General features: G+C 71.0%; 41 protein-coding genes and 2 pseudogenes (1 of these 43 running past the window's edge). 30 read left to right on the top strand and 13 right to left on the bottom strand.

Features of this window, described 5'->3' with window-relative positions; genetic code table 11:
• Positions 1-157 precede the first annotated feature (157 nt).
• Both ACIO5D_RS22860 and ACIO5D_RS22865 read right to left on the bottom strand, forming a co-directional pair.
• Positions 158-313 carry a hypothetical protein gene (locus ACIO5D_RS22860; protein WP_400660012.1) on the bottom strand — a complete coding sequence of 52 codons (156 nt, stop codon included), beginning with the start codon at positions 311-313 and terminating at the stop codon, positions 158-160.
• A gap of 111 nt (positions 314-424) precedes the next feature.
• Positions 425-1,297 carry a hypothetical protein gene (locus ACIO5D_RS22865; protein WP_400797338.1) on the bottom strand — a complete coding sequence of 291 codons (873 nt, stop codon included), beginning with the start codon at positions 1,295-1,297 and terminating at the stop codon, positions 425-427.
• A gap of 243 nt (positions 1,298-1,540) precedes the next feature.
• On the opposite strand from ACIO5D_RS22865, the gene ACIO5D_RS22870 reads away from it, so the two are divergent.
• The 9 genes from ACIO5D_RS22870 to ACIO5D_RS22910 all read left to right on the top strand — a co-directional run bounded on the left by ACIO5D_RS22870 (position 1,541) and on the right by ACIO5D_RS22910 (position 17,982).
• A complete protein-coding gene (locus ACIO5D_RS22870; protein WP_400797341.1) occupies positions 1,541-5,953 on the top strand; it encodes an AAA family ATPase in 4,413 nt (1,470 codons plus the stop codon).
• Between the two features lie 1,174 nt (positions 5,954-7,127).
• Positions 7,128-7,913, top strand: a complete 786-nt coding sequence (locus ACIO5D_RS22875) for a TnsA-like heteromeric transposase endonuclease subunit (protein WP_400797344.1) — start codon at positions 7,128-7,130, stop codon at positions 7,911-7,913.
• Positions 7,820-10,174: an integrase gene (locus ACIO5D_RS22880; RefSeq protein ID WP_400797347.1), complete on the top strand. Its 2,355-nt coding sequence runs from the start codon at positions 7,820-7,822 to the stop codon at positions 10,172-10,174. The genes ACIO5D_RS22875 and ACIO5D_RS22880 overlap by 94 nt, the downstream gene beginning before the upstream one ends.
• Before the next feature lie 164 nt (positions 10,175-10,338).
• Positions 10,339-10,641: a hypothetical protein gene (locus tag ACIO5D_RS22885; RefSeq protein WP_400797350.1), complete on the top strand. Its 303-nt coding sequence runs from the start codon at positions 10,339-10,341 to the stop codon at positions 10,639-10,641.
• 296 nt (positions 10,642-10,937) lie between these two features.
• Positions 10,938-11,696, top strand: a complete 759-nt coding sequence (locus tag ACIO5D_RS22890) for a TnsA-like heteromeric transposase endonuclease subunit (RefSeq protein ID WP_400797353.1) — start codon at positions 10,938-10,940, stop codon at positions 11,694-11,696.
• Positions 11,697-11,737: 41 nt separating this feature from the next.
• A complete protein-coding gene (locus tag ACIO5D_RS22895; RefSeq protein ID WP_400797597.1) occupies positions 11,738-13,942 on the top strand; it encodes a transposase in 2,205 nt (734 codons plus the stop codon).
• The gene (locus ACIO5D_RS22900; RefSeq protein WP_400797356.1) at positions 13,939-15,192 is read left to right on the top strand and encodes an AAA family ATPase; all 1,254 of its coding nucleotides are present in this window, start codon (positions 13,939-13,941) and stop codon (positions 15,190-15,192) included. The genes ACIO5D_RS22895 and ACIO5D_RS22900 overlap by 4 nt, the downstream gene beginning before the upstream one ends.
• A 5-nt stretch (positions 15,193-15,197) precedes the next feature.
• Positions 15,198-17,129: a TniQ family protein gene (locus ACIO5D_RS22905; RefSeq protein ID WP_400797359.1), complete on the top strand. Its 1,932-nt coding sequence runs from the start codon at positions 15,198-15,200 to the stop codon at positions 17,127-17,129.
• A 7-nt stretch (positions 17,130-17,136) separates the two neighbouring features.
• Positions 17,137-17,982, top strand: a complete 846-nt coding sequence (locus tag ACIO5D_RS22910; RefSeq protein ID WP_400797361.1) for an ATP-binding protein — start codon at positions 17,137-17,139, stop codon at positions 17,980-17,982.
• Between the two features lie 32 nt (positions 17,983-18,014).
• Here ACIO5D_RS22910 and ACIO5D_RS22915 read toward each other — a convergent pair whose 3' ends face one another.
• A complete protein-coding gene (locus ACIO5D_RS22915; RefSeq protein WP_400797364.1) occupies positions 18,015-20,375 on the bottom strand; it encodes a Helicase associated domain protein in 2,361 nt (786 codons plus the stop codon).
• 236 nt (positions 20,376-20,611) lie between these two features.
• Between ACIO5D_RS22915 and ACIO5D_RS22920 the strand changes: the two genes are divergently transcribed.
• The 14 genes and pseudogenes from ACIO5D_RS22920 to ACIO5D_RS22985 all read left to right on the top strand — a co-directional run bounded on the left by ACIO5D_RS22920 (position 20,612) and on the right by ACIO5D_RS22985 (position 41,563).
• Complete coding sequence (locus ACIO5D_RS22920) at positions 20,612-21,748, top strand: hypothetical protein (protein ID WP_400660030.1); 1,137 nt, start codon at positions 20,612-20,614, stop codon at positions 21,746-21,748.
• 158 nt (positions 21,749-21,906) lie between these two features.
• Entirely contained in the window at positions 21,907-23,586 is a 1,680-nt protein-coding gene (locus tag ACIO5D_RS22925) for a DUF6119 family protein (protein WP_400797366.1), read from the top strand.
• 278 nt (positions 23,587-23,864) lie between these two features.
• The gene (locus ACIO5D_RS22930; protein WP_400797369.1) at positions 23,865-29,114 is read left to right on the top strand and encodes an ATP-binding protein; all 5,250 of its coding nucleotides are present in this window, start codon (positions 23,865-23,867) and stop codon (positions 29,112-29,114) included.
• Positions 29,115-29,116: 2 nt separating this feature from the next.
• Positions 29,117-30,295 (top strand): hypothetical protein, encoded by a 1,179-nt coding sequence (locus ACIO5D_RS22935; protein WP_400797372.1) that lies wholly within the window; start codon positions 29,117-29,119, stop codon positions 30,293-30,295.
• 596 nt (positions 30,296-30,891) lie between these two features.
• Positions 30,892-31,284 (top strand): hypothetical protein, encoded by a 393-nt coding sequence (locus ACIO5D_RS22940; RefSeq protein ID WP_400797374.1) that lies wholly within the window; start codon positions 30,892-30,894, stop codon positions 31,282-31,284.
• Complete coding sequence (locus tag ACIO5D_RS22945) at positions 31,281-32,186, top strand: endonuclease domain-containing protein (RefSeq protein ID WP_400797376.1); 906 nt, start codon at positions 31,281-31,283, stop codon at positions 32,184-32,186. Before ACIO5D_RS22940 ends, ACIO5D_RS22945 begins: the two co-directional genes overlap by 4 nt.
• A gap of 13 nt (positions 32,187-32,199) precedes the next feature.
• A pseudogene (locus tag ACIO5D_RS22950) lies at positions 32,200-32,268 on the top strand (hypothetical protein); the annotation flags it as partial.
• Positions 32,269-32,327: 59 nt separating this feature from the next.
• Positions 32,328-33,227, top strand: coding sequence for a DEAD/DEAH box helicase (locus ACIO5D_RS22955; RefSeq protein ID WP_400797378.1), 900 nt, complete (start codon positions 32,328-32,330; stop codon positions 33,225-33,227).
• Positions 33,228-33,282: 55 nt separating this feature from the next.
• Positions 33,283-35,961 carry a TerD family protein gene (locus ACIO5D_RS22960; protein WP_400797381.1) on the top strand — a complete coding sequence of 893 codons (2,679 nt, stop codon included), beginning with the start codon at positions 33,283-33,285 and terminating at the stop codon, positions 35,959-35,961.
• 421 nt (positions 35,962-36,382) lie between these two features.
• Positions 36,383-38,254, top strand: a complete 1,872-nt coding sequence (locus ACIO5D_RS22965; protein WP_400797384.1) for a Mu transposase C-terminal domain-containing protein — start codon at positions 36,383-36,385, stop codon at positions 38,252-38,254.
• The gene (locus ACIO5D_RS22970) at positions 38,199-38,468 is read left to right on the top strand and encodes a hypothetical protein (protein WP_400797387.1); all 270 of its coding nucleotides are present in this window, start codon (positions 38,199-38,201) and stop codon (positions 38,466-38,468) included. Before ACIO5D_RS22965 ends, ACIO5D_RS22970 begins: the two co-directional genes overlap by 56 nt.
• 18 nt (positions 38,469-38,486) lie before the next feature.
• Positions 38,487-39,347, top strand: coding sequence for a TniB family NTP-binding protein (locus tag ACIO5D_RS22975; RefSeq protein ID WP_400797390.1), 861 nt, complete (start codon positions 38,487-38,489; stop codon positions 39,345-39,347).
• 1,421 nt (positions 39,348-40,768) lie between these two features.
• Positions 40,769-40,930, top strand: coding sequence for a hypothetical protein (locus tag ACIO5D_RS22980; RefSeq protein ID WP_400659439.1), 162 nt, complete (start codon positions 40,769-40,771; stop codon positions 40,928-40,930).
• A gap of 477 nt (positions 40,931-41,407) precedes the next feature.
• Complete coding sequence (locus tag ACIO5D_RS22985; RefSeq protein ID WP_400659437.1) at positions 41,408-41,563, top strand: hypothetical protein; 156 nt, start codon at positions 41,408-41,410, stop codon at positions 41,561-41,563.
• Between the two features lie 316 nt (positions 41,564-41,879).
• Here the strand turns inward: ACIO5D_RS22985 and ACIO5D_RS22990 are convergent, their stop codons facing one another.
• The gene (locus ACIO5D_RS22990; protein WP_400659509.1) at positions 41,880-42,161 is read right to left on the bottom strand and encodes a MerR family transcriptional regulator; all 282 of its coding nucleotides are present in this window, start codon (positions 42,159-42,161) and stop codon (positions 41,880-41,882) included.
• 734 nt (positions 42,162-42,895) lie between these two features.
• Here ACIO5D_RS22990 and ACIO5D_RS22995 point away from each other — a divergent pair.
• Complete coding sequence (locus ACIO5D_RS22995) at positions 42,896-43,090, top strand: hypothetical protein (RefSeq protein WP_400659435.1); 195 nt, start codon at positions 42,896-42,898, stop codon at positions 43,088-43,090.
• Between the two features lie 156 nt (positions 43,091-43,246).
• Here ACIO5D_RS22995 and ACIO5D_RS23000 read toward each other — a convergent pair whose 3' ends face one another.
• Positions 43,247-43,735 (bottom strand): DUF2267 domain-containing protein, encoded by a 489-nt coding sequence (locus ACIO5D_RS23000; RefSeq protein WP_400797393.1) that lies wholly within the window; start codon positions 43,733-43,735, stop codon positions 43,247-43,249.
• A gap of 18 nt (positions 43,736-43,753) precedes the next feature.
• On the opposite strand from ACIO5D_RS23000, the gene ACIO5D_RS23005 reads away from it, so the two are divergent.
• Together ACIO5D_RS23005 and ACIO5D_RS23010 are read left to right on the top strand one after the other, a co-directional pair.
• Positions 43,754-44,302, top strand: coding sequence for a hypothetical protein (locus ACIO5D_RS23005; protein WP_400797395.1), 549 nt, complete (start codon positions 43,754-43,756; stop codon positions 44,300-44,302).
• A 401-nt stretch (positions 44,303-44,703) separates the two neighbouring features.
• A complete protein-coding gene (locus ACIO5D_RS23010) occupies positions 44,704-46,230 on the top strand; it encodes a S8 family serine peptidase (RefSeq protein ID WP_400659429.1) in 1,527 nt (508 codons plus the stop codon).
• Between the two features lie 208 nt (positions 46,231-46,438).
• Here ACIO5D_RS23010 and ACIO5D_RS23015 read toward each other — a convergent pair whose 3' ends face one another.
• A complete protein-coding gene (locus ACIO5D_RS23015; RefSeq protein ID WP_400797398.1) occupies positions 46,439-46,669 on the bottom strand; it encodes a hypothetical protein in 231 nt (76 codons plus the stop codon).
• On the bottom strand, positions 46,669-47,580 hold the full coding sequence (locus ACIO5D_RS23020; protein ID WP_400797400.1) for a HEAT repeat domain-containing protein: 912 nt from the start codon (positions 47,578-47,580) through the stop codon (positions 46,669-46,671). The genes ACIO5D_RS23015 and ACIO5D_RS23020 overlap by 1 nt, the downstream gene beginning before the upstream one ends.
• A gap of 1,075 nt (positions 47,581-48,655) precedes the next feature.
• On the opposite strand from ACIO5D_RS23020, the gene ACIO5D_RS23025 reads away from it, so the two are divergent.
• Positions 48,656-49,039: a ribosomal protein L7/L12 gene (locus ACIO5D_RS23025; protein WP_400763158.1), complete on the top strand. Its 384-nt coding sequence runs from the start codon at positions 48,656-48,658 to the stop codon at positions 49,037-49,039.
• A gap of 415 nt (positions 49,040-49,454) precedes the next feature.
• Here the strand turns inward: ACIO5D_RS23025 and ACIO5D_RS23030 are convergent, their stop codons facing one another.
• From ACIO5D_RS23030 to ACIO5D_RS23040, 3 genes are all read right to left on the bottom strand, one after another.
• Entirely contained in the window at positions 49,455-49,892 is a 438-nt protein-coding gene (locus tag ACIO5D_RS23030; RefSeq protein ID WP_400797403.1) for an Imm1 family immunity protein, read from the bottom strand.
• Positions 49,893-50,161: 269 nt separating this feature from the next.
• The gene (locus ACIO5D_RS23035) at positions 50,162-51,034 is read right to left on the bottom strand and encodes a hypothetical protein (RefSeq protein WP_400797406.1); all 873 of its coding nucleotides are present in this window, start codon (positions 51,032-51,034) and stop codon (positions 50,162-50,164) included.
• A 270-nt stretch (positions 51,035-51,304) separates the two neighbouring features.
• The gene (locus tag ACIO5D_RS23040; RefSeq protein WP_400797408.1) at positions 51,305-51,676 is read right to left on the bottom strand and encodes a hypothetical protein; all 372 of its coding nucleotides are present in this window, start codon (positions 51,674-51,676) and stop codon (positions 51,305-51,307) included.
• A 400-nt stretch (positions 51,677-52,076) separates the two neighbouring features.
• Between ACIO5D_RS23040 and ACIO5D_RS23045 the strand changes: the two are divergent.
• Together ACIO5D_RS23045 and ACIO5D_RS23050 are read left to right on the top strand one after the other, a co-directional pair.
• Positions 52,077-52,413, top strand: a pseudogene (locus tag ACIO5D_RS23045) (thiamine pyrophosphate-binding protein); the annotation flags it as partial.
• A 153-nt stretch (positions 52,414-52,566) separates the two neighbouring features.
• Positions 52,567-53,181: a TetR/AcrR family transcriptional regulator gene (locus tag ACIO5D_RS23050; RefSeq protein WP_400659417.1), complete on the top strand. Its 615-nt coding sequence runs from the start codon at positions 52,567-52,569 to the stop codon at positions 53,179-53,181.
• Between the two features lie 59 nt (positions 53,182-53,240).
• Here ACIO5D_RS23050 and ACIO5D_RS23055 read toward each other — a convergent pair whose 3' ends face one another.
• From ACIO5D_RS23055 to ACIO5D_RS23065, 3 genes are all read right to left on the bottom strand, one after another.
• Positions 53,241-53,474 carry a 4Fe-4S domain-containing protein gene (locus tag ACIO5D_RS23055; protein ID WP_363614851.1) on the bottom strand — a complete coding sequence of 78 codons (234 nt, stop codon included), beginning with the start codon at positions 53,472-53,474 and terminating at the stop codon, positions 53,241-53,243.
• The gene (locus ACIO5D_RS23060) at positions 53,468-54,676 is read right to left on the bottom strand and encodes a cytochrome P450 (RefSeq protein WP_400797411.1); all 1,209 of its coding nucleotides are present in this window, start codon (positions 54,674-54,676) and stop codon (positions 53,468-53,470) included. The genes ACIO5D_RS23055 and ACIO5D_RS23060 overlap by 7 nt, the downstream gene beginning before the upstream one ends.
• A gap of 287 nt (positions 54,677-54,963) precedes the next feature.
• Positions 54,964-56,652 carry a hypothetical protein gene (locus tag ACIO5D_RS23065; protein ID WP_400797414.1) on the bottom strand — a complete coding sequence of 563 codons (1,689 nt, stop codon included), beginning with the start codon at positions 56,650-56,652 and terminating at the stop codon, positions 54,964-54,966.
• A 179-nt stretch (positions 56,653-56,831) separates the two neighbouring features.
• On the opposite strand from ACIO5D_RS23065, the gene ACIO5D_RS23070 reads away from it, so the two are divergent.
• Positions 56,832-57,671: the start of a BTAD domain-containing putative transcriptional regulator gene (locus ACIO5D_RS23070; RefSeq protein ID WP_400797417.1), read on the top strand. The gene runs 1,962 nt beyond the window's last position; 840 of the gene's 2,802 nt are visible here — the first part of the coding sequence; its start codon is at positions 56,832-56,834; the stop codon falls past the right edge of the window.

The raw sequence follows: 57,671 nt of genomic DNA on the forward strand, positions 1-57,671 counted from the left end.
AGGCACAAGATCATCCGACACGTGGAGCACTCTGCCGCCCGAACACATCAACTGCCAAGCCCCTGAGCTGAACTCATTTTGAAACGATCAGTAAGGCCGCACCACGGGTCGTCCCAGGGCGTTGCCCCGCCGACTGGACCCGCCCCGCCGACCGCCCTCAGGCTGCCGGTGAGAACCCGGCCGCTGTCCGGCGTAGGGGCACCACCACGCTTACCTCGCCGAAGGCCGCGCCGAGGAAATTGACGCCCGTCTCCGGCACGGCCTTCGCCACCGGGTCGGTCTCCAATATCAGCACCGGGCCGACCAGCGCCATGAAACCAAGGTCGAGCGGCCCCGCAAGCCACCGCGCAGCAGGGCGTAGCGGCCGGAGGGCCCGTCTTTCACTACCGTTGGGCGTAGCACGCCACCGCACGTCCGGGGACATTCAGTGGCCGTCGGCCGCGATGGTGCGGGCAATGGGTTCCTTGTCGAGGTAGCGGGTGGCGGCGTGCGGTTCCCCGAGTCCGTTGGAGACTTCGACGTCGTGCACGTCCGGTGCGACGGATGCGAGTCCTCGGGCTTGGGCGATGGCGTCGCCGCGGGCGTGGAGGTTGATCCATGCGATGCCGTCGGGCAAGCGCAGGGATCGGCCCTCTTGGCCGATGCCGCGTCTGACGGTGGGCCAGGCGAGGGGGGAGCCACAGGTGACGAGTGTGGCGAGTCCTTGTCCGTGGCCGTCGGCTGGGGGGATCTGTCCGCGCAGGATCATGTCGAGGACGACTACGCTGCCCAGGGAGTGCGCGATGGCCAGGCGGGTTCCCGGTGTGGTGAAGGCGTCGAGGACGGTGGCGCGGATCTGTTCGGCACGGTCCGGGTGATGGAGGTACTTGTGGACTTGGCGGATGGCTCCGACGAGCAGGGCGCCTGTTCCGCGGCCGGATTCCCGGTCGATGCCGGCGATCGCCGCAGCGACGGGCCGGGGCAGGTAGGGAAGGCCCAGGCCGAGGGCGCTGGGGGCGTCGGCTGCGGCCCGTACCGGGGCGTCAGGGGCGTAGTGGGCCAGGGTCTCGAGGATGAAGGCCTCTTCGTTGGGGCCGATCGGCTCGTGGTCCGTGGGTTTGGCGGCGCCGAGTCGGCGACGGGGGGCGGTAAAGGCGGGGCTGTAGTGGGGCACGGTCATCGGCGGGATGGTGGTGTGCGGTCCGAGGTGGCGGGTCAGTCCCCGGGTGAGGGCGGCGCGCCAGTCGGCGGTGAGCCTGGTGGTGTCGGTGTCGCCCTGCCAGATGCCGTGGACGCCGACGATGTGCAGGTCGCTCATGCTCCCCTTCCCGTTCCGGCCCCTCGTCGGGATCCGCGGCCGGTGGACACGGGCGGAGGCCGCTCGGTTCACATCGTAGGACGCCCCCGCTGCGGCTCTTCCCCACCCGGGGCGAGGGACGCGGTCGTGGGGCGCGGCCTGCGAGGATAGCCTTCCGGTGGCGAACGCGACGGGACACGGAAGGCGGCGGGGTTGGGGAACGAGGACAGTTGCGGACCCGAGACCGCGGTGCGTCGGCTTCTGATGGTTCGGGTCGACGACTACGGCGACGGGGACACCGGTTTCAGCCGGGACATCGCCTCCCAGACGGCGGTCGTGACGGGATGGCTGACCAGCGAGTCCCTTGCCGAAGAGCAGAGGTTCTCCCTCTACGAACCCACCTCGCTGAAGAACGTGCGCGATCTGCGCGATTTCCTGCTTTTCGTCGATCCGGTCGACGCGGCCTACGACGAGGCGCTGGTCGTCTACATCACGGGCCACGGCCTGGCGAGCGCCTCGGGCCGGCACTACCTGACGTTCGCCGGCACCGACGAAGAGCGTCTCGTAGGAACGGCGTTTCCGACGGCCGAACTGATCGGTGCGGTCGTCGACAGCGAGGCCGAACACATCCTGGTCCTGGTCGACTCCTGCTTCGCCGGCACGCTGAACGTCGAGGTGCAGCAGATGTTCCGCGATCTGAAGACCTCCCGGCGCAAGCTCCCCACGATCGCCGTCGTCACCAGCGGAGACTTCGACGAGCAGCCCTACGTCGGCGAGTTCACTTCCCTGATGGGCAGGACCCTCGCGGCGCTCGCCGACGAGTCGGCTGGCTACACCGCCTCCCACCTGTCCTTCGAGGAGTGGGAGCAGATGCTGAAAGCGGTGGGCCAGGACGAGCCGGGGCTGATCGAGGCTCTGTGGGTATGGCCTCCCTCCCGCCGTCGGGTGCCGTCCGCGTGCCTGCCCAACCCCACCTGGCAGCCCCGGCGGGCCGTGGTGGGACCTGCGGTCGGCGAACTCGCCTTGGCGGAGACCGCCCTGGAGCGATACTGGTTGGCCCGGGCGTCCGGACAGGTCGGCGACGAGGACGAAGGCTGGTACTTCAGCGGCCGCGAGACGCTCATGAAGGAGCTGATAGCCTTCCTCGGCCACGGTCAGGGGGCGCTAGTGGTCACCGGCGCGGCCGGGTCCGGGAAGTCCGCGCTCCTGGCGCGCCTGGTCACCCTCACCGACTCCACCTTCCTGCGCGACGACCGCGTCCGAAGCGCCCTGGACGGTGTCTCGGCCGCGCTGCGCCCCGAGCCCGGATCGGTCCACGCCGCCGTCCTGGCCCGCGGCAAGGACGCGCACGGCCTGATCGGGGACCTGTCGGCGGCGCTGGGCGCCCCGGCCGCTCCCGGCGTGCCGGCCCTGCAGTCGGTGCTCGCTCACCTTCACGCACGCGTGGGGAGGAGCACGCAGCCAGTGACGATCGTCATCGACGGCATCGACGAGGCTGACCGGCCGCTGGCCTGCCTCAGCGACGTAGTGCTGCCGCTGGGGCGACTGGAGACCGAGGACGGCCGACCGTGTGTACGCCTGCTGCTGGGCATGCGCAGTTCCCTGCCCTCCGACCGACAGCGGCTCCAGGACGACACGGCCGACCAACTCCTGGGCGCTCTCGGAGTTTTGGCCGCCGGGGACACCGCGGAGCGGGCGATGCCCCTCACGGTGCTGCGCACCGACGAGAGCGCCACCAGCCGCGAGGACATCGCCCAGTACGTGCGGGCCCTGCTGACCGGCCCCGGCGCCAGTCCCTACCGGGGTGCCCCCCGGGCCGCCGCCGAAGCGGCAGCCGTCGTCGCCGACGCCGTGCGGCCCTCGTTCCTCGACGCGCGCATCGCCGCCGACCAGTTGCGCACCGCCGACCGGACGCAGGACCTGGACGACCGCGCGTGGCGCGAGCGACTCCAGGACGGCACGACCGCCCTGCTGCGCGAGGACATCCGCGCCGTCGCACAGGCCCAGGACGTCCCCGCGCGCATGCTGCTCGCGGTACTGCGAGCCACGGCCTTCGCCTCCGGCGCCGGGCTGCCCTGGGGGCAGGTGTGGCCCACCGCCGTGCGCGCGGTCCTGGGCTCCCCCTCCGCTGCCGAGGTCGACGTCGACCGGGCGATCCGCGTCTTCCGCCACAGCCGCCTGGTGGGCTACCTCGCAAACGGGCAGGAGGACAGGCGCGTCACCTACCGCCCCGTCCACCAGCGCGTCACGGAGGCCCTCCTCGACCGACCGCAGTCCTTGCTCCTCGATGTCGACGCCGCCGGATCGAGCGGACCGGACGGAACGGACGCGAACCCCGGGGAGGAGGGAGGAGGCGTGCTGAGTCGGCGGCAGGTCCGGCGTCACCTGGCCCGTGAGTTCGCCTCGCTCGCGAATGCCTCCTCGCCGCTCGCACCGCACCCGTACCTGCGCCGCCACCTGGTCGGCCACGCGGATGCGGCGGGCCTGCTGGACGACCGGCACCTGCCGGCCGGGGTCCTGGCCCACGAGACGTCCCGGACGCTGCGCGCGCGGCTGGGCCTGCCACTGCCGGTCGCCGACCGGACCCGCCAGGCGGTGACCGCGGCTGCGCTGATCGAGCCCTACGCCGACGAGGGCGTCGACTCGCCCTCGCGCCTGGACAGCATCGCTTTCCACACCGCCTCGCTGGGCGGCGCGCCCGTGACCGATCTGCCGGACGGGGCGTTCAGGACCTCGTGGAGTCGCTGGCGGCCACGGACGAACGTGCTCGTCTCCCCCGGCGACACGGTCCGCACGATGTGCGCGCTGCGGGCGCAGGACGGCCGGACGCTCGTCGCCGCCGCCACCGAGGACGAGATCACTGTCTGGGACCGGGCTTCGGGGCACAGCCTGGCCCGCATGCCCGTGGACGGGATCCGGGACCTGCGGACCATCAGAGGGCACAGCGGGCGGCTGTTCCTCGTGAGCGCCGACGCCCAACGGGTGGCGGTGTGGGATCCGCTGTCCGGTGCGCAGGTCGCCTCCCTAAACATTCCGCGGCGGTTCCAGCCCGGCGCGGTGCGCGTGCTGGACGACGGCGAACGCCGGTGGACAGTGGCGATGCCGACGAGCGGCGGCGTCCTGCTGTGGGCACCCACCGAGGGGTGGAACGATTTCTTCAGCGTGCCGGGAATGGGACCGCGGGCACTGTGCGAGGCGGCACGGGGACGTGACGGTCGGCGCGTGCTCGTCCACGTCCCCAGGGACGCCGAAAGCTCGGCGCGCGTGTGGGATCCGAAGGAGCCGTACGAGGACCGCCTGCTCGTCCGACTCGGCCACACGCCGCAGGAGATGACGGTCCTGCCCGGACACTGGGACGGCGACCTCATCGCTTTCGCCCACAACCCGGCCGGGCGCGCGTGGGTGTCGGTGTGGAACATGGAAGGAGAGCCCGTCTCCTACCTCGACGGCCCGGCCGAACAACTGGCGGCCGCCGCCCTGCCGGACGACAGGGCACTGCTAGTGTCCGTCTCCTACGGCCAGGCCGTGTTGTGGGACGTCCACGGCCGCCCAGGCTCCCCCGTGCGCGAGCACGCACGGCCGGTCGGGCTGTTCTCGGTCGGCGACGTCCACGCCCTCACCACGCTGCCCGGCGACCCCGTTCGCGAAGACGACGGCACTGCGCTGCCGCGCCTGGCCACCGCGGGCGACGAGGGGATCCGGCTGTGGGAAGCACTGCCACCGGACAGTCATCCGATCTGGCTGTCCCCTCCGCCACCCAACCGCCGGATCTCCCTGCCGGCAGAGACTCTCGCCGCTCTCCCCCGGCACGACGGCCGCGCAGGCGGTGAGCTGCTAGCGCACGCCACACCGGTCGGATTCGACGTCCTCGACGCCCGGGACGGCACACGGACGGGGCAATTCGAGACCGGAGTCCCCGTCCGCTCCCTCCGAACGGTCTCTGCGCCCGGCACCGGTCCGCTGGTCACCTGCCTCCTCCCCGGACGCCTGCAGACATGGGACCTGGCCGAAAGCCGAGTGGTCGACACCGCCCGGGTCGACCGCCCCCGGCCCTGGGCCCTGTTCCTACAACCGGACCGCTCCCCCGCCCTCCTGATCGCCGCCTCCGGGCACCTGCGGGTCCGCGATCTCACCACCGGTACCGAGAACACCATCCATCGCTGGTCCTACCGCCGTCGCCGGCCCGTGCCGGTGCAGTCCCTGCTCGTCGTGCCGACCCCAGACGGCCGCGCCACCGCCGTCCTGTGCACCCGGCAGGGCTTGGAGATGTGGGACCTGGCCACCGGCGAGCAGGCCCACATGCCGGGTAGCCCCGCCGCGAGCACACGCGGCGTGAGGGTCACCGCCCTCGTCCCACGGGCGCCGGGCATGGAGCCGCTCGCCGCCTTCGCCACCACCAACGGGCTCCAGCTGTGGAACACCCACGACTGGACCCTGCGCAGTTCCCTGGCCACGCCGTCAACCCGGGCCGTGGCCGCCGTCACCACTCCCGACGGCACCCCCCTCATCGCCTACGGCAACGGCACCGGCGTCCACCTCTGGGACGGGACCTCCGATGCCCCCAGCCGCTCCCTGCTCACCGCCGCCCCCGTACTGAACATCACCGACCTCCCCGGCCGTGACACTCCGGTGATCTGCATCGCCGGCCCCGCTGGCATCGCCGCACTCACCCTCTGAACGGATGCTGCCCGGTCAAACCCGCAGCAGCCCGGTGCTCCACGAGAGCCCCCGGCCCGCACGCCCGGGGACCGACACTGCCCCCGCCAGAAGGCGGTGCTGTCCGGGACGAGGAGGGTGCTGGGGTGGTCGGGTCCGAGGCGGCGTGCGGTGGTGTCGGCCAGCGCCCGGAAGTGGTCGCGGGCGGCCACGGCCCGGCCGCTCTCGCCGAGGCTGTGTCCGGCCCGGAACAACACGATGTCGGCTCCGGGCCTGTGGCGGGCGTCCTGGAAGTGGTCGGTGAGGGCCTGGGTATTGGTGTGCAGAGCATAGGCGAGCGCGGCGTCCGACAGGATGTCGTGGTGGCGGTCGTGAGATGGATCAGTCGCGCTGGACCTCGCGGGACCTCGCGGGACGTCGGCTGCCCGGACCGCTTGGACTGCCATTTGGTGTACCACGAAGCCCGGTCGGCCGGGTCGACCACTGCCGGATCCGCTCGGCCTCGTCCGCCACCGCGTAGGTGTCGCGTCTCCAGGTGAACCGCCGAATGCCGGGTGGCGGCCAGCAGGTCAGAGAAGCCCACCACGCTCTACGTCATCACATACCTTTCGCGGGATCGGGATCATCCGAGCGGGGATCCGCACCACGGCCTCGTGGTCCGGGACGCTGGCCCCGCAGCGGGCCCGCTGCCCTCATCCCCGACCTCGCCGGCCACCGATGCGGCCGAGTCGGGCAGTTGGCGCTGCGACTGCTGGGTGACCCGCGCATGGCGGGCCTGGACGCGGCCGCGCACCTGACCGTCCTCGCGATCCTCACCTGGGCCGAACAACCAGGCAAGGGTTTGTTCGTCGAACCCGACGCCGCCGCACGCACGCCGGCCTGCACCGTCTGGCGTTCGAGGCCGCCGTCGCACACGCCCGGACCGCAGGCGCCCTGGCCCCTTGCACCGCCCTGCCCAACAGGCTGCTGCGGTGCGACCGACCCAACACGGTGAACCCGTCGACAGAATCAGATATCTGACGATGCATGAGTAGTAAGAAGCTCGCTAATCCGAGGCCGCTGGGAGCGGGACGTCTTGAAAACGGCCGACGTCCGCGGCGGCCGCGACACGAAGATCCGCCGATGTGCTAACAGGTGTTCCGGCCCGCTTCCGCGCGCGGGCCCGACGGCACCGGTAACGTCCCAGGGAGCGCTCATGGCAAGGCAGTTGGAAGTCCTCCACCTGGACGCGAACGGGTTGCGGCGGACGCTGCCCGTGGAGCAGGTGGCCGGGGCTCCCCTGACGGAGCGCGGCGAGGTGTGGCGGCCCTCGCGTCATCCGGCGCAGCGCAGCATCGCGACGTGGTGGTGGTCGGCGACGAGCGGGCGGCATGTGGGGTGTCGGTCGTTGGACCGGCTGTCGACGGCGATGCTGCTGGACTTCCACCCGGGTGTAGCCGACTTCGGCGCCTGGTCGGCACAGTTGGTGTGGCGGGAGCGCGGCCGGGAGCGGCGGCTGGTGCCGGACTTCTTCGTACAGACCACGGACGGGAAGACGCTGGTGGTGATGTGCCCTCCGCAGACCGGGCCCGGTGAGCGGTTCGAGCAACAGTTGGAGGTGCTACGGGAGGCGTGCGCGGCGGCGGGGTGGCGGTTGGCGGCGCCGGCTCTGCCATCGGGGGTGGCACTGGCGAATCTGCGGTGGGTCTCGCGCAGGCGGCATCCGCGGTATGGGAACCGACAGGTGGAGGCCGCTCTGGCGGAGGCGTTCGAGCAGCCGCGGCCTCTGATGGAGGGTGTCCAGGAGTGCGGGGTGACGCGGCAGTTGGCGCTGCCGAGGCTGTATCACATGCTGTGGCACCGCCGGCTGGGCATGGACTGGGGCGCGCCGATGGGCGCGGGGACCGGGTGGTGTGGCGCGGGGCCGCTTACACGATCGCGGGCTTCGACGGGGTGGAGGTCCAGCTGGCGGCGAACGGCGAAGGGGCCGTGGTCTCGGTGATGCTTCCCGTGCTCGCGTCTGCCGCCGACTTCGCGGTCCTGGACGGCGCCGGCCGCCGGGTTGCGCGGGCGGAGCTTCCGGACTTCTCACTGTTGGAGGGGATTCCCGAGGGTGCCGCGCTCAAGGCGCGGCAGTGGGAGATGGCGGTCGTCGAGGTCGACACGGGGCTGCTGCCCGGTGCGCTGCCGGGGTCGGTGCCCCGGCCCGCGTTCGACCCCAACTCCACGACGCTGATCGAGCGGTACCAGGCCAAGGCCGCAGAGATGAACGCGGTGCTGGGCTGGGGGGTGTCGTGGCAGACGGTGCAGTCCAAGCGGTTGAAGTACGTGAAGAACCCGACCGCCGTGGCGCTGGTCGACGGTCGCAGCGTCAAGGCCAAGAAGCAGCACGGTCTGACCGATCCACGGGTCGTGGAGCAGTTACTGGTCCTGGTGGGGCGCCAGCAACGGCGGGTGGATGCGCCCAGTGACGCGCGCAAGCTGTTCGGGCAATTGCGGCGGGCGGTGCGCGGCGGGTACGGGCCGACGGTGAAGGTCCCGGCGGAGCCGACGCTGTACAAGCTGCTGAAGCGGCTGGGCTTCGAGGCGCGGGACCTGTCCGGGCCCGGAGGTGAGCGGGCGGCGTCGGGGCGCGGGCCTGTGCCGCCGTTCTCGGTGACGTCGGCGACGATGCCGGGTGAGCTGGTGCAGATCGACTCGACCGATCTGGACGTGTGGGTGCTCGGCGACGACGGCCAGCCGGCGCGGGTGGAGCTGACGGCCGCGATCTGCGTGGCGACCAGGAGCATCATCGCCGCGGTCGTACGACCCAAGCAGGCGCGCAGACTCGGCAAAAAGCACCGGGATGGGAGGGTGGGATTCACGCGGGCCACGGGACGGGCGACGAAGGCGGTCGACGCGTGCGAACTGCTGGCGCAGGCCCTGAAGCCGCTGACGATGCGGCCCACGTTCGCCCCCGCCGCACACGCCGCCAATTCCGACCTGCCGTTCGAGGAACTGGCGGCCGTCGACGAGCGGTTCGCGCAGGCCGCGGCCCGGCCGGTGATCGTCCCAGACCTAATCGTGATCGACCATGGCACCGTGTTCACGAGCCGGACGTTCTTCGACGCCTGCGCCTATCTGGGCATCTCGGTGCGGCCAGCACGGCGGCGCACTCCTCAGGACAAGGCGATCATCGAGCGGACGTTCGGGTCCATCAAGTCGATGTTCAGCCAGCACCTCAACACCTACACCGGCAACGACCCGGTTCGGGTGCGGCGGACCGTCGACGGCGAGCGGCTGTGGACCCTCGCAGAGCTCGACGACATGCTGCAGCAGTGGATCGTGCTGGAGTGGCAGAACCGCCCCCACCCGGAGCTGGCCGACCCGTACGACGCGTACCTGCCCCATCTGTCGCCGAACCAGATGTTCGCGGCGTGTGTGGAGGTGGACGGCTACCTGCCGATCCCGATGACCCGGGACGACTACCTCCGGTTGCTGCCGACAGCGTGGGTGGGGGTGAGCGAGCAGGGCATCCGGTTCAAGAACCGCCTCTACGACCACCCGGAACGCGACCCTGAAAAGGGCCTGAACCCGTGCCGCCGAACGCCCTCGGGGCTCAACGGCAAGCGGCGCGGGCGCTGGGAGGTGCGGTACACCCCCAACGACCCGTCGAAGGTGTGGCTGCGCGACCACCGCAGGGGCGAGTGGGTGGAGGCGACGTGGGTGCACCAGCACAAGGTCGGAGCGCCGTGGACGCAGTTCCTGTGGGACACCGCCGCATCCCAGCACGTCGCCCGCGGCGGGCGGTTCAAGGACGAGGAGGCGATCGCCGAGGCGCTCGCGGATCTCCTGGAGCGGGCCTCCCTCGGCCCCGACCGGCCCGGGCGGCCCGCCGCCCCGGACGGCTGGGCGCCCTCTCCCCCGCAGGCACCCGCCAGGGTGTTCGACCCGTACGCCGGCCGCGGACCCGTCGACCTCGCCGATCTGCCGGACCTGCCCGGTCTTCCGGTCCCGGCACCCGGGCAGGCCGGGGGCGGCCTGCTGGCGTTCAGCGACACCGGCCTGTCCCCGGCGGCCAGCACCGGTGGGGCCGCGATCGACTGGAGCCGCAGCCCGCTCCCTCCCGATGCCTCGCTCACCGCCTGGGGGCACGGCCCCTGTGTCGCCGGTGCGGCAGTGAACGGGGCCGGCACGGCGGCCGTCGGCGGCGACCTCGCCGAGCGCTACCGGAAGATCTTCGCCGCCCTCGACACGCCCCCAGACGACGGGTCCTCGCCGTGACCGGGCCGCCGAGGCCGTCCGACGTGATACCGGCCCCTGCCCGGTACGGCATGCCGCAGGCGCGGCAAGAACCGGGCACAGGGCGACGGGCCCGACCGCAAGGAACCGATCGGACGCCGGACAGAGCCGGCAGCCGGCGGTCGACAGATGGGAGACCTGTGAGGATGGACGGCTCCGAGCGCCTGGACCGGGCGGAGAACCTGCTGCTGCTCGAGGAGCCGGCACCCGGGCCGCTGTCGCTGAGACCGCCCGCTCCGGTGTGGCCGCAGGACTGCCACGCCTGGCGGGCGATTGCCGCCACCTACTGCTCGGCACCGGACCTGGCGGACTGCGCGCCCATGGGCACCAAGGTCGCCGACCACGACAAGCGGCTGCTGTACCACGGCATGATGCTCACCGTGACCTCCCCGGCCATCACGAAGGCGCTGCGCGTCGTGGCAGGGCAGATCTGCGACCACAGATCCTGACTGACGGCTGAGGACGTGAAGGACGTGCTTCTTCTCGGAGATCTCCAGGGACGGTTGGCGAGGTGCCCAAACCATTCTTGGCGGCTTGGTCCAGATGTTCACTCGTGCGAGGTCTCCTGCGCCGTGTCGGACATGCGTCCGTTGATCTTGGCCATGCTCCCTGCGGATGGTGGCCGTGGAGAGCGGCCCAGAACACAGGGGTGCACGTGATCGATGCTCTTCGAATGCGGGGGGATGCGTTGCAGTCGGACCGGTGCGGGTGGGACCAGCTGGCGGTTCCGTGCCAGCGAAAGTGGGTGACCAGTACCGAGCTGGACCAGGGCGAGGGATGGACGAAGCGTTGGACGACCTCCTGGAAGGTCGCCGGAGCCGCTGTCGTTTGCCCTGTACGTGACCTGGCGTCCTTTCCCATTAAAGGTACGCAGCCCGTCCGCCGGTTTTCCTGGCGTACGTCCCAGCATCACCGGCCCGGCCTGCAGTACCTGGTGAGTACCGGTCGCCACCACGGGTTCGAGAGCCACGCCGAGCAGGAGTTCCTCCTCGCGCTGGACTTCGCCGGCCAGTTGGAGGAAGTGCTCTCGCAACCGTTCCGGCTCACGTTCACCAGCTCGACCGGGACCGGGTCGCACATCCCGGACTTCCTGGCCTGGACACGGGCGGGGACCTGGCTGGTCGATGTGCGCCCCGGGCACCTGATCAAACCGGAGGACACGGTCCGGTTCGCCGCGGCGGCCGAGGTCGCACTGGCCTGTGGCTGGCGATACACCGTGGTGTCGGGCTGGCAACCGCACGTCCAGACGACGCTGGACACGCTCGCATCCCAGCGCCGGCCGATCCTCGACCGGCTCGGCCTGCAGGAACAGGTGCTGGCGCATCTCGCGCAAGGGCCGCTGCCATTCGGCGAGTTGGCGCAGGAGACGACCGTGCCGGTGGTGGCCCGCACTGCGATCCTGCACCTTCTGTGGCATCGGCGCCTGGCCGTCGACCTGGCCGCGCCGCTGACGGACCGGTCGGTGGTCCACCGCTCCACGCCGCAGATGGGGAGGCAGCGATGAGTGCTCGTCAGGCACTGGAGCTGTTCGAGGGGTGCGAGTTGATGTTGGACGGCGCCCCGTGGACGGTGGACGTTCTGGAAGCGCACCAGGGCACGGTCGCGCTGCGGAACGCCGACGGCGATCGGCAGCGCGTGACGGTCCGGGCGTTGATGCACCACCGCGACTGCCGGTTGTCGAGCCGGTCGCGCCGAGACCTTCCTGCTTCCGACCGGGGCCGTCAGCCCAAGACGCTGAAGGACCTGACGCCCGTGCAGCAGAAGGTGACGGGCTTCCGGCTGGCTCACCTGCTGGAGGTGGAGACCGGCCACCGCAGCGGTGATCCGTTGCGCCCTGCGGCCGGCGAGCCGAAGTCGCAGTACGACCCGGCGCGCACACCACTGCTGAGCGAACGGCGCCGGGCCAAGGTCGCGGAGCTGGCGGAGCTACAGCGACAGGAACCCGAGCAGGCCCGGATGGCGGGACTGGACCGTGTCAGCCTGCGCACGTTGGAGAGGTGGGCTGCCCGCTACCGTCGATGGGGTGTGCTGGGCTGCGCGGATGACCGGTGGCTGCGTCCGTGCACCGGCCACTACAGCATCACGGAACCGGTCCGGGAGGCGATCTTCGCGGTCCGGAGCGAGTGCCTGCGGCGCTCTCGGGTGAGCATGGCCACCAAGGTGCGGATGATCCACCAGTACGTGCGGGAGCGGTTCGGCGAGGAGGTGGCCGTTCCTTCGGCGGAGACGCTGCGTGTTGTCTGGCTTGAGTGGTTCGGTCCGGGCGGGGCCCGGGCGCGCTACGCGCGGTCGGCGGCTTCGGTGCATGAGAATTCGGGCGGCGGGCATGTGGTGATCCACCGTCCCGGGCAGGTGGTCGCGCTGGATACGACGCCGTTGCCGGTGCTGGTGCGCGAGACGGTGTTCAGCGAGCCTGTCGAGGCCCATCTGACGCTGGCTCTGTGCGCCTACACGCACTCGGTGGTGGCCTTCCGCCTCTCGCTGGTCTCGGAGAAGTCGGTGGACGTGGCCATGGTGCTGCGGGACGTGATGACTCCGCTGCCGATGCGGGCCGCCTGGGGCGAGGAGATGGCCTGGCCCTATCCCGGTGTCCCGCGGACGCTGGTGGCGGACCTGGCCGGTTACAAGGTGGCGGGACTGCCGTTCTTCCCGGTGGAGACCGTGACGACCGATCACGGGTCCGTCTACAAGAACCATCACCTGGTCGAAGTCCAGCGCGTCCTGGGCTGCAACATTCTTCCCTCCCGCACCTTGCGTCCCACGGACAAGCAGGCGGTCGAACGTGCTTTTGGGGCGATCCAGTCGCTGCTGTTCGAGCTGCTGCCCGGCTACCGGGGTGTCGATGTCGCCGACCGGGGAGCCGACGTGGAGGGGGACACGGTCCTGACCCTGCCGGAGATGGAGCACGCGATCGCCACCTGGGTCGTTGGAGTGTGGCAAAACCGGATCTTGGGTGAACACGGGCCCAGTTGGGAGCCGGGCGGCGAGCACAGCCCGAACTCGCTGTTCGCCGCGGCGATGGCCCAGGGCGGATTCTCGCTGGAGATCCCCCGTCCGGAGTTGTACTACGAGCTGCTGCCGGTGCACTACGTGAAGGTCCACCCCAAGCGGGGAGTGAAGATCCGCGGACTTTGGTACACAGGACCCGAACTGCGCGAGACGGTATCGACGCGCGGCGGCCGGCACCCGCGAACGTGGGTGGTCCGCAGCGACCCGCGGGACGCCCGGACCGTCTTCTACCAGGACCCCGACAGCCACGAATGGCACGAACTGCGCTGGCGGGGGCTACCCGAACAGGGCGAGGTCCCCTCCTTCAACGACGCTCGGGTCACCGAGCTGCTGCGCGAGGCCAAGGCTCTCGGGATCCGGCCGCGAAGCGACGCCGAGCTGCTGCCGCTGCTGCTCAGGCTGATCGGCACGCACGTTCCTGTCGACCGGTGGACGACCCAGCTCAGCCGCAGCCAGCGCAAGGGTCTCGCGCGGGAGGAAGCCCAGCGGTCCGCGGCCCTCGCGGACCGGCCCGCGGAGTCGGCCCCGGTGCCCGGACCCGGGTGGGCCGAGCGGGAGAGGCGGGCGGCAAACGCGGTGGACGGCGAGCGCCGCCTTCGGCGCGAGCAGATCGTCCCGAACAGGCCGGCGGCCCCCGCCCGGCTCGGCGAGCGACTACGCCGCAGCAGCCTGCTGGCACCGCTGCCCGACGAGGACGACGGAGCCGATGACGCCGCGCGCGCTCTTGGGGAGGTCCGATGACCAGCAGTGACGCGACGCAGAGCGGTCCGGTCGCGCCGATTTTCCTGCCCGGGCAGATCCCCGACCGCACACGCTGGACCGGTTGGGACCGGTGGCGCCGCACCCGCGGCCTGTTCGTCCCCGCACCGCTTTTCACCCTGGACGCCTACCAGAAGCTGAGCCCACGTCAGCGACGCCTGCACGACCTGCACCGAGTGGCGACCCACTCCAACCTGCAGATTCAGGAGACGCCGATGAGCATGCGCGTCGCATGGCGGCTGCGGGCACTGATCGAGGACAACGCCTTCGACTGCAGCCCCGGCACCCGCCCCGGCATGATGATCAACGGGGGCGCCTGCCAGGGCAAGACCGAGACGGTCTGCGAGGTGATCGCCGGCTTCGAGGACGACTGGCTGGCGCTGCATGCCGACAATCCGCTGGCCATCGCGGGGACCAGGGACATCCATGCGCCGGTCGCCTACGTGCGCACGCCCGTGAAGGCGACGCCCATCTCCACCTGCCAGCGGATCTTGGATTTCTTCGGCGAAGACTACAAGGGCATGCGGCTGGAGGACCTGGTCCGCACCGTCAAGGACGCGGTCTTCGACCACGGCTGCAAGGCCCTCGTACTCGACGATGTGACCCGTCTCAAGCTCCACCGCGAGGCCGACCAGGACGTGTTGGACCTGATCCGGGAACTGATGAGTCTGCCGGTCACCCTGGCCCTGGTGGGCGTCGGCATCCCCAAGTCCGGACTGCTGCGGGACGGCAGGCGCGACCCCGTGACCGGCCAGTGGCTCTTCCCACCGGTCAAGGACCGCGGGAAGAGCCCCAACGACGAGGCCCCGGGCCAGACCGACCTTCGCTTCGAACTGCTCGACCTCGACCCGTTCCGCTACGACACCCGCGCCGGCATCACCGCCTGGACCGGCCACCTGGTCGGCCTCGAAAGCCAGTTGCGGCTGCTGCGGTCCGAGGAGGGCATGCTCACCACCGGCTCCATGCCCGAGTACCTGTTCTCCCGCGCCAACGGCGTCGTCGGCCTGCTCAAGCGCCTCATCCAGGCGGGCTGCCGCTACGCGATGGAAACCGGCGAGGAACGTCTCACCCCCGACCTGCTCGACGCCATGGTCATCCACCCCGCAGACCTGCCCGGCCTCGACCCCGATTCCGGGGAGATGCCCGACATCCCGCCCGCACCCCGCCGGACGACCCGGTCCAGGAACACCGTCTTCGACGACCGCGGCACCCCGCCCGCGGCTGCGGGGTGAGACACGTGACCGCTGATGCTCTCGGCCGCAGCCTCGCGCCCCTCGACGACGAGTCCCTCCCCGGATACGTCCTACGACTTTCCTACCGGCTCGGCATCACCCCCAACCGCCTGATGCTGATCACGGGCCTCCACCACCACCCCGACACCCGGAAAGCAATGCAGGTCTCCGCTCGACGCTTGCTCACGTTGAACCCGGTCTCCGCGACCGACTTCGCCGCCGCGGCCCGTCTGACACCGCAGGAAGTCGCCGCCCTCCTCCTGGACGAGTACGCGTCCCGCTACTCGCCCCTCGCCGAGACTGCCCAGTTCTGGGCCGACTCCGGACGCCGGATCACACCGCTGACCCAGGGCGGCTGGATCCAGATCACCTCGACACGGTTCTGCCCGCAGTGCCTGGCAGGAGACGGCAGCCCTGTCCAGGACCGGCTCGGCGGTCCGTGGTTGCGGCGCTGGAGACTCCAAGTCGTCTTCGCCTGCCCGACCCATCGCCGGCTTCTCCACCACTTCTGCCCGCACTGCGAGAGCGCCGGCACCCCCACGCGTCCCGGAAGGGCACACCAGATGATCACGCGGGCCGGCGAGGCCGGACTCCACCCCGCTCAATGCCGTCAGGACGCCGCCCCCGGCAGCCGAGGACCGGCATGCGGAGGCTGGCTGAGCGACCCGGCGATCCCAGTCCACCCCGCCGACCGCGCAGTTCTGCGCTGCCAAGAACGCATCCTGGAACGGCTGCACCCGACAGGTCCCGTTCCCGCGTCCGAGGCCGTGGAGTACTTCACTCTCCTTGGACTCGTCCACGAACTCCTCGTGCTGACCTGGCCGATGGGGCGCGCTCTCATCGGGCAGCCCGAGCTGGCCGCCGCCGCAGACAGGCACGTCGACAACGTCCACAAGCAGATCACCGCACTGGCTTCGAACAAGTCCCGTCATCCCGTCCACTCCCTGATGCGCAAACCCCCCGCCGACCCCTGGTCCTGCGCGGCGTTTCTGACCGCGGCCGACTCCTTCATCGCAGACGCGGACCTCGGCGCCCTCCGCGAACGCATCAAACCCTTCACCGACGCAGCCGCCGCCACCGACCCGCGGGCCTGGTACTACCTGCGCACCGACGCCCGCTGGCCGGATGCCCTCCGCGAGTCCCACGTCCAAACGGTCGGAGGCTTCCGAGTTCCCGCCCGGCCCGGTAAACGCCGCCCGCTCCCGACCCGCGTCTGTCGTTACCAGGCCGCCAACGTCCCCCAGCGACTCTTCGAGGACTGGCGTCAGCACCTGCCCGACGCCGACGCCGTCGCCGAGAAGCACCTTCACAGAGCCATGGCCCTCAAGCTCGTCGAACTCGCCTCCGGAGACGCCTGGTCACGGGCAGCCGAATTCCTCGGTATCCCCCGAAAGCGTGCCGAACACGCGGTCCTCCACGTCCGCGGTTGGATGACCAGCCACGGCCGGCACCGGGCCTTCGATGCCGCGGCGGAGAAGATCGCCCAAAGCCTCGACGCCACCGACACCCTCATCGACTACGCGAAGCGCCGACATGCCCTGAAGGACTGGGACATGCCCATGGACCACTGGCAGCTCTTCACCGACGAACTCAGACAACGCACTCGGAGCGGACGCGGGCACTGGCACAAGATCGACGAATCGAAGCGAGTCATTGTCTCCGCCCACATCTGGACCCTGGTCACCCACGGCGAACTCAGCTTCGCCCCACTGGTCCTCGCCGACAAGAAGGCACACGCCGGACAGCCCAGAACTGCCCGGCTCCTCCGCAATGCCGGTGAGCTGCACTACCCGCTCAAACGCAATCCCACGGCCTACGCCACCATCCGCGGCCTGAGCCTCGACTACGTCAGCGGGCTGGCCAAGCACATCGACCATCGAGGGTCAGCGACCGGATTCGCCTGGACTCCCACCCCACCCAACTGGACGAACGAGTGAGAGATGCATGCCTACCAACACCATCAACAGTCCCGCCAACAAGAACTTGGAACCGCCAGATACGGCTTGGTGTCGCAAGATCCGGGCGAACCGCCAGCGCCCCGACGGCAAAGTCGGCATCGTCCTCGACGGCCCGCGCGGGACGGGCAAGAGCACCGTCCTACAGGCCATCGGCGTGTACTGGGAGCGCCGACTGCGCGAGCTGTACGGGCCCGACGAGAACCGGCACCCGGTGGTCGCACTGAGCGTGCCGCCCCCCGTCCGCGGCAACGTCCGCAACTGGGCGGGGACTTTCGCCCACTACTTCGGGCAGGACCGAGAAGGGGGCGACCCGACCGGCTCGGTGATCCGCACGATGCGCAACGCCCGGACCCTGCTGGTCCTCGTCGACAACATCGACCGCCTGCGCACGGCCGCCGAGGCGGAGCAGGCCTTCCAGTACTTCGAGACGATCGAGAAGGACACCGGCGCGACGTTCGTGTACTGCGGGCGCGGCGCCCGGGGCATCGTCGACCCGCTCACCCGCGACAACGACACCCCGCTGGAACCCGACGAGGACCTGTGGAGCGACCACCCGGTGCTACGTACCGGCCGGGTCGGCTACAGCGACGAGGAGATGAAGAAGTTCGCCCGCATCGTCAACCTGTTCGATGCCGACCTGCGGCTGTACCGGCACGAACGCGGCGACCTGCGACCGCTGGCGCCCTACCTGCACAAGCGCAGCCGCGGATACATGCGGGCACTGTCCCAACTCATCTGCCAGGCCGCGCAGAAGGCCATCCTGACCGGACAGGAGCGCATCACCCAGGAACTGCTCGACGGGCTTTCGCTGGGCCGCGTCGAGCAACTGTGACTCCTCTGTCCCGCGCGCCGTACCGGCTTTCTCTACTGGGCGGGCCGGCCTGGAGGAGCTGTGCGGCGTCCCAGATCGGGATCCCAGACCATGCGCAGCCCCTCCAGGGCGAGACGCTGTTCCGGTGTGAGGCTGCGGAAGGACGTGCGGCACTTGTGGATCCACGTGCCCAGGGCGAACGGCTTCGCCGGGGCACGGGTCGGTGCTGCCAGGACCGGCGGCTCGTAGTGGTTGCGCGGTACGTCGAGGTGGCCCTCGCGGAGGGCGAAGGCGACAGCGTGGACCAGCGCGTAATGGAACGTGCCCTGGGCGGGACTGTCGGGGCGCTGCCGGCCCAGGGCCTCGGGCAGTGGCGGGATCCCGATGCCGAGCAGCAGTGCCATCTGGCGCTCGTGCAGGCCGAAGAAGCCCTTCTGCTGCTTCTCGATCCACACCGCCGTGTCACCCTCCTCCGCTGTGATGCGCATGTGCAGGGGTGTCCCGGTCTTCCAGAGGCGGCCGTGTCCGGGCAGCAGGGTTTTCGCTCTGGCGTACCGGCGCTGCCATTCCTGCGACCACGACGGGTTCCAGTGGGGGTCGATGTCGGCGAGGGCCTTGTGCTGGGCCGGGAGGAGTTTGCCTTCCCGGTCCTTGGTTCTCTGGGTGGCGAGCCAACGGCCCAAGGGGTGGCCGCCCATCGTGCTGTTGGCGGGGACCGCGAGGTGGCCGTGGGCGCGGTGCCAGGCCCTGGCGTGTTCGAGCATGGAGTCGAAGGTCTGGATGCGGGCGGTCCACAGCATCCCGAGTTCGTCCAGCGCCCGCTGCTGGCCGGCCGGGAGGCGGCCGAGGATATGGCGCAGGCGCAGACTGGCGATGCACTCCCCCAGTGCGAAGCCCTCCGGGTCGGTGTAGTCGGCGGGTACGTCCAGGTGCCCGAAGACGGTGCGGTAGGTGCTGGCGGAAGCGTGGGCCTGTTCCCAGCTGCCGATGGCGGGCAGTGCGATCTCCAGGCCGAGTGCCCGGGAGAGTTGCGCGGCGCGTTCGGGATGCGCGTAGTGGAGGGGGATTCCGGCGGTCCTGCCGCGGCGTGAGGGGTCGGGCAGGGCAATACGGTCCATGAACGTCTCGTCGTGGGCGCGCAGGGCCTGCAGGATCGTGATCAGGTTCGCGAACGCCGATCCTTTCAGCATGTCGTCGCTGCTCAGACCGCTGCCGAGGTAGACGGGGATGACCAGGGTGGTCTTCTTGCCGGCGCCGGGCGGTTGGCGCAGCCCGCGGCCGATGGCCTGGATGGCGTCGATGATGCTGTATCGCGGATCGACGAATGCGACCCCGTCGACGTCGGGCATGTCGACGCCCTCGTTCAGGACCCGGACGTTGGACAGTACGGCGCACTCCCGGTCCGGAGTGGCGAAGTCGTCGAGCAGGTCGCGGCGCCAGTCGCTGGGCTGTTCGCCGTGGATGGCCTGTGACCAGAGGTTGTCCACGCGCAGCGGCGCGTCCACTTCGAGGGCGGTGCGGGCCAGCGTGTCGGCGAAGGACTGGGCGGTGGAGACGCGGTTGTGGAAGACGAGGACGCGGCGCAGGCGGTGTTCGGCGATCGCGCGGAGCAGAGCGACCTGGAGGGCGGCGTTGCGCAGTCCGTTGTGGTGGGCGGTGGTGAACGGGCGGTGCACCGCGAGGATGCCGTGCAGGTCGCTGTCGTCAACAAAGGGCATGACGACCTGGTAGTCGGCGAGCAGACCCCGGCCGATGGCCTCGGCCATGCCGAGGCAGTACACGGTGGGTCCGAAGATCTCGTAACGGTCCATGGTGGCGAGCGGGATGCGTTCCATGAACGGGTGGCGGGCGGGAGCGGCTTCCGAGCCCCAGATCCTGGGGGTCGCGGTCATGTAGAGGCGGGTCCTGGCAGGGATGGCCGCGTCGTCGTGGACGGTGCCCCAGCCGTCGCCGAAGGCGGAGCAGGTGCGGTGCGCCTCGTCGGCGACCACCAGGTCCCACCGCGGCAGGCCGTGAAAGCCGTGGGCGCCCTGGACGTGGTGGAGGGAGCCGTAGGTGCAGAACACCGTGACCGGCTGCCCCGTGCGGGCCGCTCGGGCGATCTGCGCCATGTCGCGGGTCATGGTCGCCTCGCGGGGGTGCAGTCCGCTGTCGTTCTGGCTCAGGGAGCAGACACCGAACACGGCGCCCGGCTGGCCGGCTTGGCGCCAGCGCCTGATCGTCTGTGTCACAAGCGCTTTGGTGGGCATCAGGACCAGCACCGTCCCCCGGGGAGCCAGGCGCCGCGCCGCCCGCTGGGCGATCAGCGTCTTGCCGGTTCCGCACGCGGCCACCACGGTCATACGCGGATGGCCTGCGGCCGCCGCGGCCTCGATCGCGGTGAGCGCTTCGACCTGGTGCTCGCGCAGTTCCACGCGTCCTCCTTCCCCGGGCCGCGGACAGACGGGCCGATCGCGCGGGGAATGTACGGGCGCCGAGCACGGTCGCGTCCCGGACGCCGATCGCTTTCGGCCAAAGCTGCGCAGGTGCGGGGCAAAGAGGAAGAACCGGCCGGACTGTCGCCGCGCGTCCCGTAGACACAGCGGTGGAGGCGAAGTTCTGCCGAGGCAGTCGATGGGGTGTCGAGGCACTGAGCGGATTGCGGGGACCGATGGCGGGGACGGACGCGGCCCGGGCCGGGCGGAGGTCGCGGGCGAAGGCGTTGCGGCCGGCGCGGCGCCTGGCGCTGTCGGTGCGGTTCATCGGCGGGGAGTCGACCGGATCGTTCGCGCGGCGTCTGGCGGACGCCAACGGTATCCCTGAGGAGGAGTTCTGGCCGATGCTCGGCTCGTGCGCCCGCAAGAACGGCTCGCCTTCCGATCCCCGGTACAGCGACGGGTACCTCAACGCCGCGGCCCTGGAGCGGCTGGCGGTCATGGCGGGCCGTCAGGTGGGCGAGTTGCAGTTCGCCTTGCCGAACCTGCGCCCCCAGCGGCTTCTGCCAGTCGGGAACGGCCCGGCGTGGGACTGGCCGTGGGACGCCTCGGGCTGCTTCCTGGTGCGGGTATGCGAAATGTGCGCCCGCATCAAGGGCACGTCCCTGGATTCCTACCTCGCCTCGGAGGCGACGTGGCAGGTGTGTTCGCGCCACGGCCGCTGGCTCGACAACCGCCGCGAACCCGGCGCCAGCGCCATCTTTCTGGCCGCGCTCCCTGAGGTCGTCGACGCCCATCGACAGCGGCTGCTGATGGAGCGTCGGCTGGGAGCGGGTGGGCGCGCCGCGTTCGCCGACGCCTACGCCCTGCTCTCCTGTTGGTGGAATCTGCCGGCTCTCCACCCCTGCGCGTGGCAGGACCGTTTGCGGGCCCTGGGCCGGAACGGCCGCGACCATCTGCGGGTGGCGCCGATGCTGTTCTACCCGGAGGCCGTACCTCTCGCCCGCGCGCTCGCCGCCCGGGAACGCCTGCGCCTGCGCGGCACCCTCACCGACGGGTACGAGCACGCGTGGCTGGCCCGCACCATCGAACTCGTCGGCACCTGGGGAGTCCCGCCCGAGCCCGCCCTGCACACCCTGGCGCTCTGGGCCTCCCGCCATCCCCTCACGCCCAAGCACCCGCAGGCCCCCTCCCTTGCCTCGCGCCCCGCTCCGGGCCGCAACCGCCCACTGCCCGCACCCGGCACCCCCACCGACCACGACCTCGACTCCACCCTCGGCGAACGCTCCTGCCTGCCCTGGCAGCTGGGCGAACTCATCACCACCATCCCGACCCCGGCCGAAGGCGGCTGGACCCTCAACGGCCGCGCCTGACCGCCTCTCCGACCAATACCTTTAGCGCCACAGCTTTGCCGTTGGAACCGCTTGTCGGTGGCCAGCCAGAATTTGGGCATGGGTCAGTGCGCGGAAACGGTTGAAAGGCATCTCATGCGACCTTATCCTGATGCCTCTCGCCGCTCCCTGGGGGCTACATGGCATCGAACAAATCCAAACTGAGGTTCAACTGCTTCCTTCTGCGCGACGGGCTCGAATCGCATGAACAGGCCTTTCGGGTCCAGTACCGCCCCGGAAATAGCCAGGGCATGCGGCGCCTCGCATCCGGCGAAGGCATCCCAGAAGGCTGCGTAGCCTACCTCAGGGAGAACTCCGAGAAAGTCCCCGCCTGGGCCCGACTTCTGACTCCCACATTCCCCGAGCTCGAGGCCATCAAGAACGTTTCCCACCGGCTCGTCATCTTCCTCCCCGTCCATGGCCGCACCTTCGCCGTCTGCTTCGGCTACGGCAGCTCCACACTGGAGTGGTCGCATGTCGAGGCCAATTTCGGGCTCCGCTTCGCCGCCCGAACGTTCGACAGCAACGCCGTGAGCGGCATCGCAAGCCGACGAATCGACGCATCAGCCCGGTCCCAATGGGTCCAGATCCCGTCCAACTCCTCCATCAGCGGCTTCGAAGTGGAGCTGGAAGGGGAGTTCACGCGGAAACTGGTGGGCGACCTCGAAATCGGTGTCGAGCTCCCTGAACTCGGGGCAGTTGTAGCAACCGATTCCGTGTCGTTCAAGCTCGACACCGACCTTAATTCCGTGCACGACGTTCTTTCTCGGATGCTTCGGACCACGTTGGAGAGCGAGGCATCGCAGGACCTCGCATTCATCGACTCACTGGAGCCTCTTCGCTCCACCAGCGACATCGTGAAGCGCCTCGAACAGCGCCTGGCCCAGGAGCTGTTCAAAACAGCCGATACACCCCCGGCCAGGGGCTCGGATCCGTGGAACGTGCACCTCCTCGCCTTCGCCCCTCCGGACGACCTGTCCATCGAGAACCTGCACGACTTCGTCGTCTCCAAGAACGACGAGTCGCGTGAGTTCGACGAGATGTCGTTGGACGCCTTGCGCTCGGCTCTCTCCGACCTTCCCGGCAGGAACACGGTCGGCAGCTTGAAGAGTGCGAGGATCATGGCGCGGGATGCCAACGGGGATCCCGCCAGTATGTCCAAACCGATCAAGCACTGGCTCGTCTTCGAGGCAGGAGACGGGGACCGGCGGTACCTGCTCACCCTGGGGAAGTGGTACGCCCTTGCTGAGGGGTACTACGAGAAGTTGGACCAGGACTTGGCTCAGATCGAGGACGTCACTGCAGTGCTGGGCCTTCGGACCTGGGACGACTGGGGACCGAAGTTGAACTGGGAGAAGCACTACAACGAGAACGCGACTGAGGATCGCTCGGATCTGATCTGCCTGGACCGGTATCCGCTGTTCGCGGAGGACGGTGACCAGATCGAGGCCTGCGACCTCCTCCACAAAGACGGGTACCTGATCCACGTCAAGCAGTACACGGGGAGCCAGACGCTCAGCCACCTGTTCTCCCAGGGGTTCGTTTCCGCTCAGACCCTCGTCTCGGACGCCGCCTACAGGGAAGCCTTCATCGAGGCGGTGAAGGAGATCAACGCGGATCTGGAGGAGGCGGCGAGCGCCAAGCCGCCCCGCTTCGTCACCTACGCGATCGCGTTCGACGGGAAGCAGCGCCTCCCGCACGACCTGCCGACTTTCAGCAAGGTCAACCTCCGCAGTTTCAGCAAGCGCGTCAGAATGGTCGGCTCCGTACCGACCCTCGCCCGAATCCAGATGACCTTCAAGCCCAAGAAGGACAAGTAGCCTCCCTGCGGTCTTGCGCGCCCCCCGCGCGGGCGAGTGTGCCACGTGTGGGGGCGACGGCCGGTAATACCTTTGCAGGCAGCGCCCGCCAGGAACGAGTCCTGGTGCCCTCGCCCGGATCACCGCGGGCCACCGCTGGGTCCGCTGCCTCCGACTAACCTGTGGGGATGTCGGAGGTGTGCTCTACGGTGCCGCCATACATATCCGCTCACCAGGGTGACCACGGCGCATACCCTGGGGCGGGTTCCGTGCGGGCAGGACACGCTGGAGGTGGCGCAGTGGGGCTTCGCCCGACACACCTCGGCTACGCCTACCAGGACCTGCTGACCGGGCTTCGCCTCGTTGACCTTGCGGTGGGACACGCAAGGTCCGTCGTCGTCGACACCAAGGCGTTCGCCGGGGACCGGTTCGACGACATCACGTGCGAGTGGAGCGACGGCAGTCTCGAGCGACTGCAGATCAAGCACACCAGCCACGATCGCGCATTGTCGACCGACAGTTTCACGAAGGACACCCGGAGTCTTCGTCTGGATCTCCTGTTCACCTCCATCGGCCGCGACCTCAATGCGCCATCCGGCACGTCGCACCGTCTCGTGGTGCGCGACACGGATCCGGACGACGCCGATCTGACCAACGTGTTGCGGCCTGTCGGTGCGGGCAACGACCCGGGGCCAGCCCTCCACGGTCTGAGCAGCAGGCGGTTCCGCTTCGATGCCGCGGCCCTGCGGTCTCATGAGCCGTGGAGAACGATGCTTGCGGGCATCGGTGACGATCTGCTCGGCCGTGCCTGCGCATCCTTGGTCGTCGACACCGGTGTTCCGGTATTCTCCCTCAACATCCACAATCCCGGGCCGGCCGAGGCGGCCCTGCTGCACCGGGTCACCACGGAGCTCGGTGCCGGACGTCCTCCGAACCGGCACCGTTCGCCCGAGGAGGTCGCACTCGCCCTCATCGAGGCGGCCAAAGCAGCACGCAGCCGCAACGGGACCGTGACGGCCGAGGACCTGCTTCCCCGTCTGGCGTTGGAGGTCGACTTCGGGGCTGTCCGTGAGGGGCACCCCGTGGACCGTGCTGCCGAAGTGCGGCGCCCCGCCGTGCTCGCGAACATGAAGAGGGCTCTGGAGGACACGGCGCGGCAGGGCGGCGTCGTGGTGGTCACGGGGGCGCCCGGAATCGGCAAGTCGTGGCTGTGCGAGCAGCTGGCCGATGACCTGCAGGACACGTGGCTTGCTGCACGCCATCACTGCTGGCTGGGCGCCTCGGACATGGATCGTGAGCAGCGGGTGCTCACCGAGGTCGTGATCGGCAGTCTGCTCCGGCAGCTCGAAGAGGCAGTCCCGAAAGCGGTGGCCGAGGTGAGGCCGCGCTTCGCGGCGACTCCCGAGTCGCTCGTGGACGCTGTCGCTGCGGCGCGGCGTTTGGCCCCGGATGTGCCGATCGCGTTGATCGTGGACGGCATCGACCACGTCAGCCGGGTGCTTGGGCACAGCACCGGCGGCGTGTTCCGGGAGCAGTCCGACCCGGCCGCGGGCCTGGTCGAGGAACTCAGTGCTCTGAGGATGCCGCCCGGTGCCGTCCTCGTGCTCGCAAGTCAGCCGGGTCCCCACCTCGCGTCGGCGGGTGCTGGCGCCGACCACTTCACCGTTCCTCCTCTCAAGGGTCCCGAGCTGCGTGACCTGGCGGATCGTCTGGGTCTGCTGGCGGTCCTGACGTCGTCGGATGTCGGCCTTGAGCCTGCCGACAACCAGGAGGAAGCCGCCGTCACGTTGATCGAGGAGCGCTCGCGGGGCAACGCCCTCTACGCCACGTATCTGTGCCGTCAGGCTCTCGGGCCGGCACCTGGACTGGGGTCACCGCAGACGCGGGCCGTGGCCGGCGGCCCACTCGATCGACTGCGCGAGGTCCCTCCGTCGGCACACGACCTCGACGACTACTACGACTACCTGCTGAAGGGACTGACCGACCAGCAGCGCGCTGCCGTCAGCATGCTCGCGGTCTGCGACTTCGCCGTGAGCGCCGAGGAGCTCGGAGAGATCTTCCCGCTGCCCGGGATGATGCTCGGTGCCGCACTGAGCAGCGTGGCACCGATCGTCGCGCAGCAGCCGGGCATTGGTGGGCTGAGGATCCATCATGAGAGCTTCAGTCGTTTCGTCCGCCGGAGCGACGGCGACCATCGTTGGGTCGATCAGGTCCGGGCCCAGGCTGCCGAGTGGCTGTTGCGGCGCGGGTTCTTCACGGATCCGCGGGCGTTCAGGCATCTGCCCGAGCTCTTGTCCGCTCTGGGCCGAGACGACGACCTCGCCGTACTGGTCGGTCCCGATTTCCTGTCCCGAGCGATTGCGGGCCTGCAGCCCCCGCATGCCATCATCCACACTCTCACCGTGGCGGCGCGACGGGCGGCGGCCCGTAAGGACTGGCCCATGCTGGTGCGTTGTGTGGAGCTCAGCCGGGCGCAGGCGACCTACCAGGACGAGGGTCTCCCGGGCTCGCTGGTGCCGTACGCGGATGTGCTGGTGGCGTTGTCGGGGGCCGACCGGCTCGCGGCAAGCCTGATGTACGAGGGCGTGCCCACGATGTCCGCGCGGTGGGGGCTGCAGTTGTGCGCGGCCGTGGACAGGGCCGGCTGTGCCGCCCCGTGGGAGGCCTACCTGGCAGCGTGGGACGAGGTACGTGACCGCGAGCGCACACACTACGGCTCCGAGAGCGACGAGTCGGTGTTCCTCGCCGAGTTGCGCGGGCGGATCCGAATTCCTGGCCGGGGCACCGACGAGCCCGGATCCGGACAAGGGTCACTCGCTCTCGGGCAGCGTGTCGCCCGATTCCTCGACCAGGAGAACCTGGGCTCCCCCAAGCGTGCTGTCGGTGTGCTACTGGAGTGCCTTGGCCCCGAATCCTTGATGGAGAGTGCGCAGCTCATCGAGCGTCACGACCGGCGTACTGCTCTGCTGCTCCATCTTGCGGAGACCCGCGGCAACGGGGGCCGCGGTCTGCCCTCTGCCCGGATGCTGGCCAGTGCGGCCTGGGCTAGCGGGCCGTGCGATCCGCGGCGGCTGCTCCACCTCGGCGTCGCAGCCGAGGACATTGCCGGGGACCTGTTCTCCGAGGGCGTCGCCGAGACACTCGCACGGGCGACGCAGGAGGTGCTGGTCGATCGGGCCAGCGGGTTGTCCGGACCGGTAGGCAGGTGGCTGTCGTTGCTCGTCGTGGCGCACACAGTCGACCGGCATGCTCCCTCCCGGCTGCTTCCCCTGTTCGACGGCGTCGGTTTCTACCGCGCCTGGCTGCGGTTCGCTGTTGCCACTGTCGGCCTGCGCCGGGACGTCGATGCTGGGACGATCCCTGCCGAGGGCGCGTCCACGGCCGCCCGGGTGTCGCTCGAGGAACTGGTCGGGCACGCGAACCCGTTCACGGGACAGCCGAGGGCCTGCGACCTCATGGACATCCACCACCTCGTGCGGCGGGTACTGCACGAGGCCGTCACCCTGCTGCTCGACGACGACCTGGCGCTGGGTATCGCTGCCCTGCAGGCCATCAGTCGCGGGACCACCACGTCGCTCATGGGCATGGCCGGATCCGGCCCGCTGATCACCACGGAACTGGTATCCCTGCTAGCCGAGAGCGCTGGCCAGGCCGGAGCCGGCGTCGTGCGCGAGCTCATGGAGACGCTGCGCCCGGCCCAGGCCGGGCGCCGCACACTGTACGCCGAGGACGCCGACTTCGAGCTCGAGATGGCCCGGGTAAGTCTCGCCTGCGGCGATCCGCAGGAAGCGCAGCGCTGCTGGGAGCGTGCCGCCCGGTACATGGGCGCATACGGGGGCCACAAGGACGTCACCGTCGACGAACTGCTGGATCCGCTGCCCCAGCTCATGCAGGCCGATCCTGTCCAGGCACGTGTACGGCTGGCCCGAACGCAACCCCTCGTGCATCTTGTCGTGGACCACACCAACGGACGGGGCACCTCGGGGACTGTCCACGAGTGGTGGCGCTTTCTGGCGCTCCTGGACCCGCGGGCCGCCGCGCAGCTGGGTACCGACTTGCTCCTGACCGAGCCCGGACTGCCCGATGCCCGGGTGGACGCAGCCCACCAGCGGCTGCTGTCCGCACAGGCCGACGCCGCCGACCCTGTCGTCCTGGCGGTGCTGCGAATCGCTGCAGGGCCCGACGGCCGCTCCCAGAAGGCCGACACCACGCTGCTCGGCCGGCTCGCCGACCTGCCGGGCAGCGACGCGGCGCAGGTGCGGCGTCTCCTGCCGGTGCTGGCCAATGCGATCACCTCAACCTACGACGACCAGGTCATGATCTCCACGTCGGACAACGCCGGGGACGCACACACCGTTGCGCTGCGTGCGGCGGCACAACGGTGCGGCGGCGAGGGCGGCCCGCTCTGGACACCCCGGGCCGCTCCCCTGAGAACCTCCCGTGACTGGCGGGGCCCCAAAGAGCGCACCGCCACGGGCGCCTTCCTGCATGCCCAGCAGCGGCCTGCGCTGCCGGAAGGAGCTGCCGGCATGCTGGCCGCGGTCCGTGACCGCAGTAGCAAGGCATATGACGATCCGCCCGGTCCACGGTGGTCCAGGGACGCTCTGGCCAATGCAGTGGGTTGGAGGCTGCTGGAGGCCGTCGACGGCCACGGAGCTTCCGCGGCCGCCCAGTTGCTGCACCGGATCGCCGACGAGATGAGCGTGGCCGGGCCCGTTGAGCTGCTCGCAGACCTCGCCGCCGGGCTCCACGCGCGCCGAGATATCGCCCCCGAGGTGTTCGGTCCGCTCGCCGCGACGGCGGGCATGCTCGCTTTCACCAAGATGCGGGGCGGCGGCGGGTGGAGGTCCTTCGCCGGCAGTGACCGGGTGGACCTGTGGCAACAGGCCCACTTTGACGACGCTGTCGGCGCGGCCCAGGATCTCGCGGACCGGGTGGCCGACGCTGTCGCCGGTGCCTCCTACAGCCGCACCATCGGTGTCAGCCAGGCCCTTGTCTCGGCATTCGCCGTCCAGCCACCCACTTCACCCCCAGCAGCCGACGCGTTCGCGTGCTGGGACGCGGCGTACGAGGTAATCGCCCATCGTTTGCCCGGCGACGCCCGACTCGGGGAGGGCGTCTACGTTCCGGCCGCAGAGCCGGCTCGGCAGGACGACGTCGACGCAGCGCTGTGCCAGCTTACCCTGGCAACCGTCGCCTTCCCCGAGCGCGCCGTCAAGCGCCGCGCCCTGGTCGCCGCGGCGGTCCTCCTCGCGGCCCGGCCCGGGCACGCGCAAGCAGCGCTGGCACACGTCCTCTCCCCCGGCATCGGAGCCGGCCCCCTGACCTGGCTCCTGGCCGTCCTGCGCAACCACATGCCGGACGGGCCACTGGAGAGCGCCCTTTGCGAGCGGCTCGTGGACCTGTGCGGCAGCAACATGCTGTCCGTGCGGGCGGAAGCCGCCGCAATCCTCGCCCGGGCCGGGCACCAACCGCCCGCCCCTCCGGCGACCTCGGCGCATCCGACACTCGCCCGCATTCTGTCCGCAAGCTTGAACACCGGGGACTGACCATGGACGACCCGCGGCCGTACGCGACCCACCTGGTCGACTACTACCTGGGAGTGCGCCTCGACGCAGCCGGGTCCCCGGCCGGCCTTCGTGAGGCCGTCATCGACCTCGTCACCGGCGCCTTCGCCGAGGATGTCGAGCCTTTGATGACCGCCCAGCTGGACCTGCTGGCCGAACGTCGCTCCCAGATGCCCGACGCCTACCTCGCCGACCAGGCCGCCGCAGAAGACGCTCTGCAGCAGGCCGCGGCGGGCCTGCGCGCCGCGCTCGCCCAGGCAGGGCAGCGCGGCAATGCCCAGGCCTTCGAGCGCGGTGCGGCCGCACGACTGCGCGACGACCCCCAGACAGCCCTACGGGCCGAACTCGCCCGCACTCCCCGGCCCCTGACTCGCCCTGAAGCGCTGCAGTGGACACTCGATCCCGCGCCCTGGTTCGACGACGGCCGACAGGACCCCCAGCCCTGGCCCCCTCCCGGTCTCGCCTCGGTCGACGGCTTGCGGTCGCTGCCGCACAGCGCCTCGGCCTTCCCCCGGGTCACCGACGGCCCTCGCACGGGCTGGGTGCAGATCGGCCTCGCCGAACGGCAGCGCACTCCTGCCCGCCGCCACCCGGACCAGCCCGCCCGCCAAATGCGCCTCGTCGTCGGGCTGGAAGCTTCGGTCGACGGTCCGCCGCCCGACACCCTGCCCTTCGCCGAGCTGCCCTGGCATCTGTGGACGACCCCCTGGCGCCGACTGGCACTCGGCCTGGCAAGCCCGGAAGCGGCAGCCAAGCACCTCAAGACCCGCGACCGGCCCCTGGTCGGACTCACCGACGCCGGCAGCACCGCGCTGCTTCCCTCGCCCCGCCCCCGGCACGGCCCAGGGGTGCCCCCGTACGTCCTCGCGCCTGTTGCGCCGGTCATCGCTGCACTCGATCTCGCGCCTACGGACGGCGTATGCGGGTTCAGCCTGAGCGATGCGACCGGCGAGGCGCTCATCTGCCGCCAGTGGCGGGGACACCTCGTCCACGACGGAAACTACGAGCCACTGCTGCCCGCGGTCACAGGAGCGGACCTCATCATCCGTCCCGACCTCTTCATACGCCTGTGCGACATCGTCGGTCCCGCCCGCTGCCGAGCTGGCCTCAACGTCCACCACACGTCAGCACCCCACGACGATAGTCTCCCCGACGAGGATTGAGCACAGTCCGGAGTCCCTCCCGTCATCGGTCACCGAGGCTCTTGGGCAACTGGTACAACTCGCCCGCCGACGCGACAGCCCGTGTTCACCACGTCGCCCACGCCCAGGGCCCGGACCGGCGGAGCCACCAGGTCAGCAGGGCGGGTTCGCGACCTGGCCATCGCTGGCGGCCGTTAGCCAGCAGCGCTGCCTCTCAACGTACTTGGCGGCCGCCAACACGAGCAGGGAGCCTTCTTGACGTCCGAACTGGTGACGACCGTGCTGCCGCTGGTGGGCGTGGCGTTGGGTGCCGCAGGCGTGAGGTCCGGGTCCTGCAAAACTGGGCGGGCGCAGGGGTGGGTGGCCTGCTCGCGGCAGGTGGCGATACAGGACTCAAGACCGGTGGGTACATGGAACCGTGGTTCGAACGGATGGCGGCAATCCCTGGCCTGAGCTTCACGGGCAGCCCCGGTGTAGTCCGCGAGTCACTTCCAGGAGCGAATGACCGTCCCGACGAGTCGTACGGCTCTGCGATGTGGCCAACTCCTGAGGGCAGTACCTCTGCCACACCTGCCAGTCGGCACGTACCGCGCGAAGCGCGGGGTCCGGAGTTGGCCGTGCGGGTCTGGGAGGCGTTGGAGACCCCGGGTTCGGCGATGGACTACCACTTCGTCCTGCAACACGCAGTCAGCCAGCTGTGGGCTGACCGCCGTTCTGACCCTGATGCGCTGGAGTTGCTCGAGGTGTTCGCTTTGCTCGACCTTGAGTTGATGGAGGCCGCCCCACAAGCTGTGTCGTTCGACTTCACTGACGATGAGCCCTCGTTCGTGCGGGTGTCCTCTGTGCCGCAGTTGATCGAGTTGCTCGAGCGCGAGGGTGCCCTGGTGGAGGCTCTCGGCCTGGCACGCCGCCTGGCCCGCTTTGGGCAGGGCGAGGACCTGGTGGAGCAGTTGTCGGGGAAGGTCGCTTTGCTTGCCTCCGAGGCGGACCTCGAGGACGGCCCGGCATGAGCGCTGGGTTGGAGCGGTTGATCCCCGCCGCCTCGTTCCTGGAGGAGGCGTTCTTGCGGTGGGTGCTCACCCCGGCGGCGGGGCGGGGCATCGTCGCGCGGGTGCACAGCCAGTACCCGGTGACCGTCGAGGAGCGCACCTACCGGCTGGATTACCTGATCGCGGGTGACGTGCTGCGGGTGGCTGTCGAGCTGGACGGATTCGCGTTCCACAGCGACCGGGGTGCGTTCACCTACGACCGGATGCGGCAGAACGACCTGGCCGCCACCGGGTTGACGGTACTGCGGTTCTCCTATGACGCAGTGCGCACGGACACCGCGCGCTGCGTCGCGCAGTTGCAGGCGATGCTGCGTCAGGGTCCGGCGCTGGCTCCGTTGCTGACCGCTTCACCTCATGTCGAGGTCCCGGACATGGTGGGTGATCCGATGCGGGCGGCTGATCCGCCCCGCCGGGCATCTGTGTTCGGAGCCGGGGGCGGATCGTACTTCGACGACGTGCGGGCGCGGGTGGACCGCGGGCCGCTGCGGGCGTGCCAGGACGAGGCGTTGGCAGCTTTGGCGAACTACTACGCGTGCGGTGGCCGGCACGCGGCCGCGGGGATGGCGGTCGGGGCCGGCAAGACCGCGCTGGGCGTCGCGGGCCGCGTTGTCGTTCGCCAAGCGGCGCGTATTGGTGGTGACGCCGGGCTCGGTCATCCGCGGCGCGTTCGCCAAGGCCCTCGACCCCGGTGCGCCGGGCAATGCCCTGTACGGGCTGGCGGGTGGGCCGATACTGCCCGGTGCGCGCCCGCCGACAACCCTCGTCCTGGACGGGGCGGACGGTCAGATCAGCCGGGTCAGCCGCGAGCGGCTGCTGGCCGCCGACATCCTGGTCACCAACTTCCATTCCCTGAGCACCGGTGAGACCGACGGGGACCTGCTGACCAAACTCCAGCCGGGAGATGTGGACTTCATCGTCGTCGACGAGGCGCACATCGCAGCCAGCGCCTCCTACCAACGGCTGTTCGCCCACTTCCAGAGCGCACGTGCGCTGCTGATGTCCGCATGTACGAGGCCACATGGCCGGATGGGCGGCGCGAGCAGATCGTGGGCCGTGACGCGCTGTTGGCCGCGTTGGGCGACGAGCGGCGGATGGCACGTATCACCGCGCAGTCCGAAGCGCCGATCCATCACGTGATGGCCGCCACCCGCGCCTGCCTGGACGCGCAGGCCAAGCTCCTGGCCCCCGTGAAGCCGCGGGTGCTGTTCTCCGCCATGGGCCAGGCCCACGCCAAGCAGATCGCGCGCATCGCCGAGGAACACGGCATCGCCTGCGCCACCTTGCACCACAGCATGGCGCCGTCGGCGATCTCCTCCACTGTGCGCAGGTTCGAGTCCGACTCCGGGGACCTTCAGGGCATCGTGCAGTTGCGGATGCTCGGCCAGGGCTACGACTTCCCGCCCGTCACCGTTGTCGTGCCGATCCGCCCCTACGGCAGTTTCGGCGAGTTCTACCAGTTCATCGGACGCGGTGTCCGTGTGCTGCGCCACCCGGGCGTGCCCGCCGGACAGCAGTACCTGGACGTGGTCTGCCACGCCGAACTCGGCCTGGAGGACCACCTGGAGGCGCTGTGCGCGGACAACGACATGGACCTGGCTCTGCTGCTGGACGCCCCGCCAATCGAGGCCGCCTCCTTCCAGGGTGACGGGCAGGAAGGGGACGACCCTGCGGAAGGTGCTGGAGGCGACGACGGTGCGGGCGGGATGGACGCGTTCGTCCTGTACGAGCGAGGACGGGTGGAGCAGCGCGTCGTGCATGAGCTGGATCGGGTGGAGGCTAGGCAGGCCGAGCGGGAGATGGAGTTCATGGCGCAGCGCTACGCCGTCTATGCGCAAGGCACGGCGTCGCCACTGCCGTTCGAGAAGTTCGCCGAGCTCATGCGGAAGGTGACCGGTGGCAGCTGACCCGTCGCGGTGGTGGCTTTCGGCCGCGGATGCCCACCCTGAGGTAGCACTTCGCGTGGAGGCGGCGGCCGGCCGGCAGCAGCGCTTCACCGACGTCGACGCGCTCACGGCCCGGTTGCTGGCCGCCTCGCTCGAGGGCCGGCCGGTGGCCGCCGTCACTGTCGGCAAGGGGGCTCATGTCCCGGAAACCGCCAAGGCCGCGGCTCTCACCCGCACGGAGAGCGCCCTGTGCGCGGAGGTGTTCGGAGTTCAGGAGCAGCAGCGGCGCGGCGCGTGGTACCTGCCGCAGCAGCTCTCGCTGAAGGCAGGGGTGGTCAACCTGCCACATCTGCTGCGCCACCGTCCGGCCCACGCACTGACGGTGGCCGCTGGTGACACGGCCCGCCTCACCGTCGCCGAGGGCGGGGATGTGGTGCTGCTGTGGGCGCTGCTGGTGCCCTTGTTCGAGACGCTGATGGAGCCGGTTCGGGTGCGGGCGGCGGGGCCGGCCGGTACGCGTGAGGAGCAGCGGCAGGTGTGGGCGGCGATCGAGGACCGCTACCGGCTGCTGGGCATCGCTTCCGGTGCGTTGGAGGTCTTCCGGTTCGGCGGCGGCTGGCACGCTCTCGACCGCAGAGGGCAGCAGCAGGCCCGTCTGGACCTGCTGGAAGCGCTAGCCGCGGCCGATCTCGAACAGCTGGTGGCCCGTCACCGTATGCAGCGGCTGCAGCAGTTGACGGCAGGGTTCGCGGCGAAGGCGAAGAAGGGCACGCCGCTGGCGCGGCGGGTCCTCACCCGCGCACTGCAGCCGGTGGTCTCCGCTCATTTCGCGGGTGACTGGCTGGCTGTACTCGACTACCTCCAGGCCCCGCCGCACCCGGACGAGGAGGTCATCACCGCCCTGCCCGAGGCGCGCCTGTATGTGGGCATGTCCTCCCAGGCGGCCGAGGTGGCGGCTGAGACGGGCATCGGCGAGGACGAGGTCCAGGCGATGCTCGCGGCGTTCCTCGGCACGAGCACCGCCGTCTCTCCCATCGAGGAGCGGGTGTCCGTGCTGCGCGACTGGTGGGCGGGTTTCGACCAGGCACACGCCCGCCAGGCGAAGGGGATGCCCTCGTTGTGGGGCCTGCTCGATGAGGAAGTGATGGACCTGTCCTCGCCCGGAGAGGACCGGACCCCTCAGCTGTACCTGCAGGCTCTGCCGCCCATGGTCCTGGAGCAGGTAGGGCGGCTGTTGGAGACGGTGATGCTGAAGCAGCACCCCGGAAGCATCGTCAGCAACCCCCGCCCGAACCACACGATGACCCAGGTTCTCGGTGCAGCGGCCGGGTTCTGGCATGGCATCGGACTGACCGCGTGGTTCGTGTGCGAGGGCCCGTACTCCCGCACCACCCTGTCCGACGCCGCCGGCTACTACGACCGTGAGCTGACCGAGCTGCGCACGGCCGGCTGCCCCGTCGACGCTTCCCTCTTCGAGGAACTGCGCGCCGCCGAGCAGCAGTTGGGAGATCCGGAGTCGATCTCGGAGGGCAGGAGTGTTCCGGTCGTCTCCGAGGACGGCCTCGTGAGCGTCACGTTCAGCATGGGCCGTGGCTCGCGCCGCGATGGCTTCGAGCACGTGAGGGACATCGTCACCCGGCACCGCCGTGCCTGGGCCGAACGCTACCTCAACACCTACTTGCAGCAGCGGTGGCGCCGCGAACTGGAGGAGGTCGCCCACCAGTACCACCGCCACGTCGCCCTCAAGGGGCGCCCGCCCACGCTCATCCAGTTCTCCCGGTTCGCGACGACCGCCGCCAACCAGTGGACCGGCGGTGACCTCGGGGCGCTCTACACCGCGATCGGCGAGCCCGCGCCGTCCGAGCAGAAGCGGCCCGCCCGCCTGCTGGCCAGCGACGGCCACGACTTCGCCCGCCGGGTGTACCAAGCGCTCGGTGGCGAGCCCGTCCCCAATAGCACCTGGCCGGCGGCCCAGGACCCGGAGGAGATCCGCCGGCAGTGGGAGTTGCAGCGGCTGGCCATCGAGAGCCTGCGCTACGTTCAACTCCAGGAGGCACTCGGACAGCCGCCCACCGCCAAGCAGTTCGGCACCCAGCGGCTACGGTGGCCTTGGCCCGGCGAGGAAGCCGAAGGCTGGCCGCTCCTGCAGCGCGCCCTCGCTGGCCTCACCCGCACCGGCACGCCCCCGGCCCACTCCCCCGCTGGCCCCGTCACCACCGACCTCGCCGCACCATCCCCTGACGGGAAGGGCCTCGTGCCGCTGCTGTTGGCCAAGGGCGGCAACGCGCCCCTACCTACCGAGACAACAGCGTTACGCGTCACGACCGTTGGCGCTCCGGTCGATGTTTCCGCACTTCCCCTCACCGGCGACGGCAAGGTCCGGACCGACCACGGCCTCGTCTTCTACAACCACCCCCACCAGGACGGCGTCAGTTCCAGCGGCGACACCATCACCGCCGACCTCGGCCGCATCCCCGACGATGTCCGCACGGTCGCTGTGGTGGTGAGCGTCGACCTCGAAGCGCAACCCACCGCCGTCCTCGACCAGCGCACCACCTGGAGGGCGGACATCACCCAAATCTCAGGTGTGCTCCTGCGCTTCGAGCCGCCCGCCCACGACGCGGGCGAGACGGTCGTGGTCGCCGTTGAGCTCTACCGCCACGGACCGGGCTGGAAAGCACGCGCCGTCGCCCAGGGCTACGACAGCGGCCTGGCGGGCCTGGCCACCGACTACGGCATCAACATCGAGCCCTGATCCTGACGAGGCTTCAGGCGAGGGCGGCAGCCTGGATGTCGTCGTCAGCTCACGCAACACGACACTCTGCCCACAGCCCCCGCCGCCAACACTGACACCGCCTCGACCTGCCCACATCGCACCCCCTCAAGATCACTCCAGAGGGCATCGCCCGATAACTCTCACAGGGTAGTTATCCATCTAGTTACAACATTCGCCGCGTAACTAAAACATCCCAGGTCAGAGCGGCTATCCGCCAGAGGTCAACATGCTCACTAGCAACACCACTGCAGCTCAATAGGCATACCAATGGGCAGCTTTAAGTTTGTTGGCTACCTCAAGCACACCTGGTCAGAGCGGCATCAGTGTTGCAACTAGAGAGAAGACTGACAAGCGGCGGCCAGGAGCGGCCGGCAGGGTTGGCGCGGCCGGGGGTGGGGGCGTGAGCGGGAGCTGGCGGCCTGTGGTCGCGGTGGGCTGCCATGTGGTGTTCGAGGACCGGGCCTGGCAGGTCGTGGGCCTGGAGGCGTCCGTGGTGCGGCTGGTCGACGAGCAGGGCGCGGCGGCGGACGTGCGGCACCTGTGCGGGTCGCCGGGGTTTCGGGTGGTGGGGGCGCAGGCGGTGCCGGGGGCGCCGCAGTGGGGGCTGTTCGAGGGGGTGTCGGAGCGTCAGCGGGAGCGGGCGCTGGCGTGGCAGCGGCACATCCAGGAGGTGGAGTGCGGACTGCCGGCGGGGCCTGGCGCATCGGGGGTGCCGCGGCCCGCCTACGACCCGGCGCGGTGGTCGATGGCCGAGCGGGAGCAGGCCAAGGCCGAGGAGCTGACCGCGCTCGGCTGGCCGAAGGTGAGCCGGGCGACGGTGGTGCGGATGCGCGCCAACTACCGGCAGCGGGGACTGTGGGGGCTGGTCGACCATCGCACCACGCGCGGTTCCAGCCGTACCGGGCGCGCGGACGAGCGGGTGGTGGTCGCCGGCCTGGAGGCCCTGCGCCGCCAGCGCGGACAGTCCAAGGGGACGGTGGCGGGGCTGCGGCGGCTGACGGTGGAGATCCTGGACGAGGCGCACGGGCCGGGCGCGGTGGCGATGCCGGCGACGTTCTACCGGCTGGTGCGCGCGCTCGCCGATCCCCGGGAGCTTCCCGGGCGCCCCGCCAGGACGGCCACCGTCCCCGCGGCGCCGTTCACGCCGACGAACGTGCTGCGGCCCGGTGAGCAGGTCATGCTCGACACCACCCGGCTGGACGTCATGGTGGTCTTCGACCAGGGCGTCGTCGGCCGGCCCGAGCTCACGATCGCCCTCGATGTCGCGACGCGCTCCATCCTGGCGGCCGTCCTGCGGCCGGCCTCGACGAAGGCGGTGGACGCCGCGCTGCTGCTGGCGGAGATGGCGGTACCGCACCCGATGCGCCCCGGCTGGCCGAAGGTCCTGGAGCTGTCGCACGCGGCCGTTCCCTACGAGCGGCTGCTGGCCCTGGACGCCCGGCTGGACGGAGCGGCCGCGCGGCCGGTCATCGTGCCGGAGACCGTCGTCGTCGACTGCGGGAAGGTCTTCGTGTCCGAGCCGTTCCTGGCCGCGTGCGAGACGCTGGGGGTGAGCGTGCAGAGCGCCCCGCCCCGCCAGCCGGCTGCCAAGGGGCCGGTGGAGCGCACCTTCGGCTCCATCAACACCCTGCTGTGCCAGTACGTCGCCGGCTCCAACGTCACCCTCCGCGGCCGCGACGTCGCCTCCCAGGCCCGCTGGACGCTCCCCCAGCTGCAGGACCTGCTCGACGAGTGGATCACCGCCGGCTGGCAGAACCGCCCCCACGAAGGACTGCGGCACCCCATGATGCCCCGGGCCTGCCTGTCGCCCAACGAGATGCGGGGCGCCCTGGTCGCGGCGTGCGGTTACCTGCCCGTCCCGCTGACCGGCGACGACTACACCGAACTGCTGCCCGTGGTGTGGAAGGCCGTCACCGACCGGGGCATCCGCGTGGACCACCGCACCTACGACCACGCCGTCCTCAACCCGCACCGCGGCCACCCCTCCCCCGTCACCGCCCAGGGCGGCAAATGGGAGGTCCACCACAACCCCCACGACCTGCGCCAGGTCTGGATCCGGCTGCCGAACGGCAAGCTCACCGAGATCCCCTGGATCCACCGCGACCACGCGACCAGCCCGTTCAACGACCACATCTGGCAGTACCTCAAGACCCAGGTCGCCCGCCGCCCCGACCGCGACCACTACGAAGCCGCCCTCGTACGCGCCCTCGACGGCCATGCCGGGCAGGACCGGGCAGCCCTCCCCGGGACAGGGCGACCCCGGCGCGCGTGAAGCCGCCGGACCGTCGTATGCGGCGCTGCCGGCGGCCGCGCTCCCGTGGGCGGCGAGCGGCACGGGAACCGGGCCGGCGCCGGACTCGCCGGAGGACGACTGGGCGTACGAGTGCTCGACCTGGGACGGCTTCCAGCGGTTCGTCGACACACCCGTGCCCGCTCCTCCCGCCCCCGGCGGGCCGCCGCGCAGCGCCGAGGACAAGCTCGCCTAACACTCCAGGTTCGTCACCGTGCAGACCCCCGCCATCGACAAGGTCTCGCGCACCGTGCGCACCCTGATGGTCCTGGCGCGCCACCAGGACACCACCGCCCGGCCCTCCCTGATCGTCACCGGGCCGGCCGCGTGCGGCAAGACCACCGCCGTCCTGCACATCGGGCGCGCCTGCCACCTGGCCTCACACGCCCGCGCCGGCGCCGACGCGAGCGGGGACACCGTGCCGGTCGCGTACATCCTGGTTCCGCCGGGCGCGACCGCCAAGACCCTCGCCGCCGAATTCGCCCGCTACCTCGGCATCCCCGTCACCGCCCGGATGACCCAGGCCCAGATCGCCACCGCCGTCTGCCACACCTACGCCGCCGCCCGGGTCCGGCTGGTCCTCATCGACGAGATCCACCGCCTCAACCCCCGCACCAGCACTGGCGCGGACGCCGCCGACCTCCTGAAGGACCTCACCGAACGCATCCGGGCGACGTTCCTCTACGCCGGCATCGACGTCACCGACACCCCGCTGTTCACCGGCGTGCGCGGACAACAGCTCGCCGCCCGCGCCAGCCTCATCGACACCGGCGCACTGCCGCTTCGCCACGGCACCCGCGAACCGTTCCGCGACCTGGCCGCCGCCATGGACAACGCCCTCGACCTCGACCACCACCGCCCCGGCACGCTGCCCCGCCTGGCCGGCTACCTCCACGCCCGCACCGGCGGCAGGATCGGCAGCCTGGCGCGCCTCGTGCGCCAAGCCGCCATCACCACCATCCTCGACGGCACCGAACGCATCACCCGCGCCGTCCTGGAGGACATCGACCTCGACCACCTCGCCGAAGAGCAGCACCGCCCCCACACCCTGACACGCACCACCGCCCGGCGATGACAGCCATGTTCTACGCGCCTCCCGTCACCCCCGGCTGCCAGCGCGTACGGCCCCTGCCACGCGAAACCACCGCCTCCTACCTCACCCGCCTGGCACACGTCTACCGGCAGAGCCTGCCCCAGCTCCTGGACGCCCTCGCGATCGCCGTCGACGCGCAAGGCAAAGGCCTCGCCACCGTGCACGGCGCCGAACTCCACCCCAACCGCGCCGCCCAGGTACGCATCGCGGCCCTCGCCCGCATCCCCCACCCCCACCTCGCCCGCGCCCTGCCCCGCTGGGAACCCGTCGCCGGCACCCGCCCGGCCCGGCAGCGGCCACGAACTGCCCCACATCACCTGGCAGCGCACCGCACGCCACCGGCAGCCACCCATCGCCGCCTGCCCCGCCTGCGTCCTACACCACACCCGCGGCGCCACCCGCACGGCCTGGGCCTACACCCCCGACCACCAACGCCTGTGCGCCCGCCACCACACCTGGCCCACCACAGGCGAACACGGCCACATCCTCGACGTCACCACGCTGCCCGAACTCGAGCACGCACAACGCGCCCACCAGCGCCTGCAACGCCGTCAAGACGCGGACCTCGCCTGGAGCTGGGCCCAGACCATCACCACCCGCTGGTACGACCACCAGCAACACCTCGCGCACCGCTGGCACCGGCGCACCAGCACCCTCGCCGCCACCAACCCCCGTCTCGCGCCACGCACGTCATGGGCACTCCTCGCCCGAGATGCCGCCACCTACCCCGAAACCGTCACCCTCGCCCGCGCACTCCACCACCACCGAGTACTCGCCACCCCCGACAACCACAACGGCCCCCACCGCCACACCCACCCCGCCCACGCCGCGTTCCTCCACCACACCGCCACCAGACTCGGGCTCCCCCGCCTGAACCCGTCCGACGACGACCCCCTGCGGACATGGATCCACCACCACACCCAAACACGACCCAGCACGCCGTCACCCCGCCGTAACGCCTTCCGGACAGCCCACGCCACCCCATACGAGATCCCGAAGACAGCGTGGATCAACGACCCCGCCAAACGCCGCGAACCCGCACCACAAACCTCATAACGCCACGACCGTCTCACTGGACTTGAAATCTTCCGCCCCGACCCGACCGTCCCGACCCGCCCGACCGGGACGGCCAGGAGGACGACGGTCGCCGAGCGGCACCGGACCGCCAGGACCGGCGAGCGGAGCGGCGGCCTGGGCAGGGATCCGGGCACCGAATCGCCGCCACGCGGAACCTGGGAGCCAATCGACATCAAAGCCTTCGATCAGCAGGCAATTTCTTGAACAGAACGTTAAATGCAAGGCTTTGTCTCGTATTTGGGTGTAGACTCTGAAGCGCAGAGGGTGGTCCGAAGGGTCGGCATCGCGGTGATGCCGACGGATCACCCGCGGACAGGGGGAGCACCATGACCTACCACCTCGAGGTGGCGCGGGCGACGATCGACGAGCGTCTGCGGGAGGCCGAGAAGCACCGCCTTGCGCGCGCGCTCCGGCTCAAGAGCCGCGCCGAGCGCACCACCCGACGCGCACACCGGGCCCTGACAGGTCTGGTCGGCCCGACCGTATGAGCATCACCCGCGATGGGCCGTCACCGCAGCACCGGTGACGGCCCATCTGCAATCTGCAAAAAGCCTTCGGTGAACCGGCCCGGTCGGCCACACGCAGACGAATGCCGGGGCCTCAGCCGGTGGGCCTGAACCGCCTCCTCAACCCGGAGGCCGAGAAAGCCGACCGGGGGTGGGGCCGAACAGGACCTGAAGGCCGGCGGGGCACGGGACGCCCTGCCGACCGCGCCGACAACACCTCCACCACCGCGGTCGGGTCAGCAGCCGGCTTCCCGCACGGTCACACGGCCGAACCGCCTGGAGGCCGATCAGCGAAACCTGCTGGCGGCGATCAGGGTCGAGGAGGACCCCGAGCTGGTGGCCGCGAAGGCGGCTGCCGAGGCAAAGCCGAAGGTCTCCCGCACAGACCGGTTCACCCAGTGCCTGGCGGTGCTCGCCCAGTTCGTGGCGCGGGAACGGCATGCGCGGCCCCTCTAGCCGTTGGAGACCGTGGAGGCCAGCCCCGGCGGCGAGGAAGAGGTCGTGGTGCACCAGGTGGCGCTGGGTTCATTCTTGAACAACGCCAAGGCGAGGCGGGCGAAGCTGTCCCCGGGACAGCTCGCGCAGCTCGCCGAACACGGCGTGGAGTGGGCGTAGCGGGCGGTGTACGGGATTCCCGGGACACCCCCGCGAATCCCGTACACCGCCGAAGTCGGCAGGTCAACGCCGGTCGGGCCTCCCTCATAGACGAAGCCCCGACCGGGAACACCGGCTCGACGCCTCAGCGGACGAACCGGACGATTCCCGCGGACTCACGAGATGCGCCGATCAGAGGCCATTCAAGCCTCGGCGCAGCGGCAGGAACTCACGGGGAAACGCGTGTTCCGGTCGCTGCGGCACCGGACGCGCGACGGAGCCTGCAGAATCTGTCCATGGGCTCCGCCCGCGGCTGTAGGCCAGGTTGCCGGTCCGGTCAGGTGTCCGCGGTGGGTTCCTGGCCGTGCTGGGAGCGGCGGAGTTGCTCGTTGAGGCGCAGGGCTTCTTCGAGTTGGTCTTCGAGGATGACGATGCGGCAGGCGGCCTCGATGGGGGTGCCCTGGTCGACGAGGTCGCGGGCGCGCATCGCGATCCGTAGTTGGTAGCGGGAGTAGCGGCGGTGGCCGCCGTCGGAGCGCAGTGGGGTGATGAGGCGGTGTTCGCCGAGGGCTCGTAGGAAGCCGGGGGTGGTGGCGGTCATCTCGGCGGCACGGCCCATGGTGTAGGCGGGGTAGTCGTCGTCGTCGAGTTTGTCGGGTGTGTCGGGGCTGGTCGTTGTAGTCACTGCACCTCTCTGGTTCTGGGAGAACGCGTTGAGGGGCCCCGGCGCCGTGTCGGCTCCGGGGCCCCGAAGGGGAACAACACCATCTACCGGCCTGGGCCGGTCCTTGGGTTCCGCACTGCCCCGGGGGAGGGGGTGTGTGGGGATCGCGTATGCGTGACCGGAAACCACCGTCCTTGCGTTGGGGTCTGCGGTGTCCGCCCGGGCGAGTGTTCACGGGCCGGGCGATCCTGATGGCGCTTGCGCCCTCCATTCATCCTCTGGACTGCACTGTCACTTTCGTACTGCCGGTACTGCACTCACTGAACCGCGTACAACCGGTACCGCTGGTGGCGGCCCCTGATACCTGCGGGCCGCCCGGTCCGTCAGCCAGTCCCGTCGCCGTCCTGCACCTGCCTGGCTTCGGAACTCCACTGCTGGACCGAACCGCGAACTCTGTCCAACAACCCCGGCCAGTTCGTGTCTGGCCGGTATCGCCGACTGCTGTCTACGAGAGAAACGCTAGACCAGCCCACGATCAATGTCTACTCCGGCGCACACAGATTTTGCGGATGCGAGAAGGGAGGTAGTCTTCCGCTGCGCGGCGGCGGCAACCCCCCGAGCCGCCGCCGCGCGCCCCGAAACAGCGAGCGACACCGCGCAGGGAGGCGGCAGTGGGACACCCGGCGCCCGTGGCACCGGAGACGGTCCGGGACGGGCAGGCGGCCTTGATCGAGGCGATCACCGAGGCCGTGCACGACGGTGACGACCGCACCGTCCGCCGGCTGCTGGCCCGCTTCGCCGAGGTGGCCACCATCGCCGACCTGTACGCCCTGCGCGACGCCCTCGACACCGCCCGCCCATCCGACAACCGCAGGCAGCACTGACCCTTGCCGACCGGGCGTGCAGGTCGATCCCACGCCGGACGTCGTGACCGCTGCGGATGCGCGCTCGCCCCGTCCGGCCGGGGCGAGGGGAGCAGGTGCCCGCCCGGTGGGTGAGCTCGCGCACGGTGCCGCTGAAGGCCCGTACCCGGTCCCGGGTCAAGCCGCGATGGCGAGGTCGGCGCGGCCGAACAGGAGCGCGTAACCGCGAGGCAGGTCGGCGAGGAGCCGGTCGGTCAGGTGGTCGCCGGCCAGGCCGGCGAGGCCGGCGAGGGCGGCGAGGCCGGCGAGGGCGGCGAGGGCGGCCAGGGCGGCCAGGGCGGCCAGGGCGGCCAGGGCGGCCAGGGCGGCCAGGGCGGCCAGGACGAAGGAGACGTCCCAGCGGGCGCCGGTGAGGCTGGTGTTCAGGGCGCGGGCGCCGGCTTCGACGAAGGCCGGGGCGGCAACGGGCTGGGGCAGCGGGATCTGGTTGGCGAAGGCGGCGCGGGCGCGCTCGGGCAGGGTTGCGGCGAGGTCGCAGCGTTCCTCGCCGGTGAGCTGGCTGCCGAGGGCTGTCAGGACGGCATACAGGACGCGTTCGGCTTCCTCGTCGGACGTGTAGCGGCCGAGGGTGCGGACGTGCTGGAGGAGGAGGCGGTACCGGGTCATGACCGTGGAGCCTTCCGGGTGCTGGCCGGCCGCGGGCTGGCGGCGGCGCGAGGGTGGTCAGGGTCGTTCGCCTGTGGCCGAACGTCCGAACAGCAGGTCGTAGCCGGGCGGCAGCTGGGGCAGGACGCGCTCGGTGAGGTCGTCGAGCCGCCCGACCAGGCCGTACCCCGCTGGAACGGTCTATGGACGCTCCCGCTCCCGGAGGACCTCGACGCACTGCGCCGCACCACGGCCGCCAGAAAGGCCGTAGCCGAAGAACCCTCCCCGCCGCCCGCCACGGAAGGGCGCACCACGGCACTGACCGGCCACCCCGAGCGCTGCGGGTCGCCCGGGGAGCGGACGTGCATCTGTGCCCCCGGCGACGCCACCGGCAAGACCGTCGGAGCCGCGGTCGAGTACGCGGTCCTCCCCTCCCACCACGGGCGCATCGCCGCCACCGTGCCGCTGCGCGGCGGCCGCCCCGGCGACGTCCTGTACGAAATCGACTGGCACAGCCCCCCACCCCCGAACCAGCGGCACAACCGGTACACCGCCATCGAACAACGCCTCACCCGGCAACAGCCCTGAACAGACCTGGCCGCCCGGCCGGTGGCAGGGGCTCCGGTCACAACCGGCCGCGACGCACCACGGGCCTGGCGGGCCGGGCCTGCTCGCCGCGCAGCGCGAGGGCCGCGGCGCGGGTGCGGTCCACGTACTGCGACGACCCGTGGTCCTGACCATGGCCCAGTCACCAGCCGAGCCTTGCCTGGCGGTTCCTCAGCGGCAAAGGGTCCGCACTGCTCCGACAGGTCCAGGCTTCGGCCGCAGTGCCACCCTCACCTTCGCCGCAGGTCTGGTCAAGTCATTGCGAGTCATTGCTGGTTGACGAGGTGGCGGGATAGCTTCACCCCTGTACCACCCGTCATGCACCTGCCTGGCCGGCACTCTGCTGTCGGGCGGGTCCTGCACCCGGATGATGTGGAGACCACATGGCTCGACGACGTTCCTTACTCCGGCTCGGCCTGGTCGTACCGATCGTGCTGTCGCTGACCGCCTCGCTCGGATTCCTCCCCGCGTCGGCCTCGGCGACGCCCCGAATACCGTCCGCCGCGCGGGCCGAGGACGCGCACACCCTGGCGTACGTCGTCAACACCAAGACCGACCGTCGCACGATCGCAGAGGTGCAGCGGGCCATCACCGCGGCCGGCGGCACCATCGTCGTCACGTACGACGGGATCGGCGTCATCGTCGTCCACTCGGCGAACCCCGACTTCGGCAGGCGGCTGCGCGCGGTGCGCGGCGTGGAGTCGGCAGGTACCACGCGGACCGCGCCGCTCAGCGCGGCGGGGACGACCGACGAGGGTGCGGTGCGGTACCTCTCCGAGGCCGAGGCCGCGAGGATCGGGAAAGCGTCCGGCGACGGCGCCGAACCCCTCGAAGCCGAGCAGTGGGACCTGCGGGCGATCGGCGCGGACAAGGCCGCGAGGATCAACCCGGGCAGCAGGGACGTCACGGTCGCCGTGATAGACACCGGCGTCGACGACACCCACCCGGACCTCGCTGCGAACTTCTCCCCGTCGCAGTCCGCGAACTGCGTCAGCGGCAAGGCCGATACCACGTACGGCTCCTGGCGGCCGGTGGACGCGATCCACTTCCACGGCACGCACGTGGCGGGCACGATAGCCGCGGCCCGCAACGGCATCGGCGTCGCGGGCGTGGCACCCGGTGTGAGGGTCTCCGGCATCACGGTCTCCCAGCCCACCCCGCGCCAGCTGATCTACGCCGAAAGCGTCGTCTGCGCCTTCGTGTTCGCCGCCGACCACGGTGTGCAGATCACCAACAACAGCTACTACGTGGACCCGTGGCAGTACAACTGCCTGGACGACCCCGACCAGGAGGCCATCGTCGAGGCGGTCAACCGCGCCCAGCTCTACGCGCAGCGCAAGGGCATCCTCAATGTCGCCGGGGCCGGCAACTCCGACCACGACCTGGCCTCCAAGGCCTTCACCGACGGTGTCAGCCCCAACGACTCCACCCCGGCGAACCGGACGGTCGACCCGCACAGGTGCTGGGAGCTGCCCGCACAACTGCCGGGCGTCGTCACGGTCAGCGCGACCGGCGCCAGGAGCGCGAAGTCGTACTACTCCAGCTACGGCCTCGGCGTGATCGACGTCGCGGCGCCGGGCGGCGACCAGTACCAGGCCTCGGACACACCGTCCGGGGAAGGCGGCATCCTGTCGACGCTGCCGAACAACCAGTACGGCTACCTCCAGGGCACGTCCATGGCCACTCCCCACGCCTCCGGTGTGGCCGCGCTCCTGAAGTCCGCCCACCCGGACGCGACCCCGGCCCAGTTGCAGGCACTGCTCAAGGCCCAGGCGGACAACCCGGGGTGCCCGGCCGACCCGCACGGCGGGAACGGCGACGGCATCGTGGACGCCGCCTGTGCGGGCGGCAAGCGCATCAACGGCTTCTACGGCTTCGGCATCGTCGACGCGCTGCGCGCGGTCAAGTAGTCGGCACCGCACAGGTCCCGCTGCCGTAGTCGTCCCCGCGACTACCCTGTTCCGCGCCTGAACGCGGACGCCCCCGGCCGTTCCGGCCGGGGGCGTCCGCGTTCTTCGGGCCCGTTGGGTCAACGGGCGTACAGGTAGCGGTCCACCGGGCACAGCAGGCGCCGGTCACCACCGGGCCCGGGCCTGCCGTGGGGCTTCACCACGGGGCCTACTTCGATGTGGGGAGGGCCTCTTCCTCCTCCGCGTCCGCGGCCCCGTCCGCCGCCGGACCTCCGCGCAGCCCGGGCGCCAGCAGCAGGGTCGCCACCATGTCTGTGGCCGGCGAGGTCAGCTCGGCCACCGAGCCGGCCACCACCGCGCCGACACCCTGCATGGTGAGCATCCCGGAGCTGTGCAGGCCCAGCGCCTGCCCGCTCAGCTCGTTCGGTGTCAGCGCCATCAGCCGGTCCTGCAGCAGCAGCCCCGCCCCGTACCCGAAGGTGGCTGCCGTGACCCAGGACCAAGGCGATGGGCAGTCCCGGGTCGAACACGAAGAGCGGGTACGGTGCGGCGTGCCGCCTCCCGGGCCAGGGCCCGGATCAGTGCGGACGGGTCGTCGAGGTACGGCACCACGTTCTGCGGGGATCCGGTGCGCATCAGCCCTGTGAGGGCGGTGATCCGTACCTCGGCGTGGCGGCTGCGGGCCAGGCGGCGCAGCGGCTCGACCTGGTCGGTCCACACCGCCTGCCGGGCGGCGGCCTCGGCGGCCCGGGCCCTGACCTGCCGGCCGGGGTCGCTCTCGGCGAGGGCCACGAGGTCACGAAACCTGAGGCGGTGCGCGGTGGTGTCGAGGACGAAGCGACGCACCACCGGGTCGGGGGCCGTGAGAAGCCTTCCGGACAGGGCCGTGCCCGACTCGGCCAGCAGCGGCACGAGTAGTTGACCGTGGGCGAAGGCGCCGCGCTGGCGCCGGTTGATCAGCAGGGCCGTACGCACGGTCGCCGGGGCGGCCAGCAGGGGATTCTCGTGGAGCAGCACGGCCAGAGCCCCGCACGCCGGCTCCCGTACCCGGCGGACCCAGTCGCTGGTCCGCAGGACGAGAAACGGCATCATCTCGGGACGCGGCTGGTGCAGCATCCGCCGCACCACGCGCTCACGGATGCGGCCATCGGCGTGCGAGGCCGCCAGGACAAGGGCGACCGGGTCGGCCTCGGTGAGTGATGGAGCGGGGCGCGTCGAGTACCACGGCTCCCGTCGTATGAAGGCGTCCAGGCGCAGCAGCAGCGCCGGACGTCCCGTCAGCACGCGCAGCGCCTCAAGCGAGTCGTCAAGATCCCCGGCCGAGCCGACCGCCAGCAGTGCGGCGATCAACTCCTCGAACGCATCTCCGTCCCGAGACCGCGCCCCGGCAACCGCCAGCCGGACACGCTCCAGGACATCCACGCCCGGGAAGGCCGCGAGGCAGGCTGCTGACGACGGAAAAAGAAGTTCACCGCGTCATCCTGCCGGAGCCGATCAACCTGCCGCTTCCCGTATACGACGCCCACAAGATCCCTGTCCCGGGCCTCACCACTGCCGGCCGGACCCCGGCAGCCGCGATAACGATCGGCGTCCGTGGTTCACCGCACCTCGGCGTGATGCTTCACCACCACATCAGCGCGGCCCTTCACCACTGCCCGCTCACAACACGTCCCTGAACAGCAGGAACCACCACCCGACCCCGGGTGACCAGCAACGCCGAACCCACTGAAAGCATCACGCCAATCATCACCAGGAGCTCACCGGGCCACCCCGCCCGGACGCCACCGGCACCCCCGCTGCCGGGCAGTACCGGCCCGGTGAGGCGTTCCGGGGCCCCGGCCCCGGAGGAACTCACCCAGCCCCGCCGGCACTCCACCGACGGACTCCGGGACAACCCAGTGCGGCCACCCTCCGGCCCTCCCTGGCCGTACACAAGCCCCACCGTCCCCACATCCCACCCCTCGGGACCCGCACTCCGGAACCGACCCTCGCACCACCTCCTCGGGGCGCAGCGGCGGCTCCCGAGCGGCCCGGCCGTGCAGGGATGCGGGAGGTGTCGCGAACCCGGGCGTCCGGCCGTACGAAGATGCAAGAGCTGTCAGGGACTTCACCCCCGGGCCACGGCACAGCGCGGGGAGCAGACACAACCCGGCCAAGGGCAGGGGGCAGGGGCCGGGTCGGGGCGCAGCAGGCACCGCCACCCGGTCTTCAAGCGGACGGCCTGGCGACCGCGGGTGGGTGTGCCGGCCCGGTGGCCGCACCCAGCGGGCGGCCGGGGTGCCGGGCAGGTGCGCGGTGCGGGCCTGCGGCACCGGCCCGGGTGGCGGGGGCAGGACGGAGGCCCCGATATCCCCTTGGAGCCACTGCCCTGCCGACTGTTGACCGGGCATGCGGCACGACACCGACCGACCCGAAGGAGAGACCTGTGGAGGATCCGCAGTTCACGGTCCTGCTGACCGACCCCTCGCCCGGCGGGCCTGCGGCCCTCAAGGCGGTCCGCGCCGTCACGGGTCTGAGCCTGTGGCACAGCAGACAGCTCCTGAACGGCGCACCCGTCACCGCGCGGGAAGCCATCCCCTTCGCCACCGCCGCCGAAGCGGCTGGACGACTGCGCCGGGCCGGTGTGCCGGCCGCCATCCGATGCGACTGGTGCCGGCGCACCCTGCCCGACGACGGCACCCCCGTCGGCCCCGGCCCGTGCACCTCCCGGGCATGGCCCACCGCCCACTGCCAGGCCAACTCCCTCACCACCTGCGACTGCGAGTGGTGCACCGCCTACGGCCCCCTGCCGGGCCACACCACCCCCTGAACCCATACCGCCACCCCGGGCGCAGGGGGACAGCCGCCTCGAGCACCAAGCCACGGCAGGTCAACGAGCGCAGCGGAGCGGCGGGTAGCGAGGAACTGGGGGACCTGGCGGCCCGGCCCGCAGTGAAATGCGGGGCCGGGCCCGCGGCCTCGGCCGAGGGTGGCCCGGGGTGGGACGCAGACAGGGTGTGGCGGGTCAGGGACCGGGCGGCCTGCGGCCGCACCAGTGGATGGCCGGGACCGGGGCCTGACGGCCCGACCGGTAGCAGGTGCACGGGCCGGGCCTGCGGCACCGGCCGAGGGCGGCAGGCACAGAGCTGGACCGACGGGCGGGAGAAGTTCCACGGCCAAACCGCCCCCCGCAAGCCGCCCGGACGGAAACGGGGGCAGCGGGGCGGGTGCTGGGTTGCTTCCGGCTAATCGTCAGGATACTGGTTTTTCCAGGAAACACAGGTCGGGCGCTGCCCTCCCGATGCCAGGAATTCCTTCACTGCCGCCCGGGCGAGGTCGATGGAAATCTCCGTCTGGTCGGGAAATTTGGTCCAGTGTCCGGCAAGGTAGTACTCGGGGGCATTCCTTGACTCCGGCGGACCCGCCGTCACGAAGTTCCCGCTGCGGTCGATGAAGAGCAGAACCCCAACCTGAAGCTCCTTGTCCACCCCGACCTGGAAATCGTGATCCGGAACGAGCCGCCCGACCAGGCCGCACCACCCCGTTGGCGCGGCCGATGGCCGATCCGCCTCCCGGAGAGCCCCGACGTGCTGCGCCGCGCCACCGCCGCCAGGGAAGCCGCGGACGAAGAACCCTCCCCGCCGAGGACCACGGAAGGGCGCACCGTGGCACTGACCTTCCACCCCAAGCCCTGCCAGTGGCCCGGCGAGCGGACGTGCATCTGCGGCCCCGGCGACGCCACCGGCAAGACCGTCGGGGCCGCGGTGGAGGACACCCCCGTACCACGGCTACGGCCTCTGGAGGGGAGGCGACGGGATTCTCCGCATCGAGCCCCAAGAGCTCGCGGCCCCCGGACCTGCCCGCGGAAGACTGCACCGTGCAGTTCCTGGCGGTCGGCCCGGCCGGCCCGAAGAAAGGCGCCACCCCCGGAGTTCCGGCCTTGCTTGGCCTTTCAGCCGGACAGCCTCGTCAGGACGGCGTCGGGCACCCTTTCGGCGTGGCTGCGGAACACCAGGCTGAACACCGCGAGCGCGCCCAGCATCAGGACCAGGCTGGACAGGCCGAACCGCTCTCCCGCCCAGACCGCGGCCGTGACGACCGCCACCCCGGCCCCGGTGCGCAGCGAGGCCCACAGCAGGGTGTGGTCCTTGGCGGGTTCCAGGCCTTCGAGCTGCTCGGCGGGCAGGAGGGCCGCGTAGTGGCCTCTGGTGTGGTTGGTGCTGATGGTCAGCAGTGTTTCGAGCAGGTCGTTGCGGTGCTGGGTGTCGAGGCGGAGTTCGGCTTGGCGCAGGGCGGCGACGACGAGTCGGCGGTGGGTACGGATCTGGTGGCGTCGCGGCCGGCCGACGCCTCTTTCCCGGGCGAGGAGGGCTCGTTCCAGGTCGCGGAGGCGGGAGCTGACCTTTCGGGTCGCCGCGCGGCGTCTGCGGTTCGGGCTGGCTGCGCGGGGGCCGAGGGCGGCGGCGGCGAGGACGGCACGTGCGGGAACCGACCACGTGCCGCCCAGCCGGCGCAGGCCGGTCCCGAAGACCGACCACCGGGCCTTTGTCATGAGCACGGCGGCCACGGCGAGACCGGAGAGTACCGCCTGGAGCCAAAGGGGCGCCACGAGCCGGGTTTTCATTGTCACGACGCTGACTGCCGTGGAGTACAGGCCGAGCAGGGCGTTGTAGAGGTCCCTGCCGACGGCTTCGAAGGCTTTGGTGCGGCCGATGACCCGGGCGGTGATCCGTATGTTCGCAGCGGCCCGGGCCGGCAGGCCGGCGGCCCGGGCCGCGCGGGCGAGATCGAACAGCAACAGCTGGGCCCTGACCTCCCCGCCCACTCGGGCCAACTCCGCCCGGCGTCGGTACCAACCCGCCATGTGCGCCCCCTCCCCGGGATCCGTACACGACAGCGTTCCAGGTTCCGTTCGAGGGCGACAGGCCGCGTATCGGGGCCGGGGTTGTGCCACGTTCCCCGGCAGGGCCATCCCCTTGTCCGGTGAGCCGACGGCGGTCCCTCTCGGCGCGCCAACGCGGCGCCGGACAGTTCCTGTCGCGTGAAGCCGCTCGGCAAAAGCCTTCGGGACCGCCGATGTCGGCCGCCCTGCGGCTCACACCTGCGCGAGGTACGCCTTCATGACGGTGAACGCGGCCAGGTGCCCGATGCCCGCCCTGGCGAGCAGGCCGGCGACGGCGGCGACGTCCAGGGCGTGCTCGGAGTACGCGGTCGACGGGCCCTCCTTCGCCGGGCGCAGCGCGGCGAGCTTGGTACCGGCCGGGAGGAGGATGGCGGCTTCGCGGCGTCCGGCCGTGGTCAGGCACCAGAGCTTGCGGCCGTCGGACAGGCGCAGTTCCTCGCGGACCCGGCCGACCGTCTTCAGGTCGGCCGGGGCGTCGCGGATGGACTTGTCGCTGCGCTGGTGGGGCGGGACCAGCGGCCACAGTTCGCGGGCGGTGGCTCGCTGGAACAGGGCGAGCGCCATGAGGACGGCGCCCCGGACCGGTGCTGTCGATCCCCGCTTCCACCGTCCTCCTCCGCTGTCTTCGACAGCGGAGGAGGCAGCAGGGTTGTCGCCACGGCCCGAAACCCTTGTCCGGGGCACCTGACCAGCGGAAATGCGACCCTGCGGGGTTGGGGGCGTGGAGGTGGGGGCGGAGGTGCCGGCGGGGATGGTGGCGGGGATGGTGGCGGGCTGATTGTCCCGGCCGGGCGAGGCCTGCGCCGACCGGTCCGGAACGTGGCCGGTGCCCTGGCCGCCGTCGTCGGGATCGGGTTGGGCGAGCGCGGTGGCGGTCATCGAGTTGGCCTTCCGTCAACGGTCGGCCGGGGCCGGCACGGTGGCCGGCCCCGGCACCCGGGCGCTCACCCGGGCGCCGCCGACACTGCACGAACTCGTCGACCAGCAGGCCAGCTTCCGCGACGTGGCGAAGTCCGTACACACCGCACGCACCCCCGCGCAGATCCCCTCCGCGCTGGCCGCCGCCTGGGAATCGGCACTGAGCGCGCCGTACGGGCCGGTGTGGGTGGAGATCCCGCAGGACGTCCGGCTCGCGCCGGTGACCGTAACCCCGGCCGCCGGCCCCCCGCCCGGAGCTGATCGCCGAGGCGGCGGTGCTGCCGGCCGAGGCCGAGCGCCCGGTGATCCTGGCCGGAGGCGGCGTGGTCCGCGCCGGAGCCAGCGGCGAACTGCTCCGGCTGGCCGAGCTGTTGCGGGCCCCAACGTGCTGTCCTGCCCGCCGTGCTGCGGATGTTCGCGCCCACCCACCTGGACGTCTGAGCCACGGAGGGGGTGCGGCGGCCAGGCCGCCGGGGGCAAGTCCGTCTCCCCGGCCGTCCGGCGCCGTTCCGCCGGCCCTTGGATAGGCTGCCCGGATGGCCCTCGACTCCCCCCGGCTGCTGCGCGCCGACGCCGCCCGCAACGCGGAAAAGATCATCCGGGCTGCCCGGGAGGTCTTCACCGAACAAGGCCCCGACGCCCACCTCGACGAGGTGGCACGCCGGGCCGGCGTCGGCGCCGCCACGCTCTTTCGCCGCTTCCCCGACAAGGCCGCGCTCCTGCGGGCCGTACTGGACGAGCGCTTCGGCGGGCACGTCCGTCCCGTCATCCAGGCTGCCGCCCACGCCCCCGACCCCGCGTCCGGACTGGCCAGCGTGCTGGAAGCGGCGCTGGAATCGGTGGCCGGCGACTACAACGTGCTGGCCGCCGCCCGCGCCGCCGGCGTCCTGACCCCGGCGACCGGACAGGAGTTCTTCGCCGCCCTCGACGCTCTCCTGGCGCGCGGTCAGCACGCGGGCGTGATCCGCGCCGACCTGGTACCCGACGACCTGCACCGCATCGTCGTCATGCTGGTCTCGGTGCTGTGGACGATGGAGCCCCGCGAGGACGGCTGGCGCCGGTACCTGGCCCTGGTCCTCGATGGCCTCACCCCCGCCGGGGCCAGCCCGCTGCCCTGTCCCGCCCCCGCGCTGCGCACCCGCACCCCCTGACGCCGAGGTGGGTGCCGGCCGCCCCGCCGGGCCGCCGGCACCACCGGCACCACCAGCCGCTAGGGCGCCGGATACAGCCGGATCGCCGAGGCCGGGCACATGGCGGCCGCCTGGCGGGCCTGTTCCGCCGCCCGTCCGCCGGGCTCGGCGGCGAGCACGACGACCTGCCCGGCCTCGTCCTGGTCGAACACCAGCGGCGCGGTCACCGCGCACTGCCCCGACGACACGCACCGCGAGGTGTCCGCCTCCACCCGCGCGACAGACCACTCGCGCGGTTGCTCCCCGTTCACCACAGGACCGGGACCTCGCCGAGGCCGCCCGCGAGCCGTTCGGAGTGGTCGCGCAGGCTGCGCGCGTCCACCGCCAGCCGCAGGCCGGGGAAGCGCCGGAACAGCGCGGTCAGCGCGACCTGCATCTCGGTGCGTGCCAGCACGTTGCCGATGCAGTAGTGACCGCCGTGCCCGAAGGCCAGGTGCGCGTTGGGGGAACGCGACGGGTCGAAGGTGTCAGGCCCCTCGAACGCCCGCCCGTCCCGGTTCGCGGCGTTGATCGCCACCAGCACCGCCTCGCCCCGCGCGATCGCGGTCCCCGCGACGGTGACGTCCTCGCGGGCGTAGCGGGTCAGGCCCAGCCCACCGGGCGCGGACATCCGCAGGACCTCCTCCACGGTGGCGCGGGCCAGCACCTCCGGGTCGGCGACGAAGCGGTCCCGCCGGCCGGTGTCGCTCAGCAGGAACAGGACCCCCAGGTCGATCCGGGCCGACGTCGTTTCGTGGCCCGCGAACAGCAGCCCCACCGCCAGCCGGGTCATCTCCCCCTCGGTGAACGAGGGGTCCTCCGCCTGCACGGCCAGGATGTCGCTGATCACGTCCTGCCCCGGCTTCTTGCGCTTCTCCTCGGCGATGGCGGCCACGTACGCCTCGAACTCGGCCATGGCCGCGGCCCCGTCGGCCCCGTCGTACAGCGCGCCGATCCGCTCCGACCAGCCGCGCAGCAGGTCCCGGTCCGCGACCGGCACACCCAGCAGCTCGCAGATCACCATCACCGGCAACGGGAACGACAGGTGGTCATGCAGGTTGACGGCACGTTCCGGATCCCGCGAACGCTCCTCGTCCATCGTCTCCAGGCAGGATGCGGCGAGCTCCCCGATCCTCCCGCCCAGCCGGCGCATCCGCGGCGCGCTGAACGCGGGCGTCAGCATCCGCCGCATCCGCGTGTGCTCGCGGTCCTCTTCCTCGGGTGTGGGGGCGGGGCGCGTGTGCAGCGCCGACTCCGAGATCCTCGGCGCGTCCTCGGAATCGGGGCGCAGCCGGGAGAACCGGGTGTCGCCCAGGACCACCCGGGCCTCCTCGTAACGGGTCACCAGCCAAGCCGGGTCACCGGCGGGTGTGGTCACCCGCGTGATCGGACCTTCCTCGCGCAGACGCGCGAGCAGCGGCGCCAATTCCAGGGCGTTGGGGCGCTCGAAGGGTAACTGCGGTGCGGGTGCGGTCATGGTCTCTCCTCGCCGGCCAAAGGCCACAAGAGCAGTGAACGCTTGGCGGAACCGCCCTCTCCTGCACGTCCAGGCCCGGGACGGACGAACGGCATCCCTGGCCAACAAGTGAGAGTCAGCTCTCTCTTCTCTCTGGAGCGTAACACCGCCGGCACGCACAGTCAGCCACCGGGCGCCGTCGGCCTGCGGTGACAACCCGCCGCGCCGCCGCCCTCTGCAGCCGGCCGGCCGGACGCCGTGCCCGGACCGCGGCCCGGGCGGTGGGGTCGACCGGTGGTCGCCCGAGGTCAGCCGGTCTTGGCCCGGACGCCGTCGATGGTGTACCAGGGGCTCATGGGCTTGCCGTCGGCGGTGTAGGAGTGGGAGACCTTTCCGTCGGCGCTGCCGATGGCGAAGACCTCGGCGGAGCGGGCGTCGGGCTCGTAGAGGGCCGACGGGGTGCCGGTGAACGCCCACTTGGTGTTGAGGGACTCCCAGCCCTGGTAGGCGCCGGCGTTGAGGTTGTAGGTGTGGTTCAGCACGCCGTCCTTGCCGATGCCGAAGACCTCCATGGCGTTGGTCGTCGCGTTGTACACGGCCGCCGGGCTGCCGCCGAACCGGAAGCCTTCGTCGAGGGTCTCCCAGCCGTGCCAGGCGGAGCCGTTGAACAGGTAGTTGTGGGACATGACCCCGTCGCCGCCGACGGCGTACACCTCGGTCACCTTGTTCACCGGGTTGTAGGCCACGGCCGGGTTGGAGGCGAATGTGAAGCCGGTGAAGTTGGTGCTGTCCCAGCCCTGGAAGTGGCCGCCTGCGGTGGACCAGTTGTGGACGACGGTGCCGTCGGTGCCGGTGGCGAACACCTCGGCGGTCTTCGTGTCGGGGTTGTAGAGGGCGGCCGGCGTTCCGACGGCGAACTTCTTGTTGCTGTCGAGGGATTCCCAGCCGTCGTAGGCGCCGGCGTTGAGGTTGTAGGTGTGGTTCAGCACGCCGTTCTTGCCGATGCCGAAGAGCTCGATGGCGTTGGTCGTCGCGTTGTACACGGCCGCCGGGCTGCCGCCGAACCTGAACCCGTCGCCGATGGTCCGGAAGCTGCTCCACTGCGCGCCGCCGTTGAACAGGTAGGAGTGCGAGATGATCCCCTCGGCGGCGCCGGTGGCGAACACCTCGGCCACCTTGCTGACCGGGTTGTAGACCGCCGCCGGACTGCCCGTGAAGACGAACGAGTCGTCGATGGCGAGCCAGGCCGACCAGGCGGCGCGATCGGTGCTGTAGGAGTGGCGCATGTGGCCGTCGGTGTCGATGGCGAACGCCTCGGCGGTCTTCGTGTCCGGGTTGTAGACGGTCGCCACCTTCCCCGACACCAGTGACGACGCGGGCACCTGCGGGTCCGGCGGCGGGGTGGTGTCGTCGACGATGCTGTTGTTGCGGACCGGGGCGTAACCGTTGCCCTTGATGTATTCGGGGAAGTACGGGTACGGGATGGTGCGGTGGTGGACACCGCTCCCGCTGAACTCGTAGCCCAGGTAGGACGTGTGCGCGGCGTTGGCCCAGCGGTCGAACAGGACGATGTGGCCGTCCTTGCCCGCGGCGTCGTTCAGCAGCGCGTCGCCCGGCCGGAGGTCCTCCTTGCCGATCCTCGACGCGACTCCGCTCGGGATGAAACTGGTGGTGTCCAGGCCGGGGGTGCCCAGCTTCCAGGCCATCGAGGCGTAGCCGGAGCAGTCCTGACGGTACCCGTCGTGGTAGGCGGACCAGCTGTAGTCCAGGCCGAGTGACACCCAGGACTTGGCCCGGGACAGGACCTCGGAGCGGCTGATCCGGGGTCCGGCCGCCAGGGCCGTCGACAGGGCGCGGGCCTCGCCCTGCCCCGGTGAGGCGTACTCGACTCCCGGGCCCGGGTCGGCGTTCGCCGGGGCGGTTCCCAGGGCGAGCCCGGCGAGACCGGCGGTGAGCAGGAGGGACGCCGCGCGGAGGGCTGGGCTGGTGGTGCGCATGTGTGGTCTCCAGGGAGTTCGCACGTCACCGGAGCGAGGAGGAGCGAGCCACCGCGGTCCGTTCACCCCCGACCGGACGGATGTGCTGATCGTTACTCCGCCCGCTCACAGCCATCTAATATGTCGATAACAGCGATCCATGATCGATGTGACCGTCCGTCATTACCGGGGGTGCTGGCATGGGAATCCGGTTCGGGCTGCTCGGGCCGTTGCAGGTGGAACACGACGGACAGCCGCTGCGAATCACCGGCCCGAAGGTGCCCACGCTCCTGGCCCTGCTCCTCTGCTCACCCGACAAAGCCGTCCGGGTCGACTCCCTGGTGGACCTGCTGTGGGACGGGAATCCGCCCCGTACGGCGGTCGCGTCCCTCCACAACCACGTCAACCGGCTGCGAACGGCACTCGGTTCGTACGGCACCCGGTTGCGATCGGCACGCCAGGGCTACCTGCTGTCCGTGGAGCAGGACGAACTGGACCTCATCACCTTCACCACCGCGGCCGACCGGGTGCGCGAGGCGCACGAGCGTCAGGACTGGCCGGCCGTCACGGCGGAAGCGCGGAGGGCCCTCGCGCCGTGGCGGGGCGAGCCGTTCGGCGACGTACCGGCGCTCATCTGCTCCCCCCGGGCCACTCAGCTGCGCGAGACCCGCCTCGCCCTGCTGGAGCGGACCTTCACCGCGGGATTGCGCACCGGCCGGCACCGGGACCTGGTCGCGGAGCTGACCGCACTGACCACCGAACACCCGCTCCACGAGGCGTTCCACGCCCAGCTCATGCTGGCGCTGCACGGCTGCGGTCGCACCGCGGAGGCGTTCGAGGTCCACCGGGTGCTGCGGGCGGCACTCGCCGAGGAGCTCGGCGTCAGCCCGGGCAGCCTGGTGCGGGAGGCCCATCGGGAACTCCTGGCCACGGACTCCTCACCGCACGCTCCCGGAACGGCCGTGCGCGCCCCGCACCAACTGCCCCGTACCGCCTCCGTCCTCATCGGACGCGAACGCGAGCTCGGCCAGGTGACCGCC

Origin of the sequence: Kitasatospora sp. NPDC087315, from assembly GCF_044744345.1 — a bacterium.
Taxonomy (GTDB): Bacteria; Actinomycetota; Actinomycetes; order Streptomycetales; family Streptomycetaceae; genus Kitasatospora.

What these genes read in the sequence shown, in the direction of transcription:
- ACIO5D_RS22895 (WP_400797597.1), top strand. Translation starts at nt 11,738, where the DNA reads ATGTTGGACGGCGCCCCGTGGACGGTGGACGTTCTGGAAGCGCACCAG.
- ACIO5D_RS22910 (WP_400797361.1), top strand. Translation starts at nt 17,137, where the DNA reads ATGCCTACCAACACCATCAACAGTCCCGCCAACAAGAACTTGGAACCG.
- ACIO5D_RS22935 (WP_400797372.1), top strand. Translation starts at nt 29,117, where the DNA reads ATGGACGACCCGCGGCCGTACGCGACCCACCTGGTCGACTACTACCTG.
- ACIO5D_RS22870 (WP_400797341.1), top strand. Translation starts at nt 1,541, where the DNA reads ATGGTTCGGGTCGACGACTACGGCGACGGGGACACCGGTTTCAGCCGG.
- ACIO5D_RS22945 (WP_400797376.1), top strand. Translation starts at nt 31,281, where the DNA reads ATGAGCGCTGGGTTGGAGCGGTTGATCCCCGCCGCCTCGTTCCTGGAG.
- ACIO5D_RS23040 (WP_400797408.1), bottom strand. Translation starts at nt 51,676, where the DNA reads ATGGCGCTCGCCCTGTTCCAGCGAGCCACCGCCCGCGAACTGTGGCCG.
- ACIO5D_RS22900 (WP_400797356.1), top strand. Translation starts at nt 13,939, where the DNA reads ATGACCAGCAGTGACGCGACGCAGAGCGGTCCGGTCGCGCCGATTTTC.
- ACIO5D_RS22990 (WP_400659509.1), bottom strand. Translation starts at nt 42,161, where the DNA reads ATGGGCCGTGCCGCCGAGATGACCGCCACCACCCCCGGCTTCCTACGA.
- ACIO5D_RS23015 (WP_400797398.1), bottom strand. Translation starts at nt 46,669, where the DNA reads ATGGCGCTGACACCGAACGAGCTGAGCGGGCAGGCGCTGGGCCTGCAC.
- ACIO5D_RS23010 (WP_400659429.1), top strand. Translation starts at nt 44,704, where the DNA reads ATGGCTCGACGACGTTCCTTACTCCGGCTCGGCCTGGTCGTACCGATC.
- ACIO5D_RS22970 (WP_400797387.1), top strand. Translation starts at nt 38,199, where the DNA reads ATGCCGGGCAGGACCGGGCAGCCCTCCCCGGGACAGGGCGACCCCGGC.
- ACIO5D_RS22875 (WP_400797344.1), top strand. Translation starts at nt 7,128, where the DNA reads ATGGCAAGGCAGTTGGAAGTCCTCCACCTGGACGCGAACGGGTTGCGG.
- ACIO5D_RS23050 (WP_400659417.1), top strand. Translation starts at nt 52,567, where the DNA reads ATGGCCCTCGACTCCCCCCGGCTGCTGCGCGCCGACGCCGCCCGCAAC.
- ACIO5D_RS22980 (WP_400659439.1), top strand. Translation starts at nt 40,769, where the DNA reads ATGACCTACCACCTCGAGGTGGCGCGGGCGACGATCGACGAGCGTCTG.
- ACIO5D_RS23060 (WP_400797411.1), bottom strand. Translation starts at nt 54,676, where the DNA reads ATGACCGCACCCGCACCGCAGTTACCCTTCGAGCGCCCCAACGCCCTG.
- ACIO5D_RS22885 (WP_400797350.1), top strand. Translation starts at nt 10,339, where the DNA reads ATGGACGGCTCCGAGCGCCTGGACCGGGCGGAGAACCTGCTGCTGCTC.
- ACIO5D_RS22860 (WP_400660012.1), bottom strand. Translation starts at nt 313, where the DNA reads ATGGCGCTGGTCGGCCCGGTGCTGATATTGGAGACCGACCCGGTGGCG.
- ACIO5D_RS22955 (WP_400797378.1), top strand. Translation starts at nt 32,328, where the DNA reads ATGTACGAGGCCACATGGCCGGATGGGCGGCGCGAGCAGATCGTGGGC.
- ACIO5D_RS22920 (WP_400660030.1), top strand. Translation starts at nt 20,612, where the DNA reads ATGGCGGGGACGGACGCGGCCCGGGCCGGGCGGAGGTCGCGGGCGAAG.
- ACIO5D_RS22925 (WP_400797366.1), top strand. Translation starts at nt 21,907, where the DNA reads ATGGCATCGAACAAATCCAAACTGAGGTTCAACTGCTTCCTTCTGCGC.
- ACIO5D_RS23000 (WP_400797393.1), bottom strand. Translation starts at nt 43,735, where the DNA reads ATGACCCGGTACCGCCTCCTCCTCCAGCACGTCCGCACCCTCGGCCGC.
- ACIO5D_RS23065 (WP_400797414.1), bottom strand. Translation starts at nt 56,652, where the DNA reads ATGCGCACCACCAGCCCAGCCCTCCGCGCGGCGTCCCTCCTGCTCACC.
- ACIO5D_RS22865 (WP_400797338.1), bottom strand. Translation starts at nt 1,297, where the DNA reads ATGAGCGACCTGCACATCGTCGGCGTCCACGGCATCTGGCAGGGCGAC.